The 55,678-nt window shown below is 46.6% G+C and carries 56 protein-coding genes, 4 tRNA genes and 1 riboswitch; of the genes, 39 read left to right on the top strand and 21 right to left on the bottom strand.

Going from position 1 to position 55,678, the window contains the following annotated elements; translation table 11 throughout:
• The 6 genes from BS617_RS17630 to BS617_RS17600 form a co-directional block, all read left to right on the top strand.
• The coding region (locus BS617_RS17630) for a DUF4870 family protein (RefSeq protein ID WP_346424317.1) at nucleotides 1–344 on the top strand (344 nt) is incomplete at its 5' end.
• Nucleotides 345–519: 175 nt separating this feature from the next.
• Entirely contained in the window at nucleotides 520–1,434 is a 915-nt protein-coding gene (locus BS617_RS17625; RefSeq protein ID WP_139303244.1) for a hypothetical protein, read from the top strand.
• A 313-nt stretch (nucleotides 1,435–1,747) separates the two neighbouring features.
• Nucleotides 1,748–2,647, top strand: a complete 900-nt coding sequence (locus BS617_RS17620) for a hypothetical protein (RefSeq protein ID WP_075174312.1) — start codon at nucleotides 1,748–1,750, stop codon at nucleotides 2,645–2,647.
• A gap of 323 nt (nucleotides 2,648–2,970) precedes the next feature.
• The gene (locus BS617_RS17610; RefSeq protein ID WP_083610195.1) at nucleotides 2,971–4,416 is read left to right on the top strand and encodes a mechanosensitive ion channel family protein; all 1,446 of its coding nucleotides are present in this window, start codon (nucleotides 2,971–2,973) and stop codon (nucleotides 4,414–4,416) included.
• Nucleotides 4,417–4,469: 53 nt separating this feature from the next.
• On the top strand, nucleotides 4,470–5,351 hold the full coding sequence (locus BS617_RS17605; RefSeq protein WP_075174311.1) for a DUF2971 domain-containing protein: 882 nt from the start codon (nucleotides 4,470–4,472) through the stop codon (nucleotides 5,349–5,351).
• Between the two features lie 120 nt (nucleotides 5,352–5,471).
• The gene (locus BS617_RS17600; protein ID WP_075174310.1) at nucleotides 5,472–6,707 is read left to right on the top strand and encodes an MFS transporter; all 1,236 of its coding nucleotides are present in this window, start codon (nucleotides 5,472–5,474) and stop codon (nucleotides 6,705–6,707) included.
• Between the two features lie 66 nt (nucleotides 6,708–6,773).
• Here the strand turns inward: BS617_RS17600 and BS617_RS17595 are convergent, their stop codons facing one another.
• Both BS617_RS17595 and BS617_RS18350 read right to left on the bottom strand, forming a co-directional pair.
• Nucleotides 6,774–8,093 carry a PepSY-associated TM helix domain-containing protein gene (locus BS617_RS17595; protein ID WP_075174309.1) on the bottom strand — a complete coding sequence of 440 codons (1,320 nt, stop codon included), beginning with the start codon at nucleotides 8,091–8,093 and terminating at the stop codon, nucleotides 6,774–6,776.
• A gap of 314 nt (nucleotides 8,094–8,407) precedes the next feature.
• The gene (locus BS617_RS18350) at nucleotides 8,408–8,773 is read right to left on the bottom strand and encodes a hypothetical protein (protein WP_075174308.1); all 366 of its coding nucleotides are present in this window, start codon (nucleotides 8,771–8,773) and stop codon (nucleotides 8,408–8,410) included.
• A 289-nt stretch (nucleotides 8,774–9,062) separates the two neighbouring features.
• Here BS617_RS18350 and BS617_RS17585 point away from each other — a divergent pair, with 289 nt between their 5' ends.
• Nucleotides 9,063–10,538 (top strand): hypothetical protein, encoded by a 1,476-nt coding sequence (locus BS617_RS17585; protein ID WP_075174307.1) that lies wholly within the window; start codon nucleotides 9,063–9,065, stop codon nucleotides 10,536–10,538.
• A 69-nt stretch (nucleotides 10,539–10,607) separates the two neighbouring features.
• Here BS617_RS17585 and BS617_RS17580 read toward each other — a convergent pair whose 3' ends face one another.
• Genes BS617_RS17580 through BS617_RS17565 form a run of 4 tightly spaced genes read right to left on the bottom strand, consistent with a single transcriptional unit; the run spans nucleotide 10,608 to nucleotide 15,540 of the window.
• On the bottom strand, nucleotides 10,608–11,735 hold the full coding sequence (locus BS617_RS17580) for a DUF1513 domain-containing protein (RefSeq protein ID WP_075174306.1): 1,128 nt from the start codon (nucleotides 11,733–11,735) through the stop codon (nucleotides 10,608–10,610).
• A complete protein-coding gene (locus BS617_RS17575) occupies nucleotides 11,725–12,816 on the bottom strand; it encodes an imelysin family protein (protein WP_075174305.1) in 1,092 nt (363 codons plus the stop codon). Before BS617_RS17575 ends, BS617_RS17580 begins: the two co-directional genes overlap by 11 nt.
• On the bottom strand, nucleotides 12,817–14,271 hold the full coding sequence (locus tag BS617_RS17570; protein WP_083610194.1) for a di-heme oxidoreductase family protein: 1,455 nt from the start codon (nucleotides 14,269–14,271) through the stop codon (nucleotides 12,817–12,819). It lies immediately after the preceding gene.
• Nucleotides 14,272–15,540, bottom strand: coding sequence for an imelysin family protein (locus BS617_RS17565; RefSeq protein ID WP_075174304.1), 1,269 nt, complete (start codon nucleotides 15,538–15,540; stop codon nucleotides 14,272–14,274). It lies immediately after the preceding gene.
• 289 nt (nucleotides 15,541–15,829) lie between these two features.
• Here BS617_RS17565 and BS617_RS17560 point away from each other — a divergent pair, with 289 nt between their 5' ends.
• Complete coding sequence (locus BS617_RS17560; protein ID WP_083610193.1) at nucleotides 15,830–17,023, top strand: cytochrome-c peroxidase; 1,194 nt, start codon at nucleotides 15,830–15,832, stop codon at nucleotides 17,021–17,023.
• An 18-nt stretch (nucleotides 17,024–17,041) separates the two neighbouring features.
• On the opposite strand, the gene BS617_RS17555 is transcribed toward BS617_RS17560, so the two are convergent.
• The 5 genes from BS617_RS17555 to BS617_RS17540 all read right to left on the bottom strand — a co-directional run bounded on the left by BS617_RS17555 (nucleotide 17,042) and on the right by BS617_RS17540 (nucleotide 22,676).
• Nucleotides 17,042–17,521, bottom strand: coding sequence for a 6,7-dimethyl-8-ribityllumazine synthase (locus tag BS617_RS17555; protein ID WP_075174303.1), 480 nt, complete (start codon nucleotides 17,519–17,521; stop codon nucleotides 17,042–17,044).
• A 135-nt stretch (nucleotides 17,522–17,656) separates the two neighbouring features.
• A riboswitch (FMN riboswitch) is annotated at nucleotides 17,657–17,895 on the bottom strand.
• A 67-nt stretch (nucleotides 17,896–17,962) separates the two neighbouring features.
• Nucleotides 17,963–18,964: a gluconate operon transcriptional repressor GntR gene (gene gntR, locus BS617_RS17550; RefSeq protein ID WP_075174302.1), complete on the bottom strand. Its 1,002-nt coding sequence runs from the start codon at nucleotides 18,962–18,964 to the stop codon at nucleotides 17,963–17,965.
• A gap of 163 nt (nucleotides 18,965–19,127) precedes the next feature.
• Nucleotides 19,128–19,253 carry a hypothetical protein gene (locus BS617_RS18525; RefSeq protein ID WP_277252818.1) on the bottom strand — a complete coding sequence of 42 codons (126 nt, stop codon included), beginning with the start codon at nucleotides 19,251–19,253 and terminating at the stop codon, nucleotides 19,128–19,130.
• Nucleotides 19,254–19,479: 226 nt separating this feature from the next.
• The gene (locus BS617_RS17545) at nucleotides 19,480–21,954 is read right to left on the bottom strand and encodes an ABC transporter permease (protein ID WP_075174301.1); all 2,475 of its coding nucleotides are present in this window, start codon (nucleotides 21,952–21,954) and stop codon (nucleotides 19,480–19,482) included.
• Nucleotides 21,951–22,676 (bottom strand): ABC transporter ATP-binding protein, encoded by a 726-nt coding sequence (locus BS617_RS17540; protein WP_075174300.1) that lies wholly within the window; start codon nucleotides 22,674–22,676, stop codon nucleotides 21,951–21,953. The genes BS617_RS17545 and BS617_RS17540 overlap by 4 nt, the downstream gene beginning before the upstream one ends.
• Here BS617_RS17540 and BS617_RS17535 point away from each other — a divergent pair.
• The 4 genes from BS617_RS17535 (at nucleotide 22,675) to BS617_RS17520 (ending at nucleotide 25,956) form a co-directional block, all read left to right on the top strand.
• Nucleotides 22,675–23,298: an arylesterase gene (locus BS617_RS17535; RefSeq protein WP_075174299.1), complete on the top strand. Its 624-nt coding sequence runs from the start codon at nucleotides 22,675–22,677 to the stop codon at nucleotides 23,296–23,298. The genes BS617_RS17540 and BS617_RS17535 overlap by 2 nt on opposite strands.
• Nucleotides 23,299–23,302: 4 nt before the next feature.
• Nucleotides 23,303–23,911: a DUF2799 domain-containing protein gene (locus BS617_RS17530; RefSeq protein ID WP_075174298.1), complete on the top strand. Its 609-nt coding sequence runs from the start codon at nucleotides 23,303–23,305 to the stop codon at nucleotides 23,909–23,911.
• Nucleotides 23,912–23,969: 58 nt separating this feature from the next.
• Nucleotides 23,970–24,827 carry a fumarylacetoacetate hydrolase family protein gene (locus BS617_RS17525; protein ID WP_075174297.1) on the top strand — a complete coding sequence of 286 codons (858 nt, stop codon included), beginning with the start codon at nucleotides 23,970–23,972 and terminating at the stop codon, nucleotides 24,825–24,827.
• Nucleotides 24,828–24,939: 112 nt separating this feature from the next.
• Nucleotides 24,940–25,956 (top strand): LLM class flavin-dependent oxidoreductase, encoded by a 1,017-nt coding sequence (locus tag BS617_RS17520; protein WP_075174296.1) that lies wholly within the window; start codon nucleotides 24,940–24,942, stop codon nucleotides 25,954–25,956.
• 62 nt (nucleotides 25,957–26,018) lie between these two features.
• On the opposite strand, the gene BS617_RS17515 is transcribed toward BS617_RS17520, so the two are convergent.
• The 3 genes from BS617_RS17515 to BS617_RS17505 all read right to left on the bottom strand — a co-directional run bounded on the left by BS617_RS17515 (nucleotide 26,019) and on the right by BS617_RS17505 (nucleotide 27,540).
• Nucleotides 26,019–26,462: a hypothetical protein gene (locus BS617_RS17515; protein ID WP_075174295.1), complete on the bottom strand. Its 444-nt coding sequence runs from the start codon at nucleotides 26,460–26,462 to the stop codon at nucleotides 26,019–26,021.
• 14 nt (nucleotides 26,463–26,476) lie between these two features.
• Complete coding sequence (locus BS617_RS17510; RefSeq protein ID WP_075174294.1) at nucleotides 26,477–26,893, bottom strand: hypothetical protein; 417 nt, start codon at nucleotides 26,891–26,893, stop codon at nucleotides 26,477–26,479.
• A gap of 62 nt (nucleotides 26,894–26,955) precedes the next feature.
• Nucleotides 26,956–27,540 (bottom strand): superoxide dismutase, encoded by a 585-nt coding sequence (locus BS617_RS17505; RefSeq protein WP_075174293.1) that lies wholly within the window; start codon nucleotides 27,538–27,540, stop codon nucleotides 26,956–26,958.
• Nucleotides 27,541–27,797: 257 nt separating this feature from the next.
• Here BS617_RS17505 and BS617_RS17500 point away from each other — a divergent pair, with 257 nt between their 5' ends.
• The 3 genes from BS617_RS17500 (at nucleotide 27,798) to BS617_RS17490 (ending at nucleotide 30,503) form a co-directional block, all read left to right on the top strand.
• Entirely contained in the window at nucleotides 27,798–28,082 is a 285-nt protein-coding gene (locus tag BS617_RS17500; protein WP_075174292.1) for a hypothetical protein, read from the top strand.
• Nucleotides 28,083–28,337: 255 nt separating this feature from the next.
• The gene (locus tag BS617_RS17495; protein WP_075174291.1) at nucleotides 28,338–29,747 is read left to right on the top strand and encodes a phospholipase D-like domain-containing protein; all 1,410 of its coding nucleotides are present in this window, start codon (nucleotides 28,338–28,340) and stop codon (nucleotides 29,745–29,747) included.
• 9 nt (nucleotides 29,748–29,756) lie between these two features.
• Entirely contained in the window at nucleotides 29,757–30,503 is a 747-nt protein-coding gene (locus tag BS617_RS17490) for an endonuclease/exonuclease/phosphatase family protein (protein ID WP_075174290.1), read from the top strand.
• Between the two features lie 32 nt (nucleotides 30,504–30,535).
• On the opposite strand, the gene nudE is transcribed toward BS617_RS17490, so the two are convergent.
• Nucleotides 30,536–31,078, bottom strand: a complete 543-nt coding sequence (gene nudE, locus BS617_RS17485; RefSeq protein ID WP_075174289.1) for an ADP compounds hydrolase NudE — start codon at nucleotides 31,076–31,078, stop codon at nucleotides 30,536–30,538.
• A 39-nt stretch (nucleotides 31,079–31,117) separates the two neighbouring features.
• On the opposite strand from nudE, the gene yrfG reads away from it, so the two are divergent.
• From yrfG to BS617_RS17465, 4 genes are all read left to right on the top strand, one after another.
• On the top strand, nucleotides 31,118–31,804 hold the full coding sequence (yrfG, locus tag BS617_RS17480) for a GMP/IMP nucleotidase (protein WP_346424316.1): 687 nt from the start codon (nucleotides 31,118–31,120) through the stop codon (nucleotides 31,802–31,804).
• Nucleotides 31,797–32,192, top strand: coding sequence for a ribosome-associated heat shock protein Hsp15 (gene hslR, locus BS617_RS17475; RefSeq protein ID WP_083610192.1), 396 nt, complete (start codon nucleotides 31,797–31,799; stop codon nucleotides 32,190–32,192). The genes yrfG and hslR overlap by 8 nt, the downstream gene beginning before the upstream one ends.
• A 97-nt stretch (nucleotides 32,193–32,289) precedes the next feature.
• Nucleotides 32,290–33,165 (top strand): Hsp33 family molecular chaperone HslO, encoded by an 876-nt coding sequence (gene hslO, locus BS617_RS17470; protein WP_075174287.1) that lies wholly within the window; start codon nucleotides 32,290–32,292, stop codon nucleotides 33,163–33,165.
• Between the two features lie 175 nt (nucleotides 33,166–33,340).
• Entirely contained in the window at nucleotides 33,341–34,888 is a 1,548-nt protein-coding gene (locus BS617_RS17465) for a phosphoenolpyruvate carboxykinase (RefSeq protein ID WP_075174286.1), read from the top strand.
• A 92-nt stretch (nucleotides 34,889–34,980) separates the two neighbouring features.
• Here BS617_RS17465 and ppx read toward each other — a convergent pair whose 3' ends face one another.
• Nucleotides 34,981–36,504, bottom strand: a complete 1,524-nt coding sequence (gene ppx, locus BS617_RS17460) for an exopolyphosphatase (RefSeq protein WP_075174285.1) — start codon at nucleotides 36,502–36,504, stop codon at nucleotides 34,981–34,983.
• A 174-nt stretch (nucleotides 36,505–36,678) separates the two neighbouring features.
• Between ppx and trxA the strand changes: the two genes are divergently transcribed.
• The 4 genes from trxA (at nucleotide 36,679) to BS617_RS17440 (ending at nucleotide 41,164) form a co-directional block, all read left to right on the top strand.
• Nucleotides 36,679–37,005 (top strand): thioredoxin TrxA, encoded by a 327-nt coding sequence (trxA, locus tag BS617_RS17455; protein ID WP_075174284.1) that lies wholly within the window; start codon nucleotides 36,679–36,681, stop codon nucleotides 37,003–37,005.
• 205 nt (nucleotides 37,006–37,210) lie between these two features.
• Complete coding sequence (gene rho, locus BS617_RS17450; RefSeq protein ID WP_075174283.1) at nucleotides 37,211–38,470, top strand: transcription termination factor Rho; 1,260 nt, start codon at nucleotides 37,211–37,213, stop codon at nucleotides 38,468–38,470.
• Between the two features lie 155 nt (nucleotides 38,471–38,625).
• A complete protein-coding gene (gene ubiD / locus BS617_RS17445) occupies nucleotides 38,626–40,101 on the top strand; it encodes a 4-hydroxy-3-polyprenylbenzoate decarboxylase (RefSeq protein WP_075174282.1) in 1,476 nt (491 codons plus the stop codon).
• 1 nt (nucleotide 40,102) lies between these two features.
• Nucleotides 40,103–41,164 carry a 2Fe-2S iron-sulfur cluster-binding protein gene (locus BS617_RS17440; protein WP_075174281.1) on the top strand — a complete coding sequence of 354 codons (1,062 nt, stop codon included), beginning with the start codon at nucleotides 40,103–40,105 and terminating at the stop codon, nucleotides 41,162–41,164.
• 72 nt (nucleotides 41,165–41,236) lie between these two features.
• On the opposite strand, the gene BS617_RS17435 is transcribed toward BS617_RS17440, so the two are convergent.
• A complete protein-coding gene (locus BS617_RS17435) occupies nucleotides 41,237–41,893 on the bottom strand; it encodes a histidinol-phosphatase (protein ID WP_075174280.1) in 657 nt (218 codons plus the stop codon).
• Nucleotides 41,894–42,042: 149 nt separating this feature from the next.
• Here BS617_RS17435 and BS617_RS17430 point away from each other — a divergent pair, with 149 nt between their 5' ends.
• The 6 genes from BS617_RS17430 (at nucleotide 42,043) to BS617_RS17405 (ending at nucleotide 47,942) form a co-directional block, all read left to right on the top strand.
• The gene (locus tag BS617_RS17430) at nucleotides 42,043–42,543 is read left to right on the top strand and encodes an RNA pyrophosphohydrolase (protein WP_075174316.1); all 501 of its coding nucleotides are present in this window, start codon (nucleotides 42,043–42,045) and stop codon (nucleotides 42,541–42,543) included.
• A gap of 38 nt (nucleotides 42,544–42,581) precedes the next feature.
• Entirely contained in the window at nucleotides 42,582–44,858 is a 2,277-nt protein-coding gene (ptsP, locus tag BS617_RS17425) for a phosphoenolpyruvate--protein phosphotransferase (protein WP_075174279.1), read from the top strand.
• Nucleotides 44,859–44,983: 125 nt separating this feature from the next.
• Nucleotides 44,984–45,784, top strand: coding sequence for a sulfite exporter TauE/SafE family protein (locus BS617_RS17420; RefSeq protein WP_075174278.1), 801 nt, complete (start codon nucleotides 44,984–44,986; stop codon nucleotides 45,782–45,784).
• Nucleotides 45,785–45,809: 25 nt separating this feature from the next.
• Complete coding sequence (gene lgt / locus BS617_RS17415; RefSeq protein WP_075174277.1) at nucleotides 45,810–46,613, top strand: prolipoprotein diacylglyceryl transferase; 804 nt, start codon at nucleotides 45,810–45,812, stop codon at nucleotides 46,611–46,613.
• Nucleotides 46,614–46,630: 17 nt separating this feature from the next.
• Nucleotides 46,631–47,482: a thymidylate synthase gene (locus BS617_RS17410; RefSeq protein ID WP_075174276.1), complete on the top strand. Its 852-nt coding sequence runs from the start codon at nucleotides 46,631–46,633 to the stop codon at nucleotides 47,480–47,482.
• A 49-nt stretch (nucleotides 47,483–47,531) separates the two neighbouring features.
• A complete protein-coding gene (locus tag BS617_RS17405; protein ID WP_075174275.1) occupies nucleotides 47,532–47,942 on the top strand; it encodes a hypothetical protein in 411 nt (136 codons plus the stop codon).
• 109 nt (nucleotides 47,943–48,051) lie between these two features.
• On the opposite strand, the gene hmuQ is transcribed toward BS617_RS17405, so the two are convergent.
• A complete protein-coding gene (gene hmuQ / locus BS617_RS17400) occupies nucleotides 48,052–48,354 on the bottom strand; it encodes a heme-degrading protein HmuQ (RefSeq protein WP_075174274.1) in 303 nt (100 codons plus the stop codon).
• 230 nt (nucleotides 48,355–48,584) lie between these two features.
• Here hmuQ and BS617_RS17395 point away from each other — a divergent pair, with 230 nt between their 5' ends.
• Nucleotides 48,585–48,743, top strand: coding sequence for a YqaE/Pmp3 family membrane protein (locus BS617_RS17395; RefSeq protein WP_075174273.1), 159 nt, complete (start codon nucleotides 48,585–48,587; stop codon nucleotides 48,741–48,743).
• A gap of 83 nt (nucleotides 48,744–48,826) precedes the next feature.
• Here the strand turns inward: BS617_RS17395 and BS617_RS17390 are convergent, their stop codons facing one another.
• From BS617_RS17390 to BS617_RS17380, 3 genes are all read right to left on the bottom strand, one after another.
• Nucleotides 48,827–50,998: a 4Fe-4S binding protein gene (locus BS617_RS17390; RefSeq protein WP_212667485.1), complete on the bottom strand. Its 2,172-nt coding sequence runs from the start codon at nucleotides 50,996–50,998 to the stop codon at nucleotides 48,827–48,829.
• Nucleotides 50,999–51,164: 166 nt separating this feature from the next.
• Nucleotides 51,165–51,434 (bottom strand): ribbon-helix-helix domain-containing protein, encoded by a 270-nt coding sequence (locus BS617_RS17385; RefSeq protein WP_075174272.1) that lies wholly within the window; start codon nucleotides 51,432–51,434, stop codon nucleotides 51,165–51,167.
• A gap of 97 nt (nucleotides 51,435–51,531) precedes the next feature.
• Nucleotides 51,532–52,110, bottom strand: a complete 579-nt coding sequence (locus BS617_RS17380) for a DJ-1/PfpI family protein (protein WP_075174271.1) — start codon at nucleotides 52,108–52,110, stop codon at nucleotides 51,532–51,534.
• A gap of 255 nt (nucleotides 52,111–52,365) precedes the next feature.
• Between BS617_RS17380 and BS617_RS17375 the strand changes: the two genes are divergently transcribed.
• The 9 genes from BS617_RS17375 to BS617_RS17335 form a co-directional block, all read left to right on the top strand.
• Complete coding sequence (locus BS617_RS17375; protein WP_075174270.1) at nucleotides 52,366–52,872, top strand: dihydrofolate reductase; 507 nt, start codon at nucleotides 52,366–52,368, stop codon at nucleotides 52,870–52,872.
• A complete protein-coding gene (birA, locus tag BS617_RS17370) occupies nucleotides 52,873–53,856 on the top strand; it encodes a bifunctional biotin--[acetyl-CoA-carboxylase] ligase/biotin operon repressor BirA (protein ID WP_075174269.1) in 984 nt (327 codons plus the stop codon).
• Nucleotides 53,846–54,577, top strand: coding sequence for a type III pantothenate kinase (locus BS617_RS17365; RefSeq protein ID WP_075174268.1), 732 nt, complete (start codon nucleotides 53,846–53,848; stop codon nucleotides 54,575–54,577). Before birA ends, BS617_RS17365 begins: the two co-directional genes overlap by 11 nt.
• Nucleotides 54,577–55,029, top strand: coding sequence for a hypothetical protein (locus BS617_RS17360; RefSeq protein ID WP_075174267.1), 453 nt, complete (start codon nucleotides 54,577–54,579; stop codon nucleotides 55,027–55,029). Before BS617_RS17365 ends, BS617_RS17360 begins: the two co-directional genes overlap by 1 nt.
• Nucleotides 55,030–55,049: 20 nt before the next feature.
• Nucleotides 55,050–55,125 (top strand) — tRNA-Thr (locus tag BS617_RS17355).
• A gap of 19 nt (nucleotides 55,126–55,144) precedes the next feature.
• Nucleotides 55,145–55,228, top strand: a tRNA-Tyr gene (locus BS617_RS17350).
• Nucleotides 55,229–55,244: 16 nt separating this feature from the next.
• A tRNA-Gly gene (locus tag BS617_RS17345) sits at nucleotides 55,245–55,319 on the top strand.
• Between the two features lie 70 nt (nucleotides 55,320–55,389).
• Nucleotides 55,390–55,464, top strand: a tRNA-Thr gene (locus BS617_RS17340).
• 81 nt (nucleotides 55,465–55,545) lie between these two features.
• Nucleotides 55,546–55,678 (top strand): GTP-binding protein (locus BS617_RS17335; RefSeq protein WP_249263643.1); only part of this gene is annotated, 133 nt, incomplete at its 3' end.

Here is a 55,678-nt window from a genome sequence, read left to right as displayed (position 1 = left end):
AAGTGATCAACACCTCATCAACCAATAGCGGCTCTGCAAAGCTGGTCTACATTCTGTACCTAGCAGGTATCGTATTCGGTATTACAGGCTTGATAGGTGTCATCATGGCCTACATTAACAAAAGTGATGCCCCTGAATGGCTAAAAACACACTATCAATTTCAGATACGTACCTTCTGGATCGGCTTCTTGTTCTTAGCGATTGGCGCAATTACATCGGTGGTGCTTGTGGGTTGGTTTATTATTTTATTTTGGGTCATCTGGCTCATTGTTCGCTGCGTTAAAGGTATGAAAGTATTGGATCAGCAGCAAGCGCACCCGAACCCTACCGGTTGGTTCTTTTAAGTTATCGTCAGCGTTCAGTAAAAAATTAGCGAAATAAAAAATCAAAGTGACCTTATTAAAAATGAATTTTCTGAACCTTTGATTGCATCAATAGGGAAAAAAAATGAATGGAAAGAAATTTAAGTTTTACCGATTATTTGTGATTTTATTTTGTGTTTTGATGGTGAGGAATGTTATGGCTGACCAAGGTAAATACTACTTTAAACTTCAGGGTGAAGGAGTTTTTGTAAGACTATATGTTAATGATGCAGAGGTGCTGAGTAATCTGAAATTTGGCGAAATGAATTTTTATCAACTAGCTAGTCAGTATTTTAAGAGTGGAAAAAATGAAGTTGTAATTGATATGGAACCGTATAATCATAGTGAGAGGAACTATACATTTAACGAGGATGATTTTTATTTAAGTTTAGATGTTTCAAATGAAAATGGGGCGAGCGAAGAGGTTGTAAATCTTGTTAAGCTTAAGTTTGATGGTGATAAACTATATCAGCTAAATAAGAAAAAGGATAGGAAGGAATTTCAGGCATCTGAATCTAACACATTTGTTTTGTTGGATGATGTTTTTATTTCTGATTTTCAGATGCGCTACGAGAATAGGGTTTCCTCACCATCAACGAAAAGGGTGAGAGTTGAGTTTTCTATAAATGATAATGATTTGCTTGACCCTAACTGGATAGCTGCAAAAAAAATAGATCAGTTAAAGCCGCATGATAAGAAAAGACTTTGGGATGCTTATGCTCATGTATACGAGGTTATAAAAGATGATAATGAAGGTGAATATAAAGATCTGATGAGAAGTGTTAATACTCACTTGTCTCATGTGATTGGCTATGATGTAGATGATTTTGCAAACGAATTTTTAAATAAAGATCCATTAGTTGAGCCAGATCTTAATTTTTCTCCTAACTTTAAGATAGGAATGGAAGGTGATTACTTTGTAAGATTATCACCTAATAATAAAATGTTTAACATTATTCCTAACCCCTTGGTTTATACAAACGATGAAGGTGAAGTAGGATTAGAAAGAGTTTTTTATTTCTGTGATTTTGGTAATGGCTTTGAAATTTGTCATGTATACTCAGGATACTAATAATAGCTAAACGAATAGTCAATTTTAGTTGGTTTGAGTAAATATGACTGAAATTTTATAGTTGCGTATGAAACCAATAGCTCGCCTAGGAAACCTTCACTCCTACCCTGAAAATTACATGGTACATTTGCCATTACATCAATCGCAGCTGACTAATTTGATGAAGTATTGTTGGTAGAACCTTAAGTCTACTAGCTTAAATAGCTCAAAGATATCTTAGGGCTATTGATTTTTTTACCTGCCTGCAAGCTATGCAGCTGTGGATACTTTAGATAAAATATAAATATATTTTTAAAAATAACGTTGGTTTTAAATGAATCTTATAAAGTTATTAGTATTTTTTGTGTCTGTTATCGGAGTCTCATTCACATATGCTCTAGACATAAAAGATCGGATATTAGGTTTCGATTTTGAATACAGGAATGCCGATTTTATATTTTTGGTTAATGATGATCAGCCTTATGACTTCTTGGAAGCATTGGGTGGTCTAGGAAGTATGAAATCCAGTATTAATTTTAATGATTTTCTTTTCGAAGGAGTTAATAGTATAAGTATAGAGCCGGTGTTTTTTAAGGAAGACTCATACTTTAAAATTAGATTTAGATGCGAGGAGTCTTTAAGGTATAGCTCCTTTAAAAATGGAGGGCTCTTTGAAATAAGTGTTTTTATGAAAGGCGCTGATATGGTTGTTGAAGATAGCATGATCGGCGATCAATGCGGTATCGAATATATAGGATATGAAGTTGTTAGCTCTAAATATAGAGAAGATTCTTTAAAGGCAGTAGTCGTTAGCTTTAACTCACCACTTGTTGCTCCTGAAAAAAGTTGGTCAAAAAAAGGAGTGAATTTAAATAAGCAGAAAAGAGATCAAATAGTTGATTTGTATAAGGCAATATATCGTGATCTTAAGGAGGATATAAATAATTTTAAATATATATTTGAAGACTCATTAAAGAATTCTGCAGAAAGCTACGATGAAAGCTTGGATTCTTGGTATGAAAATATGTTTTCTGAACTTTTTGATCCAGAGTACAACTTTAGCTTAAGAGCCTTCGATGCGAAAAATTCCGATATTGTTATTTACGGAGGAGGGAAATTAGTCTCTTTATCTCCTCAGCCAATATCTTATGAAAGTACTTATTTAGACTCTGTTTTTCGACCAAATATAGCTTTTTGGAAAGATACTGAAGGGAAATGGCATCTAAGAGATTAATTAGGAATTCTAGCTAAGATAGAAACCTATAATATAGCTTGCTTAGGAGGCCTATACTCCTGCTCCAAAATAGGCTGTGGAACCATTATGACAGGTTTGGCTATGTACTTAATTGTGCCATCGCTTTAACTTAACCGGCTGAAAAGAACCTCACACAATTGATCAAGTGCATCAGTTAATCAGTAATGAAAGCATTAGATCAGCAGCAATCGTACCCGAATCCTACCGGCGGGTTCTGTTAAGTTGCCGCCTTTCGTTGTTCATTTATGAGTTTTGTACTTATTATCTGAGACTCAAGCCACGCGTGCTAATAAGGATGTGATATGAATAAGTGCTTACCCCGCTTCAGGAACATGATTAATACAGTGCTTTGTGTTTGGCTTTTTTGTGCGCCGGCGTGGGGGCTGACATCTGAAACACATCATGCGATCAATGATGCCTCTTCTACTTCTGCTGTAACTGCGGCCGAGTTCGAAAATACCGAACGTGTTATCGATGCGAACCAGCCTATTAATGATGCAAAGATTCAGTCACGAGTCTTCGGTATTTTAACCACGGCTGAGCAGTACACGGATTTATCAGTCGAGTCCCGTCAGGGGTTGGTCTTTTTATCGGGAGAGGTGACGCAGGAGCGTTTTGTTGCTTGGGCGGCTGACATCGCTAAAAACGTGGAAGGCGTCGTTGCCGTGATCAACAATATAACTGTCGCGGAGACGAGTGTGCTGGACATGGCTCCTGTGCGCGCGGAGATGACGCGCTTGTGGTATGCCAGTTTACATGTGCTTCCTATGATCGCGATTGGCTTAGTGGTGCTTTTTGTATGCTTTGTGTTGGCTCGGCCACTAACCAATGTATTGATGAAGCCTTTTGTTCAAGCAGGCCAAAGTCAGCTGGTTCAAATTGTATTACGTCGTGCGATTACGCTGTTTATTATTCTCTTTGGTTTTTACTTTTTCTTGCGTATTGCGGGGCTCACTCAAGTGGCGGTAGCTATTATTAGCGGCACTGGGGTTATTGGTTTAGTGGTGGGGTTTGCGTTTAAAGATATCGCCGAAAACTTTATCGCTAGCTTATTGTTGAGCGTGCAGCGCCCCTTCCAAATTGGTGATGTGATTGAAGTGAATGGTCATAAAGGGGTTGTGCAAAAAATGACAGCTCGGGCGACTACACTGGTCGATTTTGACGGTAATCATATTCAAATCCCTAATGCGACTATTTACACCAACGTGATAAAAAACTGGACTGCCAACCCGCTGGCTCGCGGCAGCTTTATGTTGGGCATTGGGTATGATGCCAGTATTCGAAAGGCGCAAAATTTGGCGATGCAAGTGCTGGTTAAACATGAGGCGGTATTGGGTGATCCCGAGCCGCAGGTGCTGGTGGAGTCATTAGGGTCGGCAACTATTAACTTACGTATCTATTACTGGGTTGATCAGCGCTCGCACAGTGGGGCAAAAGTAGGTTCGATTCTGATGCGTTTAATTATGCGAGAGCTGGAAAGAAACGGCATTAGTATGCCAGATGACTCGCGTGAGATTATCTTTCCACAAGGTGTTCCTGTCGTGGTTACGGGGAATGAAGCACACGCCCCCATTGTTTCAGGAACGCTCCCGAATGCCTCGCCATTAGGCGTTGATAGAAGCGTTAACGGCTTGGTTGATGCGGATTTAGAAGTGGGTGAGCATGATGACCTTAGCAGTGACACTGACGAGATTCGTGAGCAGGCTGCCGCGTCGCGTGACCCAGAGCAAGGCCGGAATATTCTTTAACCTGTGCTATGGTTTAATAAACCTATCACTAAAAGAGTCGTATAGTCTGCTTCATGGAAAATATACGTTCAATGACCGAAGCGCTTTACGCTGACATACCGGCTGAAGCTGTTTATCACTACACTACCTTTTCTGGTCTGATGGGGATTGTCGAAAGCGGCAGCCTGTGGGCCAGCGATATTCGCTATATGAATGATTCAGCTGAGCTAAATCATATGGTGACGTTAACGCGTGCCGAAGTGGAAGAGCGGATCGCATTGGGCCACCCTAACCCGCGCTTGCTAAATCAGTTTTTAGATTGGATTACCCGCCGTGTTACCAATGGGCATATGCTTTTTTCTGGGTCGTTCCGTGCTAACGGCAACCTGCTGAGCCAGTGGCGAGGCTACAGTGATTTGGGCAAAGGTGTAAGCATCGGGTTTGATCCCAACCATTTATTAACTTGCGCACGTAAGCAAGGGTTTATGGTTGGGCGGTGTGTGTACGATCCCAAACGCCAACGCCAATTGATCCATCAAATTGTTGATCATGTAGAAGACCTTGCCGCCAGTGCGTGTGGTGTACACGGTTGCCAGACTGATGAGATTTTTGCGGATGTGTTTGAGCGGGTCGAAAGTGATTTATTACGTATTGCGGCTATTTTAAAGCACCCATCATTCCAAGAAGAAGCCGAATGGCGAATCGTTTCGCCTATCGTAACGGATTTTAAAGACTCGTCGGTGCATTTTCGTGAAGGGACGCACATGTTAGTCCCCTACTTTAAGTTTTCGTTAGTTGCTCCACAGCAGGAAAAACCTAAGATTTTGCATATCTTCTTAGGCCCCACACCCAACATTAGCCCGTCTATGAACTCCTTGAGTATGTATCTAGCCAAGAATGGCGTATCGCCTATTCGCGGTATCACTTATTGTCAGATCCCTTATCGCCAGCGTTAAGGTAAACAGTGAATTGCGCTATATAAAGCCAAGTTTTGATTGCCTCGCTTAGCTTGTGTGGTGAATATGCCGATAGAGCGGTATTTCACTAACAATGAATAAGTGCAAATAGGAAAGGGCATGGAAAAACTAAAGGCGATAAGCCCCTGGTGGCTTTTAGCGTGTGCTGTACTCATTTTGGCGTACAACATGGGGATTCGGCAAAGCGTGAGCTTGATGATGCCGCAAATGAGTGCGGGTTTATCGATCCCTGTTTCTGAAATCTCGCTAGGCTTTGCTGTTCAAAATTTAATTTGGGGGGCTGTTGCGCCCGTGGCTGGCTTATTAGCCGAGCGTTTTGGTACAGCGCGTGTACTGCTGGGGGGCATTCTCATTTATGGTGTGGGCCTTCTCGTTGCCAGTGCTGCCGATAGCGGTGTTCTTTTTTTTGTGGGTAACGCGTTGTTGATTGGTATTGGCGCGGGTGCAACCACCTTCCCTATTGTGTTGGCTGTAGTGGGAAAACGCTTTCCGGCTCATAGACGGTCACTAGCGTTAGGTATTGCCACGGCTGGTGGCTCGCTAGGCCAGTTTGGCTTTGCATTGTTTGTTGGTAAGCTGGCTCCGGTTGCTGGCTGGTCGGGTACGTATTTTTGGTGTGCTGTGACCAGTGTTGCTGCTTTGTGTTTAGTCTTAGGGTTTGTGAATCGTGAAGCGCCATCATCGAATACGAACCCTAGCCAAACGGCTAAGCCGCTATCGCTAAGGACCATTTTTGACTGGGGGATGATTGGCCGCGCTTTTAAAGTGCGTGAATATCAGCTGCTCAATGTAGGTTTTTTTGTGTGCGGTTTTCATATTGCTTTTATCACTGTGCATATGTCAGGGCTGGTAGCGTATTGTGGTTTGTTACCCGCCGTGGCGTCAGACTCCTTAGCTATCATCGGTATCATGAATGTAATAGGTGTGATCTTAATCGGCTGGGCTGGGGATAAGTGGCATAAACCGTGGTTGCTTGTTTTAGTGTATTGGTTGCGTGCGTGTTTATTGATCGCGTTGCTCTTGCTGCCTAAAACTGACACGATTTTCTATCTGTTTAGTGGCTTGATGGGCATGTTGTGGTTGTCTACCGTGCCATTGACCAGCGGTAGTGTTGCACAAATTTTTGGGACGAAAAATTTAGCTTCATTGTTCGGCATGGTAATGCTTAGCCATCAAATCGGTGCTTTTTTTGGCAGCTGGTGGGCTGGTTTAACCTTTGAATGGTTTGGTTCTTATGATTTAGCGTTAATCCTGAGCGCCCTATTAGGCTTGCTGGCCGCCTTAGTGCACTTGCCCATAACGCCGTTGCGTATGGAGCGGTTTAGTCCCGCATAAAGCTTATAAAGCGTACAAGAAAGACCAAGGCGCCTGCTAGGTGCCTTGGTGAGTGATGTATGGGGCTTACGACTTGGCTTTTGGTGGCGGTACTAGCTTAAAACCAGCGTTTGTCGGGCGGCGCTTCCACCAGAGCATATAGCCTCCCACGGATAAAAAGATAATGAGCAAACAGAGCACCGTGTTGATAACAAGGTTGAGCCTTGTCCACGTCCCCATGTGTAATGGGATCCCAATGGCCATCGCTTTTGCCATTAGCCCGTATTCATCAAAGGTAATATCGGCCAAAACGTTCCCTGTGTACTGATCCAAATGCAGGCTTCTGTCTTGAGTCGCATCAGTAATATCGCGGCTCATGGTGGCGGCCATCACAGAGTAGACTTCCGTTTCGCTTTTGGGCAGATTTACACGGAAATAGGTCATGCCGTTATCACGTGCGTAGCTAACTACGGTGTCTAGGTTAACGGGTTGGGTTTTGGGAATACCGGGTAAACCGGCTAGTGAACCAGATGCCGGTAGCGGTAATTGTTCTAAGTTCCACGGTACCTCTTCGTGCACTCCAGGATTGAGGTCGGCATGGGTAAGTTTAGAGGTTGGAATGCCGTCGTATACGCCAGCGGGGAAGCTCCCCCAGGCTTGCAGCACTTTAGCGCCGGTAATCCCCGTCCAGGATAAACCGGTGATTGCGAACAACAATAGCGCCATGGCTACATAGACACCTGTCATGGTATGCAGCTCTCGCCATAATGAGCGCCCCTTACGTTTCCAGTGAGGCTTCCATTGCGATAGACCCGTACGCCGACGTGCGGTCCATAAATAGACACCCGTAAAGAGCATCACAAAAGTGAGTATCGCCGCCAGCTCGATCATAGCGTCACCCCAGGAGCCTAACAAAATAGTCCCGTGAATATTATCGGCCCATGCGTACAGAGTATCATCCTGATTAAGGCTGCCTAAAACCTGGCTAGTATAAGGGTCAACAAAGGTGAGCTGGTTAGCTCCTTCGGAGGTGCTCAAGACAAATCGTGTGGGTTCGGATGGAGCATGCGGGACAATCATTTGTTTGATGGTCGCGTCAGGATATTGGAGGCTGACAGCATGGCGTTGTTGCTCCCATGTTTGATAGCTAGCGCTTGCTTCATGGGCGGGTAGTTTAACAAGGTTGGGGTGTAGTAAGGGTTCGAGTACAGGCGTATATAACATCATAATGATGCCTGTAATGCTAAGCATTAGCATAAAAGGGACGACATACAGGCCCGCAAAAAAATGAATGCGCCATAAGGTCATATAACGGCGCTTATGCATGGCTGAATCGCTGTGTGATTTCTCTAACGTATCGGTTGCTGAACCGTTGATAGAGGCAATACCGGATGTTGAGTGGCTCACGCCTAAATCTCCCTATTACCCGCTTCTTAATAGCGCATGGCGACTAGTAAAGCAGGGCTAGTTGTTTTGGCGTGTAATCTATCAAAAACGTTTTGAGTGCAGTATGTGGTGCATTGACGCACCTTGGATCGTTTAGGCCGGTGTACGTGACAGGACTATCATCAACAGCGTAGTTTTATCTTCACAAGAACTGGGGTGGAAGGTTAAGCGACCAGCTAGCTTCTATTGGTTGTTTTCTAAAAGCTAGCCGGTGGGAAACTGCCAAGATCAAGTGGCCTCTTACAGGGTGATCAATCTTGGCTGGAAAGAGATGCTTAACCTTCCATTTTCTTTTTTGCTTCACCCATCATGTCTGTTTTTTTCATGTCATCCGCTTTATGCATCATGTCATCTTTTTTCATGTCGTCTGCTTTATGCATCATGTCATCTTTTTTCATGTCGTCTGCTTTATGCATCATGTCATCTTTTTTCATGTCGTCTGCTTTATGCATCATGTCATCTTTTTTCATGTCGTCGGCTTTATGCATCATGCCTTCTTTTTTCATGTCATCAGCTTTATGCATCATGTCAGCTTTTTTCATCTCTGCTGTCTTGTCCATGTCGGCTGCGATAGCAAGGGATGTTGTGCTCAATAAAACAGCGGTGCCTAATGTGGCTACGATTTTTTTACCTGCGTTCATAACTATTACCTTCTAATTTATGTTGGGTTTATAAGAGAAACGGTAAACGATATGTTGCTTACTAATAGCTTTAGTCGAAACACGGAGCGATTCCTTACACTTTTTTTTTAATATTTTTTATCGCCTGATGGCACATCACGTTGCAGAGGGGTTCGCCTGGCGCAAGAATGAGTGAGTGTCGCTTTAATGACTCACTAAAAATGGTTAGGGCAATTCAACGGATGAGGGGATAGGATCAGTTTTACTAAGGCTGGGGTATTCGGAACTAAATTAGGTCAAGGAGAGGGCTATGTGGAACACACGTTTTGCGGCAATAACGACATTAAGCGTTATGCTTGCGCTAACAGGATGCGGCGGTGGCGGAGGGTCATCCAGTGATGATGACGAACCGGCAACAGCAGAAGGCCGATTTTTAGACAGTCCTGTGGAAGGTTTACAGTACACCTCTGGTGATATCACGGGTGTTACCGACGCTAACGGTACCTTTATTTATTCGGTAGGCGGGACGGTATTATTCACGGTGGGAGATGTGGTGTTAGGAAGCGCCAATGGCTCGACAGTGATTACACCGTTGGACTTAGTCCCTGATGCGGCAGATGAAAACGACGATACGGTTGTTAATTTACTGCGCTTTTTACAATCGCTGGATGCGGATGGCGATCCTGATAACGGAATAACTATTTCGGCAACGGTACAAGACTACTTCAATAATCAAACTATCAATTTCGAGCAAACGGTAGAAGCGTTTGAAGCAGATGAGACTCTATTGTCGATACTTAATCAAATTCCATTGGATGAAATCGGCAACGATCGGGAGTTAGTAAGTGCGTTTAATGCGTTAGCTCACTTTCAGATTACATTGGCCAGTTTAGATGTGGCTGATGATATTGATGACCTCATAGAAATATCAGAAGCCGATATTATAAATTACCAGCAGGCTGGGGTATGGCGCTCGGCTTCGGCGTTCTCGTTCACCTTGAATGACAGTTATTCTTTTGGCGGACAAACCTACACGATGACCGCCGATGTCGGAATAGAAAGTGTGGCTGTGAGCATTTCCGAAGAGGTCAATGCGACGTCATCGCTTGTGACCAGTTGTTATGTGAATGGACCTGAAACAATCGATGTGTCCGACTGGTTAGATGTAGATACCGGCGAAGAGGACATGGAGATTTGTGATGACGAAACGCAAAAGTACTATCGTAATGCCGATGGCTCAGAGCTAGCCATGGTGCTTTATTGTGGTGCTGATGCGTATGGCCGCATCGATTTTAAACACCTTAGCGATGTGCCTGCATTTGATTTTGGTACGCTCAGCTTTACTTCTGGCCTTTACAATGACCTAGACAGTTCTGATGGAGTGTGCGGCCAGCTTGAAGACCTTGAGACGCAAACCACGGTTACTCCTGCCTTAGACGCCGTTGAATCTGGTGATTCTAAAAGCTACGAAATTGGCGTTATGGCGCCCTATGGTGGCCAATACATCATGTTCTATTTCGAGTTTTTGAATAAGCCTACGGCGGGTAACTACACGGTCGTCAATAATTATGTAACAGACGATCTAGTAGGCAACCAAGTGTTAGTAAGGCTGCATACGTCTGCGGCGGAAATGGGTGGCTACTTAGACGATCCTGAGGTGATACGTGCTGTTAGCGGAACAATAACATTGAGCGCTTTAGGCACATACAGTGCATCGGGAAGTTTTGATCTGGTGATGGATAATAGTGATGATATTGAAGGTGATTTCAATTTTGCACTGCAGTAAACAGCCATAAAAAAAGGGCCTGAAACGTATGTGTTTCAGGCCCTTTTTCAGTGTAAGGCTGTGGCTTTGTTAAGCTATGACCGGAAATAAATGATTATCCCAGTGGACTGGCGTAGCATCAAAACGAATAGCTTTGCGCTCTAGACCGGCCACATCCACATGGTATAAGCGCCCTCGCCCCGTACTGACAATAAACTCCCCTGCTTTATGGGTGCGCGCTAAACCGCATCCATCTTTGGTTTTCACCGTGCCTATCAGGGTGTAATCCATCATGTCCCAGATCATGACTTGATCTCCGCGAGGGGCGGATACTGCAGCATATAAGCCAGACTGATCAAAACAAGCGCTACCGCAGTATTGATCCAATTGGCTTTGTAATGCGGGAGGAATCTCAAGTGGCCTTAGCGGCTCTCCTCGTCGATGGCTAGCCATGATGGGAACTTGATCGGCTGGGTGCCCTTGATACTGCATTGCGATAATGACCTGCCCTTGTGCAGACAGGTCAATATGGCGGATGCTGCATTGGTGATATTCATCGGCCAAAAAAGCTTGCTCCAATAAAGCACCGCTGTGTGCATCTAAATACACAAGCGACGGCTTCATTGTATCGAGGTTTGTCTTTTCGCGTCCTTCGGTACGAATACCTCCATTGGCAACGACGAGCGTTTTCTGATCGCGAGATAAAATGACTTGGTGCGGCCCTATCCCTTGTGTACGAAAGCGTTTGACGACGGCAAAGTCGTCTTCAATATCCCGAACAATGACCATGCCCTCATCAGTTGCCATATTGTTTTCGGTAGTGATGATATATCGACCATCGTCAGTGACTTGAGCATGACCATATAGATGGTAACCCGGTTCGCTCTCCACCCGTTTAACCAGCGTTAATGTCTGGTAATCGACAATTTCAATAAAAGTGCCGGGACGACGCGCAATTCCCAGAATCCACGGACGTGTGGGGTGGCTGATGACTTGATGAGCGCGATCCGGAACGGAGTGTCTCATCAGCTCATGGCCTTCACTATTTACAACATGAATATAGTACAGCCCGTCGTCGCCTTGGCTGGCCGAAGCATATAGCGCCTGACCATCTATTATCGCTTGGCTATCCTCAGCCTTGGCCGCTAGCGAGAAGGAGCTGCTGACGGCAGGCGCAATGGTAAGCCATTTTAAAAACTGACGACGATTAATCTCCATCACGGCTGTTAAATCCTAATTGCACATCTAACAATTGCATGGCATCAAGTAAGTTGTTTTTAAGCGCTCGAATAGTGTCCGCTGCTGCTAACATTTGTTCGCGTTGCTTCGGCGTGACGGTATTTGCAGGTTCGGTAATAGGCGCAAGTTGCGCTTGAGCTTTTTCAAAGAGTGCGTCGATCTCTGTCGCTAGGTCTGATTGACCATTATCCGCTAGCACGGCTTCTACGTTAAGAGGGCTCGTATTGCTGTATAGCTCATGCAATGTGGCTATATTTGTACGCACATTCGCAATCGAAATACCGCTGCGCCAAGACTCACTCTTTTTCCATCGTGTCTCTTCTGGTGTATCACCTAAAGGTGCCAGCAGCTTGTTATCACGAATGGCTTCTAGCGGTTCTACTAAGGATTTCATAAATGCGGTGGCGGCATCTTTATGAGATTCATAGTTCTCCTCTTCCCCGACAACGGCCATCGATTCGGCCTCGGCTTCCCACTCATCATGGACAGAAGCGACGTTCCAGTTGATATGTTCTGCAATGCCTACGGCTAACTCACAATGAGGAGAGTTAGGGGTTAGGTCTGATGTAGCAGAGGGAGCGAATAATAGGCGCTCAAGTGCAGGAAACCCTTTGATGCTGACGCTGGCCGCATGAAAAAACTCGGTATCATAGGCTGGCTCGGGCATTGTAAGTGCTTGGCGGAGCTGGCGAGCGCCTGTGTTCTTTTTATCGGGCCAATACTCAAGACTAAAGTTACGCATGAGCAGTGTAATAGGGCCAAATTGAATGTGCTGAATCCCCTGCCAAGCATCCATGGCGTTGCGGTAAGCGTCTTGTGCGGCGGTTAACCGGTCAGCTTTTTGGGCCGCGGGAGTGTCTACTGAGCAGAGGTCTTGGGTGGCTTCGGACAGTTTAAGGCTGTTCGTCCCTAGCTGTTCATAGCGCGGCATAACGTGACTATGAATAATGCTCTGGTTCAGTTCGGCCCATGTAGAAGGCTCTGGTGCTGCTAAAACTAAACTGGAATAACCAGTGGCCGAAGCTAATGCGGCCGCTAATAAGGTAGTCGAAAACTTCATTTATAATGACTCCAGAAATTGGATCAGATCCTTTCGCTCATTTGCCGTGAGCTGGCTATAGTGTTGTCGAGCAGCGTCGGCTTCCCCGCCATGCCATAAGATGGCCTCCTGTAGGTTCCTCGCACGGCCGTCATGTAAGAATTGAGTATGACCGCTCACCATCTGAGTTAACCCAATACCCCACAAAGCGGGAGTGCGCCATTCACGCCCGTTGGCTTGGTATTCGGGGCGATGATCAGCAAGGCCCTCTCCCATGTCATGCAGTAGTAAGTCGGTGTACGGCCAAATCGTTTGGTCGGCCAGGCTTGCTACCGTGTCGGATCGTGTTTGGTAACTGGGTATATGGCATTGGCTGCAACCAATGCGCGAAAATAGCTGCTCGCCTCGTTCGACGGAACCAGAATGGCGATTACGCTTATCGGGTACGGCAAGATGCTGGGTGTAAAATGTGAGCATCTTTACCATGTCGTCAGATGCTTCGACACCATCTAGGTGCTGACTGTTCCCGTCGGGTAACGATTGGCACAAAGATTGTGCCTCAGTGCAATCGGCAAAACCAGCAGGGAACAGTGTGTTGGATATACCGATATCATTGCGCAACGCCATGCTATTTTGTTGTTCAATAGTGGGATGGCCGGCTTTCCAGCCAAAGCGGCCTATGGCGGTCTGTTGCGTTTTGTAATCCCAGACTCGATTGGCGTGACCCGAAATACCATCTTGGTTAAGGTCCTCGGGGTCTTCGTGGGCTAGCAAATCGGCTTCAGAAATTGCTTCGAGCAAACCGAGGCCTACCATCGCTGGTGCTACGCGCATGGACATCATAGTATCGGGGTGGAACGGCCCATAGCTTAAGTCGGTGATCGTGATTCTAGGTTTTCGTAAGCTAACTTGTTCGCCATCAGCAAGCGTAACGGTGTGCTCGTCATACTCCAGTGCTATGCGCCCTTCAGCGGGTAGCCCTTGAATAGACATGTCTTGTAATTGATTGCCATAAGCTGGTTCCGGAATGACTCCCAGTTTACCTTGGGCGAGTAATGTTTCTTGCTGCTCGTTCTGTGGAGTAATGCTCAGATGTATAACCGTCGATGTTGCGGGCTTTAGTTGACCTACATCGGGTGGATGGCCTCTCCCGTCCCTAACGTGGCAGCGCATGCAAGACCGAGCATTAAACAGAGGCCCCAAGCCATCGCTAGCGGTAGTCGAAGACGGTGATGATACCCAGAGTTTCTTGAATAAACTGTGCCCTAAGTTGAAGGGCATGCGCTCTTCAAAAGACAAGTTACTGGCAGGCTGCGCGAAAGCGTTAGGCGACGCGGGCTTATGCAGTGTTGCAGCGCCCGCGGTTGGTGCGTTTCCCTGGATCGACAGCAGTGGTAACGAAGTAGCGATCTCGGCGGTTAAGCATGAGATCGCTACTGTTCCCACAATGAACAGGGTGTGGTGCAGTGCCGACATTTATCCCTGAATTGAGCTAGGGTTGTCTAAGCTGTCGGATCCTTCCAATTCGATATTGTCCAAGCCGAGAGTGCTAATCGCTTTCTCGATTGACTTGGTTTGTGTTGTTAGTGCGTCTACTACTTTTTGAACAACCCTATTGCCTTCAGTGTTACCGCTGCCAATCAGTACATCAAAGGTATTGCCCTTTTCTGCCTCATCAACCATCGCTTGCATGGCGGCTTCTGTTGCATTTAGCTCGCTAACCAACTGGGTATCCACTTCGGGAGCTTGAGCTTTAACCAGATCAGATAAACTCGGGCCGCTTACTACGCTGCCGTCAACACGGGTGTAAGTACCCATGTAAACATTTTTGATGCTTTTAGCATCGTAATAGTGGGAGTTGTGCGTGTTATCAGAGAAGCAATCGTGCTCTTCTTCTGGGTCATGCAGCATCAGACCCAGTTTAATACGTTCACCCGCGAGCTCACCATAAGATAGCGAACCCATACCTGTGAGCATAGTCGCTAGACCGCCCTTTTCGCCTTTCTCGGCTAACTGTTTGCGAGCGTCACCGCCCTCTTTCCAGTTTTCAGTCATCTCTTCTAGATCAGAAATCAAGAGATCAGTCGCTGCTTCTAAGTAGGCACGACGACGATCACAATGACCGCCGGTGCAATTGTCTAGGCTGAAGTCAGTTGCTGGACGATTACCGGCGCCAGGTTCTGTACCGTTAAGGTCTTGGCCCCACAGTAAAAACTCAATAGCGTGGTAGCCAGTTGCTACATTAGACTCAACTTCATCGGCTTCTTGTAGAGTATCAGACAGCAAAACAGGTGTGATATCGGTTACATCAACGGTTTCGTTACCAATAGTAATTGATGTGTTAGCTATCACGTTGGCAGCATAAACGGGGTTCTCATCAGATTCAGAACCGTAACTGTTCGCGTCAACGTAATCGATCAGGCCTTCATCTAATGGCCATGCATTGACCTTGCCTTCCCAGTCATCAACAATAGCGTTACCAAAACGATACGCTTCCGTTTGTTGGTAAGGAACACGTGCGGCTAACCACGCTTTACGTGCCGCATCCAATGTTGCTTGTGTTGGTTCAGCTAACATTGCATCAATTTTAGCTTTTAATGTGTTGGCCATGCTCAATGAGTCAGAATAGGTCGCTTCAGCAATATCGCCGTAAGTTTTTAAAACTTCTGTTGCTGTCGCTGCAAGAGCAACGGGTGTGGCAGCACTAATGGCGATGGCAAGTGCCAGCCGGGAAACCGTTTTCATAAAACACTCCTTTAAAGCGATGAAAAGTACGTGAACACGTTATCTGGGTAATATAAATGATAACACTTCTTATTACAATTATGGCTTATATTGAAACTTAGCGTATTGATCGGGATCATTTCTTATATAATTTGTTTATTTTACTATGCCTGCTCGGTGTGTTTTTTCGGCGTATCCTTTGCCGCACGGTATTAAAGGCATAACAACCCATGTAGTTAGCCGGTTGTTTTATGGGAGTATTTGGCTAGGCCGATACCCATTAGGTATTAAGCAATCGTAGAGAGGTATCATGAAAAGCGTCATCAAGTCTTGGTTAGCCATCGTAACGTGCATGAGTGTTTGTATTGGCGGTCTGGTGTGGGCGGAGCAAGACGCGACACCGTCGTCTGAGTTAAAAGCTCAGTTGGGTCAGCAGTTATTTTTTGATCCTAATTTATCTTTCAATCGCACTATGTCGTGTGCTACCTGCCATGCCCCAGCGGACGGTTTTGTTGACCACCGTAGCCCTGATGTTGGTATGGCGGCTTCCCTAGGCGACGACGCAAAATCGTTTGGTGATCGTAATGCGCCGAGTGTTGGTTATGCGGCATTCGCACCCAAGTTCCACCGGCGCAAAGATGGTATATATGCGGGCGGGCAATTCTGGGACGGCCGCGCGTCAACGTTAGCTGAGCAAGCTGGTGGCCCCCCGTTAAACCCAATTGAAATGGGAATGCCAGATAAAACCAGTGTCGTTGAGCGTTTGTTAGAAAACAGTCATTACCAAAGTGCTTTTAAAGGTATTTATGGGGATGCTGTTTTTCAGGATCACGATACAGCATATGACGCTATGACGGATGCGATAGCCGAGTTTGAAAAGGGTGATTTTTTCTCGCCATTTGATTCGAAATATGACCGTTATTTACGTGGCGAGTACACAATGACGCCACAAGAAGAGTTGGGCCGTACGCTTTTCTTCTCGCAACAATTCACTAACTGCAACTTATGCCACCAGCTGCGGACAACCCCCAACAGGGCCGATGAGACATTCACAAATTATCAATATCACAATATCGGAGTGCCAGAGAACACCCACTTGCGTCATAAAAACGGAGTGAAAGCCATTGATGAAGGCTTGCTAAATAATCCAGCGGTCGAACAAGATGTGGCAGCCCGCGGTAAGTATAAGACACCTTCCTTGCGCAATGTTGCGGTAACTGCTCCTTACATGCACAACGGAACGTTTAAAGATTTACGTACAGTCATTCTTTTTTATAACAAGTACAACAGCCGTAGTAAAAAACGTCAGATCAACCCCGAAACCGGAAAACCATGGCGAGCACCAGAGGTGAATGAAAACCTTTCGCTAACAGAGCTAGAAACAGGCCCCGCATTAGATGATAAACGTATTGATGCACTGGTGGCGTTTTTAGAAACGCTTACGGATAAGCGGTATGAGGCGCTGTTAGAAAAGCAGAAAAGTAAGAAAAAGGGCGCTCAATAGCGCCCTGAGTTAACACCGTTATATGGACGCTTTTAAACGAATAGCACCATCGGCAGCATTGGCCAGTTCCTGACCTTTCTGCACAAAGTGACGGCTAAAGTATTGCTTGTGCTCGTCATGCTCGTGGAAGTTATGCGGCGTGAGTACAGCGGTGAGCACGGGTACTTCGGTTTCTAGTTGCACTTGCATTAAACCGTTGCATACCGTCTGGGCAACAAAGTCATGGCGATAAATACCACCATCCACTACCAGTGCGCTGCAAGCAATGGCTGCGTAGCGACCTGTTTTGGCGAGTAGCTTGGCTTGTAGTGGTATCTCATAAGCGCCCGGTACGGCAATTAAGTCAAATTTATCCACATCATAGCCGCGCTCAGCCATTTCATTGCGGAAGCCTTCCCAGCAATTAAGGACGATGTCGGTATGCCATGAGGCATGTATAAAAGCGATGCGCTGATCGCGAATGTTAAGTGTATTTGAATTCGTTGAGCTCTGATTCATGGGTTTATCCTACTAAAAATCACTGAATCAGGGCGAACGGACAGGCAAGCCACGGGCGCTACGACGGCGTATGCCGGACGTAACAGCCCATAGGTTTCCCACCATCGCGCAATACGCCATGGAGGATAATGTCTGACACGCTCTCTATCATCCGGACTATAACCGTCGGCTCTGGAGTCTCACCAGATCTGCTGACCCTTTTTAACTCACTATATGGCTAACCGCATGATATGTACTGCCTACTCTGAGAGTAGATCACATCATATAGCGCATATGACAACAGAGCTAAAAAGGCGCTCGCGGGCTTAGCGTCTCAAGCAAGCTTGATCGGCTTTACCGCCGGTGGGGAATTTCACCCCGCCCCGAGAACGAAATCGGTGTAATACCGATTACAGAAATATATGACTTTATGGCGTGTGTGTAAAGACCGACGTCAAATGACTACAGACTTTCGCCGGGTTCGAGGGTGAAGGGCAGCGAAATGACCCTATCGACAATAGGTTGACCCGATAGCCGAGCTAACAGCTGCTCAGCGGCCATTTGCCCCATACGCTCGCGTGGTGTCACGACGGTAGCGAGTTTTGGAACAATGGCTGAGGAAATATCATGGCCATGAAAGCCCGCAATGCCGATTTGATTGGGAACGGATATGCCGCGGCGCTGACAGGCAAAGAGGGCGCCAATCGCTAGGTCATCATTTGTACAAAAGATACCATCCATATCCGGCTGGGTTGCTAACGCTTGATCCAGTAACTTGGCGCCGCGTGTAAACGAGGAGGCTTCCTCGGTTTGCAGGCTAAATGGAGCCAGCCCGTGCTTGCGCATTGCTTGTTCATAGCCGCGGATTTTAAAGCGAGTGCGGGCGTCCATTCGAGCGGCAAAGTAGATGATCTTGGTGCGGCCTCGCTCAATCATTAGCTCGGTCATAGCAAAAGCGGCGGCCTCGTTGTCAAAACCGATCGCTTGCTCAATGGCTGGTGATACAGAGTCCATGACCTCAATCACAGGAATCCCGGCTGTTTTGATCATTTTGCGAACGCGCTCAGTATGAAAACTGTCCGATAGAATAAGCCCGTCCACGTTGTAGGATAATAGGGCTGCTATGCGTGATTCTTCAGCATCCAAGCTATAACTATAATGCGCTAACATCGTTTGGTAACCCGCCGGATCTGTGACAGATTCTATTCCGCGAATAACCTCTGAGAAAACCTGGTTGGTGAGCGACGGCACCAAGACTCCAATGGCGTAGCTTTTGGACTTTGAAAGGATGTCAGGGCCGCGATTAGGTATGTAGCCTAAATTGTCCAAGGCCGCTTTAATTTTATCGTGCAGCTGCTCCGAGACAAGCTCGGGGTTTTTAAGAAAGCGGCTGATGGTCATTTTAGTGACCCCCACCTGTTCGGCTACATCCTGTAAAGTTGGTCTTCTTTTTTTAGTGGTCATGCCCGTGCCTGAGGTCCGATGTTACCTGTAACATTAGCACAGCTAGAAGAGGGCTAAAATAAAAAAATGGGTGGTCTAAAAGGGCGGGTAGTGTGAAGGCAGCCGCTATTCAGGTACATTCAAATGGAGAGCGAATGGCTGCGTAGCGGCTTATTAGAAATGCTTACCACTGAACTACTTTAGTAAATGCTATGCTCACAGGCATAGTTATCCACAAGAGTGCAGCAATGTTGATGATGATCCAGCCGTAGCCAGATGAATCACGAAAGTTTTCGTCGTCATGTGCCATTGAATGTCACCTATCTCTTTATTGCTTTTATAATACTAGTACCGCTAAACCAGCCGCCTAGTGTGGTTTGGGCTGCATATTAACAGCCAATGCCGGATTTTTATAGCAAGCTGGCGGAGATGGCCGAGGAATGCCATCAAACCGCGACCAAAGGATTAGGCTAGTCATCACGTCGCCTAATTCTTGCCTAAAGCCTTAGAGTAGCAGGCGTAACTATCTAGCCATGCTAATCATGGCTTTTTAATAGCTGATAACTGCGGGGCAGGCTTAAACCCCGTCGGATTAGGCTGCCGGTGAGTGCGAACAAAACGGTAGCTAGCAATGGTAGTGATATCCAAAGCCACGGGTGCCAAGCCGGTGGTAGATCCAATGGCCCCCAATAAATACCCAATAGTAACGCTTCGCTCATCACGGCGGCCACGATGCCACAACTAAAGCCCATCAGTATGTATTCCATGCGATCCAGCCATTGGGCTTGGTGCATAGACGCGCCTAACGTGCGTAATAAGGCGACTTCAAACCGACGTTTGGCTAGGTCTTGTTGCAGAGTCACCACCACCAGCAATAGGCCGCTTAGCACGGTGAGTAGCATGATAAACGAGGCGCTGTCGCTTAGTTTATTAATCAGGTCCTGAGCTTGGTTTAACAGTTGCTCCACATCGATTAACGTTAATGTGGGGAACGCTTTAACCAGCTGCGCTGAATACGGTTTTTGTTCCGGTGTTAGCCTAAAACTCGTGATGTAGGTTGCGGGTAAATCGTTGATAACTCCAGGAGAAAAGACCACATAAAAGTTAGGCTGAAATGACGTCCACTCGACACCGCGAACACTGGTAATAGTGCCGGTAAAGGTATCGCTGCCTACTTGAAAACCAAGCTCGTCTCCAAGCACTAAACCTAGCTCATCGGCCATCGATTTTTCGATAGATATGGCATTGTTATCGCTGCTCCATTCACCTGCTTCCAGTGTGTTGTGCGCTGGTATGCCGGTGCCCCATGTCAGATTAAGCTCTCGGTTGAGTGTGTTGTGATTCTGTTGTTCTGGTGTGAGGATTTCCTCCGGTAACACGCCGTTAATGGTCGTGACGCGACCACGTATCATTGGGTACAGGGTCGCGCTCACGTCATGCTCATTTAGCCAAGTATCAATTTGATCTCGTTCCCAAGGCTGAATATTAATAACGAAGTTGTTAGGCGTATCAGCGGGTAGCTGTTGTTCCCAGTCATTAAGCAGGTCTTGGCGGGCAAAAAATAGCACGGACATTAAGGTCAATAGCAAGGTTAAAACGCCACCTTGCAAACGATGCCAATGGCGTTGTTGTCGTATACGCAATGTAAGTAACGGGAAGAGCCTGATCCGATGTTTTAAGCGTTGGTTGAATTGTTGGATTAACCACTGGACGGCGTAGCCAGACAACCAGCCAATCAGCAGTAACCCTGCGGTCATTAACGCGGCTAAGATCAGCGATTCAACAAATAAGGACATTAATCCAAATAATAGTAATGGCGTGACTAACTGTACCCATTTAGGCGTATGGGTGTTGTTCGCGCTGTCTTGGCGAAGCAGAGTCATTACCGATATTTGGCTGAGGGGGAGTAAGGTTGGCAAACCGAGTACCAGTAATATGGCGGCCGCCAATAAGGGGCTGCTGAGTAACATGAGCATGCTCAAGCTAGGTAGTGGCTGCGGTAGAAGGCCACTGAGCAAGTTCATCACACCATAATGCAAACCCAAACCTAGCAGCATCCCAGGAATAGCCGCAATTAGCCATCCACTAAAGAGCTGCAAACCAAACAGTTGCATGAGCTGTTGACGAGAGAGCCCCAAGCTCAAGAGAAGGGCGGTTCTGTGTTGCTGGTCAGCACTAAAACGACGCAAGCTTAAGAAAATAGAAAAGCCGCCTAATAACAGCGCGAATAAGGCACTAAGCTTGAGGTACTGGCCAGCGTTACCAATGGCATTGCGGCTAACCGGCTGGTCTCCTTGGGCGGTAAAGGCTCGTTGCCATGTTTTAAGGGTGGGCTTGAGTGCCGCGTCCAAATTAGCAACCGCTTCAGTATCACCGGCTAATAACAGGCGGTAACGCACTCGGCTGCCAGGTGAGATAACCTGAGTGGCGGCTAAGTCCTCACTGCGCATAATTACCTGCGGATTAAAGCTACGAAATCCGCTGCCTCGGTCGGGACTGCTCATGATGAGCCGATCAATCACCAGCGGAGCATAGCCGATGTTAATCGTATCGCCCACGTTAACGCCCAGTCGGTCTAAAACAGATTGCTCAACCCAAACATTCCCTGGGGAAGGTAGTCTTTCATTCGCTGTGGCGGATGAGGGCAAGGGTGGTTGGGTGACTATTTCTCCGCGCATGGGGTACGGCGGTGATACGGCTCTGATCGAGCTGAGTAAAATAGCGTCGCCAGCTTCGACTACCGTAGAAAACTGGGTGACTTCAGTAGAGGCAAGTCCACTGTCAGCGACTGTTTTGCGCAATTCATCGTCCAGTGGACGGCTGCTACTAATGATCATATCCGCGCCAAGGACTTCGGCACTGCGTAAAACCAAGCTATTTTGCAGTCGGTCTCCCGTTAAACTCAAAAGGGTAATCAAGCTTGTCATTAGAAAAAGAGACACTAATAACGCACGCCAGTCGGAGCGCCGCCATTGAGCTTTAGACTGTTTATATGCAAGGCGAGCAATCATAGTGGCGAGGCCTCCGCCAACAGATCCGGTTGGGCTCGGCTAACATCAACCAGTTGACCATTCGAGAGTCGGAATTGCCGATCGCAACGCGAAGCTAAATGATCGTCATGTGTAATCAGTACCAGCGTAGTGGACTTTCTTGCGTTTAAGTCGAACAGTTGTTGGATAATCTTCTCGCCGGTTTCGGCGTCTAGATTTCCCGTTGGCTCGTCGGCAAATAAGATAGTGGGCGATGTGACAAAGGCGCGAGCTATCGCCACACGTTGCTGTTCACCACCGGAGAGCTGTGCCGGATAATGATCATGTCGGTGGCTTAAACCAACCTGATCCAATAAGCTCATGGCTTTGTTGCTCGCTAGTTTATCGCCTCGGATATCTAAAGGAAGTTGCACGTTCTCAGTGGCATTGAGTTCTGGGAGCAAATGAAATGATTGGAAAATAAAGCCCAAGTGCTGAGCTCGCCATGCGGCCCGTTCGCTATCTTCTAATGTACTTAGGTCAACGCCTGATAACTGAACATTTCCGCTGGTTGGTGTGTCCAAACCCGCGAGTAAACTTAATAATGTCGACTTGCCCGCACCGGATTGGCCAATAATAGCAATGCTTTCACCTTGCTGTACTTGCAGTGATAAGTTGTTAAAGAGAGTTAGCTCTCCCGCTTGAGTCTTGAAGGTTTTTGCGAGATGGTTGGCGTTAATAGCAATAGGAGCAGTCTCTGGCATGTCGTATTTCCGTCTCGTTATGTTGTCTTTAGCGCTCATTCCCATGTTGGCATGGAATAATGCATCGGCTCAAACACTCTTGGTATTAGGTGATAGCTTATCGGCCGCTTACCGCTTAAAACCGGAAGAGGGCTGGGTTGCCTTGCTTCAAAATCGTTTAGTTGAGCAAGGGTCTGATATTAAAGTCGTTAACGCGAGCATTAGTGGCGAAACCACCCAAGGAGGACTAACCCGTCTACCCGAATTACTTAATAGACATCAGCCCAATTGGATAGTTCTTGAGCTGGGCGCAAATGACGGATTACGTGCCACGCCCATTCCCCGTATAGAACAAAATTTACGTGCGCTTATCGACCAGTCCCAAGAGGCGGGTGCGGAGCCAATTATTGTAGGGATCCAGCTGCCGCCTAATTACGGCCCACGTTACACGCGTCGCTTCTTTGGGCTTTATGAAAGTTTAGCTCAAGAGTATAAGTTAGCTCGCGTCCCTTTTTTACTAGAAGATGTCGCATTAAAACCTGAGCTGATGCAAAGCGATGGTTTACACCCGACAGCCGAAGCACAACCGATTGTGTTAGAGCAGGTATGGCCTACATTGTCTTCTGTGATGCTGGCGGATTAAGACGATGAATATATGGCGTTGCTTGCAGCTCATTATGATGGTTAGTGTGTTAAGTGCATGCAGCGCCATGAGTGATAAAGAATGTCTGCAAGCCGACTGGTCTACTGTTGGTCAGCTCGATGCAGAGCAAGGGCGTGTATCAGCGACCCGTCTTGAAAAGTACTATCGCTCTTGTGCGGATGTGAGCGTTGTGCCAGATAAAACGCAATATGAGCAAGGCTATCAACAAGGCTTGCAGCAATTCTGTACGCAATCGAAGGGCTACTATTTTGGATTACATGGCGGCCAGTACAAAGGAACATGCCATACTCCTGCCACTGACGAAGCCAGCTTTATGAGCGGCTACCAGCCAGCAACAGAGCGTTATAAGCTGGAACGGCGAGTGGATGAGCTAGAGCGACTCATAGCAAAAGAACAAACGCGCTTTTTACATCGGCGACCCTTGCGCGTTAATAGCGCAGAGCATGCTGCGCGCGATGCACTACAAACACACGAGCATTACCAAGCATTGTTTTGGCTTAGAATGGAGCGGCAAGATGTTCTGCAAGCATTGCGTCAGTGGGAAACCACGCATCAAACATTAATGGATGCCGTTCATGGCCAGCCGCAATAAGCTGGGTGCCCTGCTCTGCTAGAGCGCCCAGCTCGATTTATCTCTTTAAGGATATCACATGAAACTGACTTCTTTTTCTATCGATGGCCGCGCGACTTTTGGTGCCGTGGTCGATCAAAATGTTTATGATCTAGGTGGCGTAGATCCAGAAATTAATGACCTTCGGCAGTTTCTAGCCGATCCATTTGACGTGCCGGATGTGCTAACTAGTGTCCCTAGTTATCCATTAGCCGCCGTTGATTTATTGCCCGTGATCCCCAACCCCGAGAAAATTTTGTGTGTGGGTCTCAATTACGAAAGTCATCGGTTAGAAACAGGTATGCCAGAAATGGAGCACCCGGTGCTCTTTACTCGCTTCAGTTCAACGCAGGTCGCTTCAGGCCAGCCGATCATCCGCCCAACTGTTTCTGAAAAGCTTGATTTTGAAGGCGAGCTGGCCGTTATTATTGGCAAGGGCGGTCGCCATATTGCGGAAAAGGACGCGTTTGATCATGTCGCAGGTTATAGCTGTTATAACGATGCGAGTATTCGAGATTGGCAGATGCATACGCGCCAATTTACGGCTGGTAAAAATTTCGATAATACCGGTGCTTTTGGGCCGTGGATGGTCACTCGCGACGAGATCAATGATGCGGATTTGCCCAACCAAACTGTTACAACGCGCTTAAATGGGGAGCAAGTACAACATTCTGCGTTCTCTGATTTCATTTTTGATATACCCGCGCTTATCTCGTATATCTCCACTTTTTGTACCTTAGTACCTGGAGATGTCATTGTAACTGGTACGCCCGGTGGTGTTGGCGTTGTGCGTAAACCGCGCTTATACATGAAGCCCGGCGATATTGTCGAGGTGGAGATCAGTGGTGTGGGCCTACTGCGTAACCCCATCGCGCAAGAACCCAGTACTGATAAATAAGATGATTAGTCGCCCGAGGCTGCAACACTGCGTTGCAGCCTACGAGCATTTAAACCGCTTCTGATCGCCACCATACTAAGCCTACATACTTAAAGATTAGGCTGAACTTATCATGGCTGATGCAACGCATCCCCCTAAAACAGTATCTAACACACCGCTCTCTGTTTTGGATCTAGCACCCATTCTTGAAGGGCAAGTAGCGGCTGACTCCTTCAACAACAGCTTAGCGCTAGCACAACATGTGGATAACTTAGGCTACACACGCTATTGGGTAGCCGAGCACCACAACATGCCGGGTATCGCCAGCTCCGCGACGTCCATTTTGATTAGCCATTTAGCGGCAGGAACGCAAAATATCCGTGTAGGCGCAGGCGGTATCATGTTGCCTAACCATGCGCCGCTAGTCATCGCTGAACAATTTGGCACGTTAGAGTCACTTTACCCCGGTCGGATTGATCTTGGCTTAGGTCGTGCACCCGGTAGCGATGGTAAAACAATGCGTGCACTGCGCCGCCAAACAGGCTCCAACGGCGATGATTTTCCTGAGCGTTTAGAAGAGCTGCAACGTTATTTCTTTAACGAGAGCGACGTAACCGCTGTACCAGGAGCCGGTCTGGATATTCCCATTTGGTTGCTAGGCTCCAGTGGTTTTAGCGCGCAACTGGCCGGACAGCTCGGTTTGCCGTATGCCTTTGCTGGGCAGTTTGCTCCGGGTTACATGATGCAAGCTCTGGGCATTTATCGATCAGCGTTTACTCCATCTGCGTATCTGGAAAAACCACATGCCATGGTGGGGATGAATGTCGTTATTGCGGAGACCGATGCAGAAGCCAAGCGACTCTTTACCAGCCAGCAGCAACATGTGTTGCGCTTATTTAGGAATGACCTGGGTAAAATGCAACCTCCGGTCGACTCGATGGACCACCTTTGGCTACCGCACGAAAAGCACTCGGTACATGACTTTTTAGGCGCGTCAGTTGTCGGCTCACCAGAAACCGCAAAGCAGCAGTTAGATGAGTTTATTAATAAAACGCAAGCAGACGAATTGATCGTGAATACGGCAGTATATGATCAAACAGCGCGGCAGAAATCTTACGAATTGTTGGCTGAATTGGCAGGGTTAGTTTAGTAAGCCAATAAGAGTTTCTTTATGGGTAAAGAAACTCTTACATAAAAAGGCTGCCAGTAGCACTAACGTAATTGAATTAACGTTTTGGGCGTTACGCTAATGACATGTTGTTCAACCCGTTGCTCCGTCGGCGGAGTTGCTGAGTCACTGTAAGACTTCATTGTGTATTGAAGTTTTACAGTATCAACAGCGTCTTCATTGAGCCAAGCAATATCCGAAATATAACCCGTACCTAGTGAGTAGGTATTTACTTCGGGATGCTCGTCAAAAGTTGAAACGCTTAGCGTATAAACATAATTACATGCCTGCTCTGTTTCAATGCCACAACTGTGATCATGCGACGGTACTTTATAGAGCCTTAGCATGAGGTTTTTCTCAACGGCTGTGTCTAAGCTGTTTAGTTCAGTAAACTCGCCGTAAGCCAATGTCTCTTTTACATAAGGGACGTCTTGAATGGCTGAGCAGCCTGTCAGCAGCAAAAGTAAAGTGAGTCCTATCGTTTTCATGGGTAGTTTAGCCCTTAGTTGACAGATAGATGGATGTGATCGTTATGGCCGCTTACTGGAAAGCTACTACCAAGCTTGTGTTTTAATGATGGACCAAAGTTTTCTCGGCGATGTTGGTAGTTTTCAAAGTTAGCTTGTAAAGCATCAACTACGGCTTTTACATCGTCATCTGAGTTGTAATAAAGGACGATTTTTTTCCCGTTTACTCTCGAAATATCGATCGCTTTACCTTGCCCTTGAACATGGCGACTAGGGAGTGAGTGCTGGTCGTTTGCAGAAGATACGTACAAAGATGTTAACGAATGATCCTCGACTAGCTCGCTGGTGATAATTTCATTCAGGGCATCGACAATACGCTGATCGACTGAATTGTTAGCTTGCGCTGAGAAGTTAATAGTTACGTCGTTAACGGTGTTTGGTATGGAGGGCATTGTCCTATCCTTTTGACATGACGAAAAAAAAGCACCCAAGCTAGGGTGCTTTGTGATGTGTATTAAACCGCGAAGCTTTCGTTGATGAAGTCCCAGTTTACTAATGACCAGAAGCCGCCTAAGTAGTTAGGGCGAACGTTACGGTAATCGATGTAGTAAGCGTGCTCCCACAAGTCGCAAGTCATAACAGGGCGTTGGCCGCTTGTCATTGGGTTGCCTGCGTTGCTTGTGTTAACGATTTCTAAAGAGAAGTCGTCATTTTTAACTAACCACGTCCAGCTAGAGCCGAAGTTGTTAACAGCTTTATCGTTAAATTCTTTTTGGAACTCTTCGAAAGAACCCCATTTAGATTTGATAGCGTCTGCGATAGCGCCTGTTGGCTCACCGCCACCGTTTGGAGATAGGCAGTTCCAATAGAACGTGTGGTTCCATACTTGCGCTGCGTTGTTGAATACGCCGCCAGCGGGTGCAGACTTGATGATATCTTCCAGAGATTTGCCTTCGTACTCTGAACCCGGTACTAGACCGTTTAGTTTATCAACATAAGTTTTGTGGTGTTTACCGTAATGGAATTCCAACGTTTCTTTAGAAATGTGTGGTTCCAATGCGTCCATTGCGTAAGGCAGTTGTGGTAATTCAAAGCTCATTTTTGTTCACCTTCTTGTCTACACGTTTAGTGCCATTATGTATTGGGTGGTAACCCAACTTTTTTAGTTCCCCGATGATAGCACCCTTGAAACTGCTTTTCATGACACAAATTGTGTGTGATTAATGGATCTTATGCTGTGCGACTAAAGTGGCCTGTTATTTCGTCACTTCGCTCATACAATGAGTCTGCAAATTGCCTTAATTAGTTCCGCGCTTTGGTGAGTCATCAATAGTGCCTTGCATAAGAAGAATAAGAATGAGCAAAATTCTCGTCTGGATCGCGGTCGTCATGTTGGCGATTTATGTGGTGAAGTCACAGTACTTAACTTCTAAAACTTACCAGCCCTTTATTGATGGGTGCATGGCGTCTGGATCGGCATCTGCACAACAGTGCGAGTGCCTATCCAAGTACATGCACAAGCGTTACAGTGATATCGAAATGCAATCGATTATGGATAACGCAATTTCAGATACGTTGATGCAAAAACAGGTTGCTCGCGATGTCCGCTTAGGGTCTGCGTCGTGTGCCGCTGAGTCCTAATATAACGTTTATCATAAAGCAGACGCAGCCATGGTTGTGCTCTGCTGTCTATTCGTACCATTGCCCTCAAAGAATTATTGTTTCTTCTGGGTTTTCTCAAGGAAAGCGTTAAGCGCGATAACAGGTAGTTCCCATCAAAGCTCATCTCAGCGTCTGCGTTTTTTACTGTAGAGTGGATGCATTGCGCTTGTCTAAGTTTGTGAATAAGGTGTGCGATGCGCAACACAAGCTGTGGGAGTGCTAGATAGAGGGCCTATGTTGGAAGAATTGACATCGTTTTATTTGTATCACCTTATATTGATCACAGGTGAGTTACTGATCTTTATAACCGTGTTTCATATGATTTATCAGCGCCGTAGCCCTGTAAACATGATTTCTTGGCTACTGTTAATGTTGCTGATGCCATATGTTGCGGTATTTTTATATTTCATATTTGGCAGTCGTAAGCGAAAGCCAAAATATAAAAAAGAGAACTATAGTTTACAGGCACTGGCGGATAACAATACCGAAAAGAGCCTGCTTAACGGTCTGCTGGTGGGGCAAGGGCATGACTTACCTAGACAGCAATTCGATTTGTTTACGGATGCCACGCAGGCAAACTCGGCATTATTAGAGTCTATCAGCCAGGCTGAGCATACAATCTGCATGAGCACATATGTCTTTAAATTTGATGCAGTAACGCATGAGGTGATTAATCGCCTCGCTGAGCGTGCCAAAGCCGGCGTTGAGGTGCGGTTGCTAATTGATTCGTTAGGTTCGCTTGGTGCTTATTTTATGCAGCATCGATTTAAAGCCTTGCGCGAAGCGGGTGCCCAAGTTGCGTTTTTTATGCCGGTATTAAAAATGCCGTTTCGAAATTACATTAATCTGCGAAACCACCGTAAGATTTTTTTATTCGATCATTGCCGTGTACTCAGTGGCGGAATGAATCTATCACGTGAGTATTTTGGCCCGCAGGCTGATCCCAAACGGTGGCAGGATGTGTTATTTCGGGTAGAAGGCGAATCGGTACGGGATTACTCTAAAATTTTTGCGTCTGATTGGCGCTACGCCACGCATGAAAAACTGACTTTGCCAGAGCGCGAGGCTATTAAAACCCTATGCATGCACAGCCATGCTGGCTCGCAGTGCGATACGCGCGTGCAAGTTGCACCATCTGGGCCGGATTTAAAAGGCGATGTGCTGTACGAATCCTTGCTCAATGCTATTTATTCAGCGGTGCAGCGCATTTGGATTGTTACACCTTATTTCGTGCCTGATGAGGCGCTCACGCGGGCGTTAATGATTGCTCATAACCGAGGCGTAGATGTCAAACTCATTACCCCCAAGAACTCGAATCATACGATAGCCGATTTGGCGCGCAGCTCTTTTATGCGCGAATTAGAAGAGCACGGAATCGCTATTCATTTATATAAAGGCACCATGTTGCACGCCAAAGCCGTGTTGTTTGATCAAGGCGCTATGCTGGGGAGCGTTAACTTAGATAATCGCAGTTTATTTCTGAACTATGAGGTAGCAACCTTTGTTGCTTCTGAGCGTGTGCTGGGCGAGATTGAAACCTGGATGCAAGGTTTGCTTGCTATGTCGGTGAGTGAACCGCGCTCTAAAAGTAGAGTCCGACGTGTAATGGAAAACTTTATGCGCATCTTAGCGCCGCAACTCTAGTGATTGCTGATGTTAAAGCCAAGACCGCCAACATCTGACCAATATACGCGACTGAGGCACCAAAATGACCTGTGCCCAACGCGGTTAACGTTACTGAGTTGGAATGTCGCTAAACTTAGTGGTAAACCGGTATTTCGCTCAGTGATAGGCGGCTTGCTGGAGCAAACGCCCATAAACCTAGTGTTACTGCAAGAGGCGCGGACATTTCAAAAAGAAGAGTTTGACCTGCATGGTTACTCGTGGTCGATGTCGCCTAATATCCAAACGCGTAAAGAGTTGTTTGGTGTTATGAGCGCGTTTAATGTGCGATGTGATCAAAGTACGCCGTTTATTTCTCAGCGCCAAGAGCTAATGTTAGCGACGCACAAAAGTGCACTGGTGACTCATCATCCAGTGGAAGGCGGGGGTGACCTGCTAGTGGTCAATGTTCATGCTATTAATTTTGTCTTTAACCAATACTTTTATGAAGAGATGGCCAGTATTAGCCAGTTGATTGCTCATCATAAAGGGCCGTTGATCATAGCGGGGGACTTTAATACATGGAACCTAAAGCGCATTAACCACTTGCGAGCACTCATGACACGTTTAGGGTTACGCGAAGTCGAGTTTACTGATAAACAGCATATAAAATGCTTTTTATCTCACCCGTTAGATTACGTATTTTATCGCGGTCTTCGGGTAGAGCAGGCCAGCGCCATTGACGTGGCCATCTCTGATCATAATCCGGTCTTAGCGACCTTATCCATTGATACTTAAACTTGGATTAGGAATGCCGCTAGGATTGCTGTCTACAACCCCAGCTTTTGTTTAACCATCAATAGTGCAGCAATAGAGCGGCCTTCTGAAAAATCCTCGCGATAAATCAAGGTATCTAAATCACGCAGAGGCCAGCGTATCACTTCTAAAGGTTCAGGCTCGTCGCCCTCTAATTTACACGGATATAAGTCTTGCGCTATCAGAGCTGTGATCTTATGGCCCATGTAATTCGGTGCGGTTGTCATTTCACGTAATATAGAAATGCTATTGGCGCCAAACCCTGCTTCTTCTTTTAGCTCACGGTTGGCTGCCGTTGGCGCATCTTCGCCAGGGTCTATCAACCCTTTAGGAAGCGTCAGTACGTAATCGTTAATACCGCCAGCATATTCGCGGATAAGAATGGCGTTGTCGTCATCATCGATGGCAACAATCATCACAGCACCATTACCTCGCGAGGCCAGACGCTCATACGTACGTTCAACACCATTGCTGAATCGTAACTCTAGCTCCTCAACCTGAAACAATCGGCTCTTTGCGGTGGGAGTTACCTTCAAAAGATCGGGCTTCACGGGCATACTGTTGTCACATCCTAATGATTAAGAAAGGGTAGCCTCTTGATTGTACCTGCTATGTTGGATTGGTCTAGTATTGATACAGTGCTGTTGGATATGGACGGCACATTACTCGACCTTCACTTTGACTCACATTTTTGGTTAGAACACCTGCCGTTACGCTATGCCGAGCTGCATCAATTGGATCCTGTTGAAGTACGTACTTGGCTCCATCAACGCATTATGCAAGAGCACGGGACGCTGAATTGGTATTGCTTGGACTATTGGTCTCAAGAGCTACAAGTCGATATTGTTGCACTCAAACGAGAAATAACGGACCGCATTAGCTTTCGGCCGCACGTTCAGGACTTTTTAGCCGCGGTGCAGAACGCGGGCATGCGCTCGGTCATTATTACCAATGCCCATCGAGGTAGTTTGGATCTTAAGTTAGAGCATACCGATCTGGGAGATCGAGTGGACCGGATCATTAGCTCACACGATTTTCAGCAGCCTAAAGAAAAGGCCGAATTTTGGGATTGCCTGCAGGATATCGAGCCGTTTGATCCGCAGCGTACGTTATTTATAGATGACAGTTTGCCCGTGCTACGTTCTGCGCAGCGCTACGGCATCCGCTATTTACTTTCCATCTTAAAGCCCGATAGCCAAGGTGAGGAAAAGCCAAATAACGAGTTTATGATCCTCGATGAGTTTAGTGAAATTATTCCTAAAGGAGTCAACCGCGATGTCTGATCAAGAAAAAATACGTTTGGATAAATGGCTCTGGGCCGCGCGCTTTTATAAAACGCGGGCGATAGCTAAACAGATGATTGAAGGTGGCAAAGTCCATTACGAAGGCCAGCGCGCTAAATGCAGCAAAGTGGTTGAAGTGGGGGCTACCTTGCAGGTTCGTCAAGGTATGGATGAACGCATCATCGTGATTAAAGCGTTATCGGGGCAGCGTCGCGGAGCGCCAGAAGCTCAGCTGTTATACGAAGAAACGGCTGACAGCATAGAGCGTCGAGAGAAGCGTGCTTTAGAGCGTAAAGCCATGGGTGGCGCTTCCTTGAATCCTGGCCACCGACCCGATAAACGCAGCCGTCGTCAGTTACTTGAAGTTAAAGAGCTTCAGCGCGGATGATTGCGAAACTCTGTGATAAAATGCGGCCGTCAATGATATCTAAAAAGCCGCTGGTTAGCCTAATAAGCGCAAACCGGTGTCAGCGAGAGAATAAGCCATGAGTAATCCTGATCAAATCCAACGTATTTTATTTGATAACCTCGACATTCGTGGCGTGGTGGTAGGTATAGAAGAGACTTACCAAGATATCTTAGCATTGCATGAGTATCCGATGGCTATTCGCCAAGCACTAGGTGAAATGCTAGCCGCTGTTTCCTTATTAAGTACGACTCTCAAATTTGAAGGCCGTCTTTTATTGCAAGCCCAAGGGAGTGGCCGGGTTCGCGCATTGATGGCCGAAATTAACCAGAATCGCGAATGCCGTGCCATTGCTCGTTATGAGGGTGAGGTGGATGATAGCGCTAATATTATTGATTTAATCGGCGATGCTGGACATTTAGTCATCACTGTAGAGCCAGAATCAGGACAGCGCTATCAGGGTATTGTACCGCTGGAAAAAGATACCTTGTCGGATTGCTTAACAGATTACTTTTTACAGTCTGAACAATTGCCTACACAAATTCACCTAGCGGCTGATGATCAACGCGCCGCCGGCTTTTTGCTGCAGGTGATGCCAGCCGTAGGAACAAAAGAGAATGACTGGGAGCATATTTCGCATATTGGGGCGACGCTCAAATCTGAAGAGCTGCTTGAGTTAGATAACGAAACGCTGCTGTACCGCCTATTCCATGAAGAAAACTGCCGTCTCTTTGATCCTGATCCTGTCGTATTTAAGTGTGACTGCTCACGTGAGCGTAGCGCCAATGCTTTACAGTTTATGACCCAAGAAGAGCTCTCAGAAATGATTGCCGAACAAGGAGTTATCGAGGTTGGCTGTCAGTTTTGTAATGCCCACTATCGTTTTGATGAAACGGACATTAAAGCCATGTTTAGCGATTCCGCACATGTGCCCAAATCAGATCAAGTTCACTAAATTAGGCTGAGAACAAGAGCATGCGGTGTATTCGTCGTTTTGCTCATAGAACTTGGCACGAGTTTTTGTGATAATATCACCGCCCCCCACAATACTATAATAACTGCCTTAGGCAGACTCAGGGGATTTTTGCTTTTCAGGTAACGTTTTTGGCGCGAGCCAAGGGAATCCAGTAATGACCAAAGAAACTGAGAATACCGTTCACTTAAATCTGACACGTGCTGAGTTGATTGAACATGCAATCAATAGAGGCGAAGGCACGTTAGCAGATACCGGCGCTCTGGTTGTCACTACCGGCAAGCGTACAGGCCGTTCTCCGATGGACCGTTTCATCGTTGAAGAGCCAAGCACTGCTGATGCGATCGACTGGGGTAATATTAACCGTCCCTTCGATTCAGAAAAATTCGATGCGCTGTGGAGTCGTGTTGAAGAGTATCTAGCTGGTAAAGAGCACTTTGTCTCCAACGTACATGTTGGTGCTGACCCAAGCCACTACCTGCCGGTTCGCATGGCGACCGAAACAGCGTGGCAAAATTTGTTCGGTATCAATTTGTTTATCCGTCCCGCTGAATACAACACTAAGTCCAAGGAAGAATGGCAGATTATTAACGCTGCTGGCTTTGAATGTGTGCCTGAGCGTGATGGTACTAAGAGTGATGGCTGTGTCATCCTCAACTTTGCTAAACGCAAAGTCCTGATCGCGGGTATGCGTTATGCTGGTGAAATGAAAAAAGCGATGTTCTCTGTACAGAACTTCCTTTTGCCAGAAAAAGACGTACTTCCAATGCACTGCTCTGCCAACATTGGTGAAGATAACAGCACAACATTGTTCTTTGGTTTGTCCGGAACAGGTAAAACTACACTGTCCGCTGACCCTGATCGTTACCTTATTGGTGATGATGAGCACGGCTGGGGCAAAGGTGTTGTCTTCAACTTGGAAGGTGGTTGCTACGCTAAAACCATTAACCTCAGTAAGAAAAACGAGCCTATCATTTGGGATGCGATTCGTTTTGGTTCAATTGTTGAAAACGTCACGCTGGATGAAAACCGTACGGCTGATTATGACGATACAACACTGACAGAAAATGGTCGTTGTGCTTACCCGTTAGAGCACGTTGAAAAACGTTCAGAGACTAACATGGGTGGTGAGCCGAAAGGCATCGTATTCCTAACATGTGACTTAACAGGTGTGTTACCACCGGTTTCTATCTTATCAAAAGAAGCGGCGGCTTATCATTTCTTGTCTGGTTACACGGCGTTAGTCGGCTCAACCGAAATGGGTTCTGGTGGTGGTATTAAATCTACCTTCTCTACTTGCTTTGGTGCTCCATTCTTTGCGCGCCCAGCGCGTGAGTACGCTGAGTTATTAATTAAGCGTATTGAAGAGTTTGGATCACAAGTTTATCTGGTTAACACCGGTTGGACTGGTGGTTCTTATGGTACAGGTTCGCGTTTCAGCATTCCTACAACGCGCGGTATCATTGCAGCGATCCAAAGCGGCGCATTAGAAGGTGTTGAGACTCAGCACTTAGACGGTATTAACCTTGACGTACCGTTGGCAGTGCCGGGTGTCGAATCAAACTTGCTAAATCCTCGTGATACGTGGGCTGACAAAGCGGCTTATGACGATGCGGCTGGTAAGTTGATTAGCCAGTTTGTGGATAACTTCACCAAGTTTAGCGGTGTTGCAGAAGAGATTGTTGCGGCAGGTCCTCAACAATAAGCTTCGCTGGTTAAGTAAAAACGCCTCTGATGATTCAGGGGCGTTTTTGTTTGTAGATCAATATAAAATAATGCTTGTGCGGTAAGCGAGTACTAGCTTACTGATAAATTGATATCAATATGCTTGAGGTAATCTTGCTCTTGCTCAAGATCTGCTTCCGTTAAGGGGTGCTGCGGGAACCAGCCTTCAGGGAAGGTGAGCTGCATGTCTTTATCATCAACTTGTAAGCTCAGCGCGGGTAGGCGAACATCGTCACGGCTGCGATTTAGAATCACTCCAAGGCGTAGTAATACGCAAAGTCGCTTCATGGCTTCTTGGCGATTATCAGGCAGTAGCTTGTACTCATCTTTAGGGAATTTACGGCGATGAGCGCGCACAAGAAAACCTAATAACTGTTGCTCTGAACTCGTAAAGCCCGCCAAATCAGAGTGCTGTACAAGGTAGGCGCTGTGCTTATGGAATTGGCTGTGGGCAATGGTCAGCCCAGCTTCGTGGGTGCGCGCAGCCCATGCCAGTAAATCATGATACTCAGGCGAGTCGAGCTCCCAAGCGCTTTTTACTTGGGCTAACAAAATCATAGCGGTATGTTCAACACGTTGCGCGTGCGTTAAATCAACGTGATAACGTTGGCACAAAGCCGATATTGAGCGTTCGCGTACGTCTTCATGTTGTAAGCGCCCCGCCATGTCATAGAGCAACCCTTCGCGTAGAGCACCGGTCGAAAAGCCCATAGACTTAACACCAAGCGATTCAAAAAGTGCCGTCAAAATGGCTAAACCTGCAGGCAAAATCGCTAAACGCTCTTGTTTTATGCCGGGTATGTCTAGATCTGAAACGGTATCAAACGAGAGGAATTTATCCTTAAGTTTGGCCAACGATTTGGGCGTTATTTCTTCATTATCAGTAAACCCGCACTCAACGCAGGCGTTACGGATCGCTTTGATTGAGCCTGAGGCTCCCACGCTACTGGACCAGCCTACTTGGCGATAGCGCTCGCGGATAGAAAGTAGCTCTTGTTTGGCAGCGAATTCTGCTCGACGAAAGTTAGTCGCGTTCATCTTTCCGTCGTTAAAAAAACGCTGTGTGAAACTGACGCAGCCCATATCTAAACTTTCTGTTTCAAGGGGTTCAAAGCGTTCACCGATGATAAACTCGGTGCTGCCTCCACCTATATCCACCACGAGTCGTGCACCGGCTACATCGGCCAATGTATGTGAAACACCCAAATAAATAAGGCGCGCTTCTTCTCGTCCGGCAATGATCTCTAACGGCACTCCTAAGATTTTTTCAGCCTGAGTGGCAAATGCTGAACTGTTGTGAGCTTCGCGTAGAGCGTTCGTGCCGACTATTTTGATTGCACTGCGAGGAATTGCACTGATGCGTTGAGCAAAACGGCGCAAACAGTTGAGGCCGCGTTCTATCGCCTCTTCACCTAACATTTTATCGCCATTCATACCGGCGGCCAGCTGAACTTTATCGGACATGACGTCAACGGTTGTTAGCTCGCCTTGAAAAAGCTTGGCAACGACCATATGAAAGCTATTAGAACCGAGGTCAATGGCGGCTAATAAAGCACCGTCTTCGGTGATTGTTGTGGCGTTATCACTGTTATCCATGCAATGGGTCTTCTACTCAAAAAGCTATTTTTATTTAGATTACCAGAACACTGTTACAGAATCAGTCGATAACAACATTCCTTTAATAGGTTCACTTTTTTTTGGTAGCGGTGGTATTATCGATACCCAAAGAAGATAAAGCACGAAACTCAGGTGCGTTTGGAGAGAGGTTCGATGAGCGAAAATATCGTAAATGTTACTGATGCGTCTTTTGATGATGATGTATTAAAAGCAGAAGTTCCCGTTCTGGTTGATTACTGGGCTGAATGGTGTGGTCCATGCAAAATGATAGCGCCAGTACTGGAAGAGATTGCCAAAGAGTACGATGGTCGTCTAAAGATCTGCAAACTCAATATTGATGAAAACAGCGACACGCCACCTAAATTTGGCATTCGTGGTATTCCAACACTGATGTTGTTTAAAGGCGGAAACGTTGAAGCAACTAAGGTTGGCGCCTTGTCAAAATCACAATTAGCTGCTTTTGTTGACGCGAATCTGTAGCTGATTGGCGAAGAAAGGAGAAAATTATCGTCTTTTAGCGATTTTATTCTCCTTTTTACTAGACACCGGTGGTGCAACCTTCTATATTTAAAAACGTCAAGCGTGACCGCTTCATTAATTGCGTCTTTCTTCACACTTGATTCTGTAAGTTTTCCTCTTATTTTTCCTTCAATATCAGCCGACTCTGGCAATTCATCACAAGCATATGAACCTTACCCAATTAAAAACAAAAAGCGTACCTGAGCTGCTAGAAATTGCTCAGGAAATGGGCCTCGACAACTTGGCTCGTTCTAGAAAACAAGATGTTATTTTCGCAATTCTTAAAAAGCACTCTAAAAGTGGCGAAGATATTTATGGTGATGGTGTTCTGGAGATACTTCAGGACGGCTTTGGATTCCTGCGTTCAGCAGACTCATCTTACTTAGCCGGGCCGGATGATATTTATGTATCTCCTAGTCAAATCCGTCGTTTCAATTTGCGTACAGGCGATACTATCGCGGGCAAAATTCGCCCACCAAAAGATAGCGAACGCTATTTCGCACTGCTCAAAGTTAATGAAATTAACTATGACCGTCCGGAAAACGCTAAAAACAAAATCTTATTCGAAAACCTGACACCGTTGTTTGCGCAAGAGCGCTTACGCATGGAGCAAGGTAACGGCAGTACGGAAGATATTACTGCTCGTGTATTGGATTTGGTGTCCCCGATGGGTAAAGGTCAGCGTGCGCTGATCGTATCTCCGCCCAAAGCGGGTAAAACCTTAATGCTGCAAAACATCGCGAATAGCATTACGCGTAACAACCCAGAATGCCATATGATCGTGTTGTTGATCGATGAGCGACCTGAGGAAGTTACTGACATGCAGCGTACCGTTCGCGGTGAAGTGGTCGCTTCTACATTTGATGAGCCACCAGCACGTCACGTACAGGTAGCCGAAATGGTTATCGAAAAAGCGAAACGTTTAACTGAGCACAAAAAGGATGTTGTTATCCTGCTTGACTCCATTACGCGTTTAGCTCGTGCTTATAACACGGTTATTCCGTCATCCGGTAAAGTACTAACCGGTGGTGTTGATGCGCATGCTTTGGAGCGTCCTAAGCGTTTCTTCGGTGCGGCACGTAACATCGAAGAAGGCGGTAGCTTAACCATTATTGCAACGGCATTGGTTGATACCGGCTCTAAAATGGACGAAGTTATCTTTGAAGAATTTAAAGGTACGGGTAACTCAGAAGTTCATTTGGATCGTAAAATCGCAGAGCGCCGTGTGTTCCCTGCTATCAATATTCGTCGTTCCGGCACGCGCCGTGAAGACTTGCTAACTAGCGAAGACGAATTACAGCGTATGTGGATTCTGCGTAAGTTGCTCGATTCTATGGACGATTCAGCAGCAACTGAGTTCGTGATCGACAAGCTAAAAGACTTTAAGACAAACGACGAGTTTTTCCTTTCCATGAAGCGAAAGTAAAGGTCGTGTAATATGAAAAGGGTGAGCTGAGGCTTGCCCTTTTTTTTAGTTTTTTTGCACGGTAGGAGCGACTCGTTCGTACATAGAGTCGATGAACGAGCGCGGTTGTCTACCTCGCTAGTATTCCTGACAGTTGCCAATTTATAAGGATAACGATGTCGACGCTGAAATATAAAGATCTTCGTGATTTTATTGCGGTACTCGAAGAACGTGGCGAGCTTAAGCGTATCTCACAAGAGATCGACCCTAATCTAGAAATGACTGAGATTTGCGACCGCACACTCCGTGCTGAAGGTCCGGCTCTCTTGTTTGAAAACCCTAAGGGTTATGATTACCCCGTACTGGCTAATTTGTTTGGAACGCCCGAACGAGTAGCTCTAGGTATGGGCGAGAGTAGTGTCACGGCTTTGCGAGAAGTTGGTAAGCTGCTCGCTATGCTAAAAGAGCCCGAGCCGCCAAAAGGTATGCGCGATGCTTGGGATAAGCTCCCTTTATACAAACAAGTAATGAATATGGGGCCTAAGGTGATTAAGAATGCACCTTGCCAAAGCCATGTTATAGAAGGGGATGATGTCGATTTAGGGACTATTCCTATTCAAACCTGTTGGCCCGGCGACGCGGGCCCGTTGGTTACTTGGCCATTAGTCATTACTCGCGGCCCTAATAAGACACGCCAAAACTTAGGTATTTATCGCCAACAGCTGATTGGCAAGAACAAGCTGATCATGCGTTGGCTGGCTCATCGCGGGGGGGCGCTCGATTTTAGAGAGTGGAAAGAAAAGCACCCAGGCGAGCCTTTCCCGGTTGCTGTTGCGCTAGGGGCTGATCCGGCAACAATTCTCGGTGCGGTAACGCCTGTGCCGGATACCTTATCTGAGTATGCGTTTGCGGGTTTATTGCGTGGTGGAAAAACGGAATTGACCACCTGTATTGGAAGTGACTTGCAAGTGCCGGCCAGTGCTGAGTTTATTTTGGAAGGCTATATTTACCCTGATGAAATGGCAGATGAAGGGCCGTTTGGGGATCATACTGGCTACTACAACGAAGTTGATCAGTTTCCCGTGTTTACGGTTGAGCGTATTACACATCGCCCTAACCCTATCTATCACAGTACTTATACCGGCCGCCCCCCAGATGAGCCTGCTATATTAGGTGTGGCACTCAATGAAGTGTTTGTGCCTATTCTTCAAAAACAATTTCCAGAGATTGTCGATTTTTATTTGCCGCCGGAAGGTTGTTCCTATCGTATGGCGGTTGTGACAATGAAGAAACAATACCCCGGGCATGCTAAGCGCGTGATGATGGGGGTTTGGTCGTTTTTGCGACAGTTTATGTACACCAAGTTTGTTATTGTGTGTGATGACGATGTTAATGCCCGTGATTGGAATGATGTCATTTGGGCGATTACAACGCGTATGGATCCCTCGCGAGATACCTTGTTGATTGATAACACCCCCATTGACTACTTAGACTTTGCCTCGCCCGTATCAGGCTTAGGCTCTAAAATGGGGATGGATGCGACCAATAAATGGCCGGGTGAAACTACACGAGAGTGGGGGGAACCAATCAAAATGGATGAAGCGGTCAAACAGCATGTTGATGATATTTGGGATAGTTTAGGTATCCTGTAACATGGCCGGTCAGCCAGTTCCGTTGACGATTCGGCTTAATGACCATGCGCAAGCCTTGGTTGTTGAGCCGGGTGATACCATTTTAGAAACCCTAGAGTCGCATGGCTATAGAATGCCTCGCAGTTGTCGGAATGGCGTCTGCGAAATTTGTGAGTTCACTTTGCTTAAAGGAAGTGTGCAACAGCGTTATCCTGAAAAACGACTTCACCAGGATAATGAAATGCAGGATCATCAACAGCCAGTGGTTATGGGGTTAGCGTGTACATCCACCCCGTTAAGTGATCTATGGGTACATATCAAAGGGTTAAAACGCCCTGGAGAACAAATAGTGAAACGCCTTACATGTGATATCGTTCAGGTTGAAGGCCTGAATTACGACGTTTATAAAGTCACCTTACGTATGCCACCTACCGCATCGCAGGCGGTAGAGTATTTCGCCGGCCAATACCTTGAAATTGTGATGCCGGATGAGCGAAAAGCCGCTTTTTCTATTGGCAGCGCGCCCGAAGCCGGCCGTTTGCTAGAGCTGCATATACGCGATGCAAGCGAGTTTTCAAAAGCAATCGTCACTACGCTGCAAACCGAGAAAACGATTGATGTAGAAATTCCTAAAGGGGACTGCTTCGTTAACGCGGCCACTATGGACGGAGAAACACCGATCATTTTAGCGGCGGCCAGTACTGGCTTCTCGCAAATGAAAAGCATCATCGAGCATTTATTAGCGCAAGGAGTGCAAAACCCTATTCATTTTTACTGGGGAGCGAGGATAGCAGCCGATTTGTACATGCCTGAGCTGCCACTAGAATGGGTTGTCACTCATAGCAATGTGGTATATCACCCAGTGGTAAGTGAGCCTGGTGACCAATGCGGTTGGACAGGGCGTACGGACTTACTGCCGGATGCTATTAGCCAAGACTTTGATACCCTTAAGAACGCAATTGTCTATACCAGTGGATCACCGGCGATGGTTTATGCCTTGCTAGATGCATGTGAGCTAAAAGGGCTGGACGAGAAAAATATGCACTCAGATGTATTTGCCTACGCACCTAGACCCAAAAAATAATTCATCGGCCAGCCGATAAATCCGTCTGGCGACGGGGTTTATCGGTTTGGCTCATTCCCTTGGCTGAAGGCCTTAATCTCGCAAGCTTATTATCGGCCAGCCGCGTTCGGTAGCAATCTGCGTTAATGTTTCATCGGCATCGACCGCTACCGGATTCTCTACTACCTCCAGTAAAGGTAAGTCGTTACGCGAATCACTGTAAAACGAGCTTCCGGCCAGCGAGTGCTCATGCGTTGAAAGCCATTCGTTTAAGCGTTCTACTTTACCGCCTTGAAAACAAGGAGTGCCAGCCACTTTGCCTGTGTACTGCCCGTTTATTTCTTCAGGGTCTGTGGCCATGATGTCATCAACACCCAAGCGTGCAGCAATAGGGCCTGTCACAAATTTGTTGGTTGCCGTAATAATCAATAAAAAGTCGCCTTTATCGCGGTGCTGTTTGAGCAGCGCTTCGGCTTTTTCAGTAATCATTGGCTCAACTTTTTCGCGCATAAACTGTTCATGCAGTTGGTTGAGTTGATCCCGTGGTAGCTCTTTTAGCGGCTTAAGAGCGAACTCTAAAAACTCATAAATGTTGAGTGTGCCAGCAACATACTGATGATAAAACGTGTCGTTCGCTTGGCGATATAGCTCACTATCGACAATGCCTTTCTCACATAGGAATTCCCCCCATGCGTGATCGCTATCGCCATGTAATAGCGTGTTATCCAAATCAAAAATAGCCAAGCTCACCTTGTGTGCTCCTCGTTAAGAATAGTTGATGCCATGTAGTGCTAAACAAGAGCGCCTATTCTACCCATTAGTGATAACAAGTTGGCAAGCTATTTGCGGATTGATGGAAGTGTGGAACAATAAGGTAATAATTTTCTAGGATGACTATTGTGATAGATTCAGATGGGTTCAGACCGAATGTAGGTATCATTCTGGCTAACTCTCTGGGTCAGGTGCTTTGGGCGCGACGAATCGGACAGGATGCCTGGCAGTTTCCGCAGGGTGGCATTAATGACGATGAAACCCCGGAACAGGCAATGTTCCGCGAACTAAAAGAGGAGATAGGCCTCACAGCTAACGATGTAGAAATTGTGGCTGTTACGCGTGGCTGGTTACGTTACCGGTTGCCTAAGCGCATGATCCGGAAACACTCCCACCCTATTTGTGTGGGACAGAAGCAAAAATGGTACTTGCTTCGTATGTTAAGCCAAGATGATGCTGTGATAATTGATGAAACAGACTCTCCGGAGTTTGATGGATGGCGCTGGGTTAGTTATTGGTACCCTCTGGGGCAGGTTGTTTCATTTAAAAGAGAAGTCTACCGTAAGGCGATGAAAGAATTATCGCCTAAACTATCAAGGCTGTGTACGTTAGAGTCGAGAGAAGTGTAGTTGATAGGATCGAAATTCGTTTAAATTAAGGAGCAGCAATGCTGGAATTACTGCGTAAAATCGTACAGGAAGTGAGTTCTGCACAAAATGTGGAGACTGCGCTTGATATGATTGTACGTAGTATTCAGCGAGGTTTACACACAGATGTTTGTTCTGTGTATCTGTTTGATCACCCCACACAACGATATGTGTTGCGAGCATCCCAAGGGCTTAATGTTGATGCGATTGGGCGTGCTTCCTTGTCTTCATCTGAGGGGATTGTAGGTTTAGTCGCGCGTAGGGCAGAGCCTATTAATCTTGAGGATGCGGAGACTCATGCGGCTTACTGTTATTTACCCGAAACAGGTGAAGAACGTTACCACGCGTTTTTAGGTGTCCCTATTATTCATCAGCGGCGCGTGCTGGGGGTCTTGGTCGTTCAGCAGCAAGCGACGCGTCGCTATGATGAATCCGAAGAAGCCTTCATGGTGACGGTATCTGCTCAGTTAGCAGGCCTCATCTCAGTAGCTGATGCAACCGGCAGTGCGGATCAGCGTGAAAGAGCACCCACACGCATGGCTGATCGACGCTTTGACGGTGTAGCAGCCGGCGCGGGAGTCGCTATTGGTCCTGTCGTTGTTATGGCATCTTTAGCTAACCTTGATGCGGTTCCCGATAAGACGGTTACCGATATAGATGCAGAAATTCAGATTTTCTATAACGCATTGGAGCGTGTACGTAATGATATTCGCGGTGTCAGTGAACGGTTAGCGGAAAAGTTACGCCATGACGAAAAGGCGCTGTTTGATGTGTACCTTCGCATGCTAGATGACTCAGCGATTGCTGGCGAAGTGGTGACGGTTATCCGCTTAGGGAATTGGGCTCAAGGGGCATTGAGTCAGGTGATTAATACGAATGCAGCGCAATTTGCTGTGATGGAAGACCCTTACCTCCGCGAGCGTGCAACCGATGTGCGGGATCTTGGTAGGCGAGTGCTCACTTACTTGCAAGAGGCTAGTAACCCTGGCGATATAGAGCTGCCAGAAAACGCTATATTAGTGGCGGAAGAGCTTTCGCCTACCATATTAGGGGAAGTTTCAACCGACAAGCTTGCCGGGCTTGTTTCGGTACATGGCTCTGGCAATTCGCATGCGGCTATTTTAGCGCGCTCGATGGGTATACCAACAGTGATGGGAATCGTCGACCTGCCATTTCGTCGTTTAGATGGCCGTCTCGTGATTGTGGATGGCTACTCAGGGCGCTTGTACGTAGAGCCTTCTGAAGAATTGCTGGGGATCTACCGTGAGATCCATCGAGAACAAGCAGAGGTCACCGCCGAGTTAGCAACCTTAAGAGATCTACCTGCCATTACGAAAGATGGCCATCGTATGCCCTTGTGGGTTAACACGGGGTTGACGGCCGATGTTTCCAGAGCATTGGAGCGCGGTGCAGAGGGGATCGGTTTGTACCGAACAGAAATTCCTTTCATGGTGCGTGACTTCTTCCCTAGTGAAATGGAACAGACTCAAATTTATCGCAAACAACTCGAAGCGTTTGCTCCGCACCCAGTAACGATGCGCACGTTAGATATTGGCGGTGATAAGTCGCTACCGTACTTCCCAATTAAAGAGGAAAACCCATTCTTAGGGTGGCGAGGTATCCGAGTAACCTTAGATCATCCGGAGATATTTCTTGTTCAGATCCGCGCTATGTTGCGTGCCAGCGAGGGCTTGGATAACTTGCGTATCATGTTGCCAATGGTAACGAGTGTGTACGAGGTAGATGAGTCTAACCGGTTGCTCGATCGTGCTGTTCGCGAGCTTCAAGAAGATGGGCACGATATTAAGCGTCCGCCAGTTGGCGTGATGATTGAAGTTCCGGCAGCGGTATATCAGGTGCGATTGTTTGCTAAACGTGTGGATTTTATCTCTGTTGGTTCAAATGACTTAGCTCAGTACTTGCTTGCCGTTGATCGCAACAACCCGCGCGTGGCCGGTTTGTATATGTCCTACCATCCGGCGGTGTTGAAAGCCTTAGAGTATATTGCTCGTGAAGCTCATAAAGAGTCAATCCAAGTCTCTATCTGTGGTGAAATGGCATCAGAACCTGCGGGTGCTTTGTTATTGATGGCCATGGGCTATGACGTGCTCTCTATGAACGCGACGAACCTGCCGCGAGTTAAATCAGCCATTAGGGGTGTGCGGCTGGAACAGGCAAGGACGTTATTCTATAAAGTGCGGCGCATGGATGATGCTGATAAAATTCAATCTTTCTTAACGGAAGCCATTCGACGAATGGGGCTTGGCCAACTGAGTCAGCCTGATTTGCCTGCATAACGCTCGCTTATTTTTCTCTTTATTATCAATTCATTTTACATGAGGCATTTATACGCACAGAGCATCGCGTATGGAGCAAGTTAATGTAAAATGGCACTTATTTACGCCTGTATGGACAAATGTGAATGCTCTTAACTTTAGTGATGTATTTAGTGCTTGGGGCTGCGGCGGGTATCGTTGCGGGTCTATTTGGTATTGGCGGCGGGATACTCATTGTTCCTGTGTTGGTGTTTAGTTTTAGCGCGCAGGGTATGTCTGCAGACGTATTGACGCATGCGGCGGTGGCGACGTCGTTAGCGACAATTATTTTTACCTCGGTGAGTTCTATTAAGGCTCATCATAGCCGAGGAGCGGTGCGCTGGGATTTGTTCAAGCCGTTGGGGGTTGGGATTGCGATTGGTGCGGTACTCGGCGCCTTTACCGCGGATTTGCTGAGCGGGCCTCATTTGCAGATTATTATTGGTGTTTTTGCTTTCTTGGTGGCTTGCCAAATGGCCTTTGGTTTTACCCCCAAAGGCCGAGATTCAGAGCTCACTACTCCAACGTTGGCAGGGGCGGGTGGTTTTATTGGTTGGGGAGCCGCGATCTTTGGGATTGGCGGGGGCACTCTTACCGTACCCTTCCTTACTTGGAAAAAAATCTCCATGCAACAAGCCGTTGCAACGTCAGCAGCGTGCGGTTTGCCCATCGCGGTTATGGGCGCTGTTACTAACATTTACACGGGGTGGAATCATGAAAATGTAGCACCTTATAGCTTAGGCTATATTTATTTGCCGGCTTTTGCTGGGATTGTCATTAGTAGCTCCTTGTTTGCTAAATTAGGAGCGAAGTGGGCGCATAGCTTACCGGGTGATCTTCTGAAAAAAATATTCGCAGCGTTTTTGTTCATAGTGTCAATGCGCTTTTTACTGGCTAATTTGCTGTAACCAGCAAGAAGAAGGATGTCGTTTTATGTGGGTGCATGACATAGATCCTATTGCACTGGATTTAGGATTTATACAGATACACTGGTATGGCTTGATGTACCTGATTGGTTTTGCTGCTGCGTGGGGGTTAGGCTCGTGGCGCGCCAAGCAGCCGGGCTCTGGGTGGACAGAAGAGCAAATATCAGACCTTATTTTTTGGGGTGCGCTGGGTGTTGTTATCGGTGGTCGCTTTGGTTATGTATTGTTCTATAACTTTGATCAATTTCTTGCAAATCCGCTGTGGTTGTTTGCTGTATGGGAAGGAGGCATGTCTTTCCATGGAGGCTTGTTAGGGGTGCTGGTGGTGTTGGCGTTGTTTGCGCGTCGTTATCATAAGACCTTTTTTGACATTGGTGATTTTGTAGCTCCGCTGGTGCCTATCGGTTTAGGTGCAGGGCGTGTCGGAAACTTTATCGGCGGAGAGTTATGGGGGCGCGCAGCTGATGTACCTTGGGCTGTTATCTTCCCACGCACCGGCGATAATGTAGCTCGCCATCCTTCTCAGTTATATGAGGCAGCCTTAGAGGGCTTGGTGATGTTTGCGGTGCTGTGGTGGTATACCAGTAAGCCTAAACCGCGAGCAGCGGCATCAGGTCTGTTTTTATTGCTGTATGGCTTATTCCGCAGTTTTGTCGAGCTCTTCCGCGAGCCTGATGCGCACATTGGCTATTTAGCATTTGGCTGGCTGACAGAGGGGCAGCTTTTGTCGTTCCCAATGATTGTGGTTGGTATCGTTATTATCATTTGGGCATACCAACGTAATGTATACACTGAGCCTAAGCAGGCGTAGTCAGTTCGGACATCGATATGAAACAATATTTAGCACTTTGTCAGCGGTTAATTGATCAGGGCGAGTGGATCGAAAATAAGCGGACCGGTAAGCGTTGTCTTACCGTGATCAATGCAAACATGACGTACGATGTGGGCCAAAACCAGTTTCCTATGGTGACCACCCGTAAAACGTTTTGGAAATCAGCCATTGCAGAGCTAATTGGTTACTTGCGTGGATATGACAGTGCAGCAGATTTCCGTCTGTTAGGTACTAAAACATGGGATGCCAATGCAAACCTTAATGAGGCATGGCTGAACAATCCGTATCGAACAGGGGATGACGATATGGGGCGTGTTTACGGAGTACAGGGACGTCGTTGGTCTAAGCCTGATGGTGGACATATTGATCAGCTCAAAAAGCTGATTGATAACCTAAGCCAAGGTATAGATGACCGTGGGGAAATCCTGACGTTTTATAATCCGGGTGAGTTCCATATGGGCTGCTTGCGACCTTGTATGCATACCCACACTTTCTCTTTATTAAATGATACGTTGCATTTAACTTCCTATCAGCGCAGTTGTGATGTGCCATTGGGTTTGGTGTTTAATCAAATTCAAGTATTCACGCTATTAGCATTAATCGCGCAAATTACCGGCCATAAAGCGGGTTTGGCTTATCACAATATTGTGAATGCACATATTTACGAAGATCAAGTTGAACTGATGCGCGATGTACAGCTCCAACGTGAACCGTTTGATCCACCGAAGTTACACATTAATCCGGATATAAAATCTCTAGAAGACCTTGAAACTTGGGTCACAATGGATGATTTTGAAGTGGAAGGTTATCAGCATCATGAGCCTATCCAATATCCTTTTTCGGTGTGATTGTGTCTTGTCAGGCTGTCTTTGGGCAGCTGTTTCACAGGAGTCAGTTATGAAACTATCGTATTTAAGTATCCTTGTACCCTTGTTGTTACCTCTTTCTAGCGCTCATGCTGCAGAAAATCGTGATGCAGCTATGAGCATTAAATTGTATCAAGTGCTCACCACTGCCGGAGCTTTTGCATCCGAGTGCAACGCACATGAAGGGGCAGAAAAAGCCGCGTATAAAAGCGCTATAGCAACAGTGACTGATGTGACGGCTAAAACAGTGAGTGAAGTACGCCCGGAAATGACAGAAGCTGATGCGAGAGATGAGCTGGGTGTTCTTACTAAAGCCATCAACGAGAAAACCAAAGCAGCTATTGAGCAAGATGGTTGCAATAGCGAACTCGCCCAAAGCATGATTGATCGCTACCATGAGCTGCTCAAAGAGGACTTTAGCACTTTAAAGAGCAGCTCTTAACGGGTTTCTATTTTTTGCGTCAGTGATAGCGGATGGCGCAGGCTTCTATGAATAAGTGTTGATAAGGTCTGTCTGCATAGCTTGTCAGCCAACGAATATAAGCAAGTCTTTATAAGACTTGCTCAAAGCCCTCAAACTTAGGGGGGCCTAAATAAATACCTTTTGACGTACTCGCATTCGCGTGTGCTTTTCTGAAAGCTTCTGATTGTGTCCAATCACGAAACGCTTGCTCTGATTCCCAAATAGAATGCGAAGCAAATAAGGTGCATTCGTCATCGGTAGAGCCACGTAGCAATTGAAATGACTTAAAGCCGGGCACTTCGCTTAAATGGCTGTCTCGGTTTTTCCAAATGTCTGTGAATTCCTGCTCTTTGCCTAATGCAATTCGGAAGCGGTTCATAGCGATATACATGAGAGTATCCTTTGCTGGTGGCGTTTTGCCTGAATAGTGGTGTAATTGAGTGGACGACATGAAAGCGATAAAGTGCCTTAATAGTCGGTAAAAGCTGCAAAATCAGTGTAAAAAATTTATCCTGAACTGCATAGTGGTTTATTTAAGTGCTTAAAAATCAATGGCTTAATTTGTGGCATAGTTCCTGCTATACCTTTACTAAATGATTTAATCATAAAGAGGTATATGTCATGGATTTGATTCGAGTGCTTATTGCTATTTTGTTGCCGCCATTGGGTGTTTTTCTTCAGGTGGGTATCGGTGGTGCGTTTTGGTTGAATATCTTATTAACCTTATTGGGATACATCCCCGGTATTGTCCATGCTATTTGGGTGATCGCTAAGCGCTAGCGATGGTGTTTTCCGTATTAAGTTTAAAAGGGCTCTGGTGAGCCCTTTTTTTGATCTGCCCTAGCATCTTAGAAAGCTACGGGTTAAGACGGTTGGTGTATTTGCACGCTAGGAATACGTTGGCTAACAGTGGCTTTTTTCTGTTTTTTGCGTGTGAGGAGTTTATCAACGCACTGCTCCTCATCATTTAAAATAACGATGCACTCTAGGCATTGTACGCATTCGTTGTAGTCTATTTCACCGCTTTTCTTAATGGCTTTTATTTCACAGCGATGGTGGCAGGTTTGGCAAGGAGAACCGCAAAAGTCGACTCGTTTTAGTAATTCAAAGCGACGCAACCAGCCAATAGCTGCCAAGCCTGCGCCTAATGGGCACAAATAGCGGCAGAAAAACTTATGAATAAACATCCCTACAATCAGCAGCCCTACGGCATAAAGCACAAATGGCCAATGGCGGATGAAAACTAAGGTTATACTGGTTTTAAAGGGTTCTACTTCAGATAGCTTTTCGGCCCACGTTAATGAATAGAAAGAGACGGCTACTAGCCCGCCTATAATGGGATATTTTAGATAGATTAAGCGACGGTGAAGTGTAGCCGGAACGCGTATCTGTTTAAGGCCTATTTTTTTGCCCAACCAAGAGGACATTTCCTGTAAGGCTCCAAAAGGGCAAAGCCATCCACAAAAAAGCCCGCGTCCCCAGATAAATAAACTAATAAAAGTGACAATCCACAGGATAAAAATGACGGGGTCTAATAAAAAAATGGTGATATCAAAGCCGTCTTTTATCGAGTGGAACAAGGTGAAAATGTTAACGATGGACAATTGGCCCTGCGCATAAAATCCAATAAAAAAGAGAGTGAATGCCAAATACCCCCAGCGAAAAGCATGGAAGTGTTTCCAGCGACTTAGGCGGTCTTGCTTGATAAAGCTAACGATTAAAACAGTTAGGCCTATTAATAAAATACATACGCTAACCCAGCGATCCATCCAAAGCTTTATCCACAACGGCAGTGGTTTTGCGGTGTCTATTTGTACGGGTTCCCATTCACTGTCAGGGAGCTGGTAGTGGCTAAGGAAAGTTGCGCTATCGCTAATCAAGTGATTTCTTGCAAGGTTTACATGTAGCTTAAGATCAACAGGGCTGCCTGGGTCAAAACCTGCGCTGCCTTTAATTCTTAAAAAATGGGCCGTCGAGAAGCGAGGCGCACCAGGAGTAATAATGTCATTAAATTCGCTGGGTGCATTGATATCGCGTATTTCTACCGATAAGCCTCCTTGGTCTAAGGACAAGCGTGATGGAACGGTTGCTGGTGTGTAGTTTTCTTCGGCATGGGGGTAAAGGCCGCTAGAGCCAACCCAAAGAAGGTGGTCGCCAGGTGTTAAACGGTCCATCAGCGCTTTGTAGCGTGCTTCGCCAAGCAAGTTTACTCCTACTTGAGGAGCGTTTAGATAGGCATAAGCTAATGTGATGAAAGGGGTGTTTGGCGCTGTTGTATTTGAAAATTCGGGGTAGCTGTTGAGTGATCGACCTAACGACTCTTCTACTTCTGTTTGCGAGAGTGTCCATTGATGTATGAGATTATTGTTGGCAAGTGCGTCCCAGCTCTGCGAAGTAATTGGTTTTTCAAGTAGGCGAGACTGAGTTGGCAATGCAAAGCCTTCCAAACGTGCGCGCGCTACTTGTAGCGCAGTCGATAGCACTACATCATTGATTATCATCACGGAAATAGTGGCCTTCGTGACGCCGTCAAAAACAACCGTGCCACTTGCGCCTCCGTCTGATTGTGAGCTCAACTGCGAGTTTTGTGCGCTGCCAACAATGATTTGGTTACGTACCGAACGATTGCGATACTGCGCTAAAAACTCATGCATCGATTCGTTTCCCAGCCCATGTAAAAAAACGGGTTCATGATGATCGATAACCGTGACATCCTGAAATGATCCGTCAGGTTTAAGGCCTATCAGTAGTCGAATTGGCTTACCTGCAAAACCGGCAAGATTATTAATCTCATCAGACAACCACGCATATCCAAGCAGCTCATCGAGCTGATAAGCCGCATAGACGGGTAAGTCGGCTTCTTTATCGCCAAAACGGGTGGCTTTGGGGAATAGCGCTTGTAGTGGGAGACCATCAATCAGTGGTTTGCCCGCATAGGTAGGGCTCATCACGGCTTCATTTGCCTGAACAGCGGCGCTTGTTAGCAGCCACAAATGTACAACCACGACAAGCGGCAATAATATACGGTACAGCATATCAAACGGTCCTTACCGGCACGGTATCCGGCTTTTACTTATTGTTATGGGGGAGGAGGCGTTTAACGAATATCAAGAATATAACTGTGGAGCAGAGCCGTTGGCTTATCAATAGTACAGAGGGGTAGGGCTTTTGAGACTAAAGTTCTGATTCTTTGTTATTGCATCATGTGGTCGTTATTTTTTCGAGATAGACAGTGCAAACCACTCGCAATAGTGAAGCAAAGTTACCGGTTTCCCCACGGCGAATGACCACTTCACGGTATAGGTCGCTCAAGAACTTGGGAGTGCTGGACTCTTCGCTTTCAGCTATTTCATCAATGATGTTCCAAAAATGATTTTCCAAGCGAATGCTTGTAACCGCGCCTTCGATTCTAACTGAGCGAGTTGTTGTTTCGTATAAGCTTGGGCTGGTGCTGGAGTATAAATGGCACATAATAAAAGAGAGCTCCCTGCAAAGGTTAGCTCTCTTTATAAATCACGTAACAGGTATCATCAACCTATGAGGTTGTTTAGGTAAGAACGATTTGTTCTTACAGTGTTATCTTGGCGCCTAAAACGTCTAAAAACTGCTTTAACCAAGCCGGGTGGGCTGGCCATGCAGGTGCTGAAACGATGTTGCCGTCAGTATAGGCATGGTCAACAGCAATGTCTTGGTATTCGCCACCGCATAGGCGAACTTCAGGTGCGCATGCTGGGTAAGCGGATACTTTGCGGCCATCTACAATGCCGGCGGCTGTTAGTACTTGGGCTCCATGACACACGGCTGCAATAGGCTTATTGGCTTGAGCAAACTCGCGAGTAATTTCAAGAACGCGCTCATTTAAACGGATGTATTCGGGTGCTCGGCCGCCGGGAACGACAAGTCCAACATAGTCGTCAGTATTAACGGCATCGAAATCTGCATTAAGCTGAAAGTTGTGGCCGGGCTTTTCACTGTAAGTTTGGTCACCTTCAAAGTCGTGAATAGCGGTTCTGATCGAATCGCCAGCTTGCTTGTCTGGGCAGACGGCTTCTACGGTATAGCCAACCATGGCAAGTGCTTGAAATGGCACCATAACTTCATAGTCTTCAACGTAGTCGCCCACTAAAAATAATATTTTTTTAGACATTACATGCTCCTTGTTATTGTGAATGTGTGCACGGTAAGTGGAGTATCGACTTGGTTGGAGTGCTTGGGGTAATAGTGGGTTACTACATTCGATAATTTCAGCGGCAGATGAGCGCGAGATATTGGTATTTAGCGGTGTAAACGTGCCGCTAATGTGCACAAGCTTCTGGCTGTAGTAAACTGCCCACCCTAGAATTGATAATAACGATAGGTCAGCCTCCGTGTGAGCGCTACCTATTAAGTTAGGTAGTCACCCATGAGATTAGCAATGATAGTCGCACAGTCGTCTAACCGTGTGATTGGTCGAGACAATAAATTGCCGTGGTATTTGCCGGGCGATCTCAAATATTTTAAGCAAGCCACCATGGGTAAGCCGATTATTATGGGTCGTAAGACCTTTGAATCTATCGGGAAGCCATTGCCGGGGCGTCTTAATATCGTCATAAGTCGAGATGCTTCTTTTACGGCCCAGGGCATCAAAGTTGTTATGTCTTTACCTGAGGCCATTGAATTGGCCGAAAGTCAGGCGCTGATTGATGGCGTAGACGAGGCAATGATTATTGGTGGCGCTCAAATTTACGCATTAGCTTTGCCTGAAGTAGAGCGTTTGTATATTACGCAAGTACATGCGGATATAGAGGGAGATGCTTATTTTCCCGAATTTAATCGCTCGCAATGGACCGAGCTCGGCCGTGAAGACTTTTCGGCGCAAGGCCCAAACCCTTATGACTACAGCTTCATTGTTTATCAGCGGAGCAAATAAATGGTTATTGATGAGCGTTTATTGGCGGCGTTGTCAGATGGTCAATTTCATTCAGGGCAAGAGCTTGGTCAGCATCTAGGTATTAGCCGAAGTGCTATCTGGAAGCAAATGAAAAGCCTTGAGTCCTTAGGTGTTGAGATATACAGCATCCGTGGACGTGGGTATCGAGTGCCCGGCGGTTTAGAGCTGCTTTGCGAAGAGAGAATTGTATCCGACTGCAGCGATTTGGTGGCACGCCACCTTCGTAACATTACGGTACAGCGCGTGGTTGACTCAACCAATACGCTCGCCATGCGTGATATGCAGCAAGGGTTAGCCGATGCGCACCTATATCTGGCTGAGTATCAAACGGCGGGTAAAGGGCGGCGCGGACGCCAATGGGTCAGCCCTTTTGCTCGTAATTTATACTTTTCGTTGGTGTGGAATTTTTCTCATGGCGCTGCGGCCCTAGAAGGGCTGAGTTTGGTTGTGGGGTTGGCTCTGCAACAAGCGCTGACCGCCATGGGTTTATCAGGCATTGAGCTAAAGTGGCCAAATGACTTATTGGTAGATTCTAAAAAACTTGCGGGCATTTTGCTCGAAATGCAAGGTGATGCATCAGGTGAGTGCCAAGTAGTCATTGGTGTTGGGATCAATGTCACGATGTCAGATGAAGCAAGTGAGGGGATAGATCAACCGTGGGTGGATTTGTCTTCACTGTCACAAACACCAATCTCTCGTAATCAATTAATGGCCACTGTGCTGAATCACCTTATCCCGATGTTAGAGCAGTTCAAAGTGGACGGCTTTGCGGCATTTCAGGACGCATGGCACGCGTGTCATGCGTATCAACAGCAATCGGTTAGGATTATCTCGGGGCATCGAGAGGTGGTCGGTGAGTGTCAGGGAGTTGATGCGCAAGGAGCCTTGATCATCCATCACTCTGACGGTGTAGAGCATTTTCATGCAGGTGAAGTTAGCGTGAGAGCTTACCATGCGTCTTGAAATAGATGTGGGAAATACCTTTGTTAAATGGCGCTGGGTTTCTGACGGCACGATTACTAAAGCGCTTCGGTGTCTGAAAGAGCCCTTCTTGTCTCGTATAGCTGATATTGATGAGCCAGAATTGGTGCTTGATGAGCTTTGCGATATTTGGATAGGCTCGGTAGCCGGTCGCGAATTTAACGAAGCACTCACGCGGGCACTAAAAACACGTTGGGATATAACGCCTTTATTTGCTGTGTCAGCAAGTTCAGCAGCGGGTGTGCGCAATAGTTACATAGAGCCTACTAGGATGGGGGTTGATCGTTGGTTGGCAATGTTGGCTGCACGACATCAGGATGACGGAGCGTCTACCGTTGTTGATTGCGGAAGTGCAATTACCATTGATTATTTGAGCGCGCAGGGAGAGCACCTAGGTGGGTATATTGTTCCAGGCTTACAAATGATGCGTGCTAGCTTGTTAAATAATACCGCTAACGTTCGCTATGATGATGAAGACTTATTGAGTATTGAACCAGGGAAACATACCGGAGCCTGTGTTAATAATGGTACGCGATACTTATTGCAGGCGTTAGCTGGTCAATTGTTAGAAGAAGCGTCTAAGTCAGGTTCGCAGCTTTATATAACAGGTGGTGATGGTTATTTGCTGCAGGCGCAAATGCCGGGTGCGCTATTGGTGCCAGACCTTGTACTAGACGGACTCATGTGGGCTGATAAACAGTGATGAAATGGTGGGTTATATTTTTACTGTTGGCTAATGCGGTTGTGCTATTTGCATTCAGTATGCTCGAATCTCCGTCTGGCCAGACGGAGACGCCGTCGAATGATATACATACTATACGGCTGGTCAATGAGCTAAATGTGCCGTTGGGCCAAGATCCGATCTCTGTTCAAAAGCAGAATAATGAAACGGGTGTTTGCTTCGATTATGAAATACCTGCTAATGAAGGCGATATTGCACAAGTTAGCGATTTTTTAGTAGAGCAAGGGTTGGAGCCGGTGATTAACACGCAATTGGATGAGCACGTTAAAATCTCGGTGTTTATCAGCGAAAGTGGAAAATTTGATCGTAAAATGATCAATAAAATCAATGAAATCCTCTTAGATAGCAAACCAGACGTAAAAATAGCAAAAAAAGTGTGTAAAGGGCTTGCATCTATAAAACCTGATCATTAACATATGCGCCACTTCGTTAAGCCGGTATAGCTCAGCTGGTAGAGCAACTGACTTGTAATCAGTAGGTCCCGAGTTCGACTCTTGGTGCCGGCACCATTTACGAAGTGGCCTTGATGGTGGGGTTCCCGAGTGGCCAAAGGGATCAGACTGTAAATCTGACGCGCAAGCTTCGGTGGTTCGAATCCACCCCCCACCACCATATAATGCTCGGTTTAGCGGGTATGGTATAGTGGCTATTACCTCAGCCTTCCAAGCTGAAGAGGTGGGTTCGATTCCCACTACCCGCTCCAGAGTATGTCTTTGGGCGAAAGTGTAAATCTAGTAGCTTAATGTATTTGTAGTTTAGGCTGTTAGGGTAAAGCTCAAGTAGCTCAGGGGTAGAGCACACCCTTGGTAAGGGTGAGGTCGGCGGTTCAATTCCGCTCTTGAGCTCCAGAATTTGAAGGGTAGATGTAGCAATATATCTGCCCTTTGTTGTATTTGTGATTCACGTATTACCTTTTTGGGAAGCTAACGATGGCTAAGAAATCATTTGAACGTAATCTGCCGCACGTTAACGTAGGTACTATTGGCCACGTTGACCACGGTAAAACAACTTTGACAGCAGCACTGACTCGCGTATGTGCAGAAGTTTTCGGTGGTGAAGCCG

This window comes from Neptunomonas phycophila (genome assembly GCF_001922575.1).
In the GTDB taxonomy this organism is placed as follows: Bacteria; Pseudomonadota; Gammaproteobacteria; order Pseudomonadales; family Balneatricaceae; genus Neptunomonas; species Neptunomonas phycophila.
The sequence above is the reverse complement of the archived record's forward strand: the minus strand, read 5'-3'. Positions and strand labels throughout refer to the sequence as shown.

Coding starts and splice junctions, on each gene's coding strand:
- BS617_RS17625 (WP_139303244.1), top strand. CDS start 520: ATGGCTGACCAAGGTAAATACTACTTTAAACTTCAGGGTGAAGGAGTT.
- BS617_RS17620 (WP_075174312.1), top strand. CDS start 1,748: ATGAATCTTATAAAGTTATTAGTATTTTTTGTGTCTGTTATCGGAGTC.
- BS617_RS17610 (WP_083610195.1), top strand. CDS start 2,971: ATGAATAAGTGCTTACCCCGCTTCAGGAACATGATTAATACAGTGCTT.
- BS617_RS17605 (WP_075174311.1), top strand. CDS start 4,470: ATGGAAAATATACGTTCAATGACCGAAGCGCTTTACGCTGACATACCG.
- BS617_RS17600 (WP_075174310.1), top strand. CDS start 5,472: ATGGAAAAACTAAAGGCGATAAGCCCCTGGTGGCTTTTAGCGTGTGCT.
- BS617_RS18350 (WP_075174308.1), bottom strand. CDS start 8,773: ATGAACGCAGGTAAAAAAATCGTAGCCACATTAGGCACCGCTGTTTTA.
- BS617_RS17585 (WP_075174307.1), top strand. CDS start 9,063: ATGTGGAACACACGTTTTGCGGCAATAACGACATTAAGCGTTATGCTT.
- BS617_RS17580 (WP_075174306.1), bottom strand. CDS start 11,735: ATGGAGATTAATCGTCGTCAGTTTTTAAAATGGCTTACCATTGCGCCT.
- BS617_RS17575 (WP_075174305.1), bottom strand. CDS start 12,816: ATGAAGTTTTCGACTACCTTATTAGCGGCCGCATTAGCTTCGGCCACT.
- BS617_RS17570 (WP_083610194.1), bottom strand. CDS start 14,271: ATGTCGGCACTGCACCACACCCTGTTCATTGTGGGAACAGTAGCGATC.
- BS617_RS17565 (WP_075174304.1), bottom strand. CDS start 15,540: ATGAAAACGGTTTCCCGGCTGGCACTTGCCATCGCCATTAGTGCTGCC.
- BS617_RS17560 (WP_083610193.1), top strand. CDS start 15,830: ATGAAAAGCGTCATCAAGTCTTGGTTAGCCATCGTAACGTGCATGAGT.
- BS617_RS17555 (WP_075174303.1), bottom strand. CDS start 17,521: ATGAATCAGAGCTCAACGAATTCAAATACACTTAACATTCGCGATCAG.
- gntR (WP_075174302.1), bottom strand. CDS start 18,964: ATGACCACTAAAAAAAGAAGACCAACTTTACAGGATGTAGCCGAACAG.
- BS617_RS18525 (WP_277252818.1), bottom strand. CDS start 19,253: ATGGCACATGACGACGAAAACTTTCGTGATTCATCTGGCTACGGCTGG.
- BS617_RS17545 (WP_075174301.1), bottom strand. CDS start 21,954: ATGATTGCTCGCCTTGCATATAAACAGTCTAAAGCTCAATGGCGGCGC.
- BS617_RS17535 (WP_075174299.1), top strand. CDS start 22,675: ATGTCGTATTTCCGTCTCGTTATGTTGTCTTTAGCGCTCATTCCCATG.
- BS617_RS17540 (WP_075174300.1), bottom strand. CDS start 22,676: ATGCCAGAGACTGCTCCTATTGCTATTAACGCCAACCATCTCGCAAAA.
- BS617_RS17530 (WP_075174298.1), top strand. CDS start 23,303: ATGAATATATGGCGTTGCTTGCAGCTCATTATGATGGTTAGTGTGTTA.
- BS617_RS17525 (WP_075174297.1), top strand. CDS start 23,970: ATGAAACTGACTTCTTTTTCTATCGATGGCCGCGCGACTTTTGGTGCC.
- BS617_RS17520 (WP_075174296.1), top strand. CDS start 24,940: ATGGCTGATGCAACGCATCCCCCTAAAACAGTATCTAACACACCGCTC.
- BS617_RS17515 (WP_075174295.1), bottom strand. CDS start 26,462: ATGAAAACGATAGGACTCACTTTACTTTTGCTGCTGACAGGCTGCTCA.
- BS617_RS17510 (WP_075174294.1), bottom strand. CDS start 26,893: ATGCCCTCCATACCAAACACCGTTAACGACGTAACTATTAACTTCTCA.
- BS617_RS17505 (WP_075174293.1), bottom strand. CDS start 27,540: ATGAGCTTTGAATTACCACAACTGCCTTACGCAATGGACGCATTGGAA.
- BS617_RS17500 (WP_075174292.1), top strand. CDS start 27,798: ATGAGCAAAATTCTCGTCTGGATCGCGGTCGTCATGTTGGCGATTTAT.
- BS617_RS17495 (WP_075174291.1), top strand. CDS start 28,338: ATGTTGGAAGAATTGACATCGTTTTATTTGTATCACCTTATATTGATC.
- BS617_RS17490 (WP_075174290.1), top strand. CDS start 29,757: ATGTTAAAGCCAAGACCGCCAACATCTGACCAATATACGCGACTGAGG.
- nudE (WP_075174289.1), bottom strand. CDS start 31,078: ATGCCCGTGAAGCCCGATCTTTTGAAGGTAACTCCCACCGCAAAGAGC.
- hslR (WP_083610192.1), top strand. CDS start 31,797: ATGTCTGATCAAGAAAAAATACGTTTGGATAAATGGCTCTGGGCCGCG.
- hslO (WP_075174287.1), top strand. CDS start 32,290: ATGAGTAATCCTGATCAAATCCAACGTATTTTATTTGATAACCTCGAC.
- BS617_RS17465 (WP_075174286.1), top strand. CDS start 33,341: ATGACCAAAGAAACTGAGAATACCGTTCACTTAAATCTGACACGTGCT.
- ppx (WP_075174285.1), bottom strand. CDS start 36,504: ATGGATAACAGTGATAACGCCACAACAATCACCGAAGACGGTGCTTTA.
- trxA (WP_075174284.1), top strand. CDS start 36,679: ATGAGCGAAAATATCGTAAATGTTACTGATGCGTCTTTTGATGATGAT.
- rho (WP_075174283.1), top strand. CDS start 37,211: ATGAACCTTACCCAATTAAAAACAAAAAGCGTACCTGAGCTGCTAGAA.
- ubiD (WP_075174282.1), top strand. CDS start 38,626: ATGTCGACGCTGAAATATAAAGATCTTCGTGATTTTATTGCGGTACTC.
- BS617_RS17440 (WP_075174281.1), top strand. CDS start 40,103: ATGGCCGGTCAGCCAGTTCCGTTGACGATTCGGCTTAATGACCATGCG.
- ptsP (WP_075174279.1), top strand. CDS start 42,582: ATGCTGGAATTACTGCGTAAAATCGTACAGGAAGTGAGTTCTGCACAA.
- BS617_RS17420 (WP_075174278.1), top strand. CDS start 44,984: ATGCTCTTAACTTTAGTGATGTATTTAGTGCTTGGGGCTGCGGCGGGT.
- lgt (WP_075174277.1), top strand. CDS start 45,810: ATGTGGGTGCATGACATAGATCCTATTGCACTGGATTTAGGATTTATA.
- BS617_RS17410 (WP_075174276.1), top strand. CDS start 46,631: ATGAAACAATATTTAGCACTTTGTCAGCGGTTAATTGATCAGGGCGAG.
- BS617_RS17405 (WP_075174275.1), top strand. CDS start 47,532: ATGAAACTATCGTATTTAAGTATCCTTGTACCCTTGTTGTTACCTCTT.
- hmuQ (WP_075174274.1), bottom strand. CDS start 48,354: ATGTATATCGCTATGAACCGCTTCCGAATTGCATTAGGCAAAGAGCAG.
- BS617_RS17395 (WP_075174273.1), top strand. CDS start 48,585: ATGGATTTGATTCGAGTGCTTATTGCTATTTTGTTGCCGCCATTGGGT.
- BS617_RS17390 (WP_212667485.1), bottom strand. CDS start 50,998: ATGCTGTACCGTATATTATTGCCGCTTGTCGTGGTTGTACATTTGTGG.
- BS617_RS17385 (WP_075174272.1), bottom strand. CDS start 51,434: ATGTGCCATTTATACTCCAGCACCAGCCCAAGCTTATACGAAACAACA.
- BS617_RS17380 (WP_075174271.1), bottom strand. CDS start 52,110: ATGTCTAAAAAAATATTATTTTTAGTGGGCGACTACGTTGAAGACTAT.
- BS617_RS17375 (WP_075174270.1), top strand. CDS start 52,366: ATGAGATTAGCAATGATAGTCGCACAGTCGTCTAACCGTGTGATTGGT.
- birA (WP_075174269.1), top strand. CDS start 52,873: ATGGTTATTGATGAGCGTTTATTGGCGGCGTTGTCAGATGGTCAATTT.
- BS617_RS17365 (WP_075174268.1), top strand. CDS start 53,846: ATGCGTCTTGAAATAGATGTGGGAAATACCTTTGTTAAATGGCGCTGG.
- BS617_RS17360 (WP_075174267.1), top strand. CDS start 54,577: ATGAAATGGTGGGTTATATTTTTACTGTTGGCTAATGCGGTTGTGCTA.